The following is a 56,019-nucleotide window of genomic DNA, read 5'->3' as shown; positions in this document are numbered from 1 at the left end:
CTCGATTCGCCGCGCTACCTCGCATTGGGAAGCCGAGAAGGGCTGCGCCGACTCCGAAACGGCGTGCCGGATTTCGCGGTGGCGACCGGAGATTCCGACGCGAGCGAGGGAACCGAACTCGCGTCCTACTCCCGTGAGTGGGGATTGGTCGTTCCCGCCGGAAACCCCGAGGAAATCGAAGGACTCGCCGATTTGGTCGAACGCGACCTCACATTCATCAACCGCGGCACCGACTCCGGTCTGCGGACGACGCTCGGCAACGCCGTCGCCGACCTCGCGGAGGAGCGCGGAACGACCCGCCACGAACTCGTCGAATCCATCTCCGGATTCGAGATGACGGTGAAAGCCCACGAAAGCCCGGCCCGAAAGGTCGCCGCCGGATTTGCGGACACCGGACTCGGCCTGCGTTCGACGGCCGAAAAACTGGATTTGGGATTCGTCCCGCTCGGCGAGGAAACCGTTCGCGTGCTGGCGAATCCAGCACGCGAACGCAAGGATGGGATGGCTGAATTGCGGGCTGCGCTCGAATCCGAGTTAGTCGGTGTACTCCGCGACCTGCCCGGCGTTCGACCATAGTTCGTCGAAACTGTTCACTCGGTAGTCGCCCAACACGCACTGATTTCTGCGGTGCGGGTCGTGTCGTTCGACGTGTATCGCGTCGAGTCCTGCGTTCCACGCCGCGCCGATGTCGCTGGAACCGTCGCCAGCCAGAACGCCGCGGCCACCCTGCTCGACGCCCATCTCGGTCATCGCGTATTCGATTGGCGCGGGGTCGGGTTTCCACCCCAATCGCTCGTCACAGCAGACGACGGTGTCGAACCAGTCCCGAATGCCCAGTCGGTCGATGACGGGGTCGGTCAGGAACTGCTGGCAGTGCGTAACCAACCCGACGGGGCAGTCCAAGTCGGCGACGAACGCGGCGTCGTCGTACAAAAACGTATGCTCGGCGCGGAGTTGCGGGTCTTCTATCGAGTGGAATGCCTCCCAGAAGTTCGGGGGGTCGATGCCCCACTCGCGCAGTTGTGCGTCCCGCGACCCGCCCAGTCCGTGCCAGATGATTTCGGATTCGTACTCCGTAAACTCGCGGCCGAGACAGTCGCTCACACGGTCGAACACCGTTTCGACGTAGGTTGGTTCGATATCGATGAGCGTCCCGTCCAAATCGAGAAGCCAAAAATCGTACTCGCCGGCGACCATTGGGGTTCCTATAGTAGTGCCTCTTCGCTTATAACTCTTCGTCAAACATCGACGCGGAATCCGACAGAAAGGAGACTCGAAAAGCCGACCGAATCGGGACCGTTGCCGCCCGTTCAGTCAGTCTGCGGACGATTCGATTCCGCGCTCGGACTCTGTCTGTACCGACTCCGGTTGGTCGTAGAGGTGGCACGCAGCGGGATGTTCGCGGTTTTGAAGCACTGGCCGTTTTCGCTCGCAGACACTTTCGAACCGCTTTTTGAGCACTTCGATTGCACCGTCTCGGTCGCCGGAGACGACTCGGTCGAACGATTCCGCGACGGTGGCGCGATTTTCGCCTCCGAGTTGATGCGTGAACAGTTCGTCCCACAACTCCGCTTTGAGCGTCTCGTCGTCCAGTTCTTCGGGATTCTCGTCTGGGCCAGCGGCCAGTTCGCGCACGCCTTCCACGCTGAGTTCGTCCGATTCGAGTCGTTCGCGGTAATCCATCACCTCGCGGTAGGCTAACTGCTGAATCTCCATGTCCTGCGGCGGAATCACGTTCGGACACCGCGTCCGGAAATGGCACCCGGACGGCGGATTTCGCGGCGATGGCACGTCGCCCGAAAGCGTGTGGATGTCCCGTTCCTGCTCGCTCGTATCTGCGCGCGGAACGCTCTCCAGCAGTGCTTTCGTGTACGGATGTTGTGGGTCGTTGTAGATTTCGTCAACCGGCCCGACCTCCACGATTTCGCCGAGATACATCACCGCCACGCGGTCTGAGATGTGACGAACTACGGAGAGGTCGTGCGCGATGAACAGATACGTGAGGCCGAACTCGTTCTGCAAGTCTTGCAGAAGGTTCAACACCTGCGCTTGCACCGACACGTCCAGCGCGGAAACCGGTTCGTCCAGCACGATGAAATCGGGTTCCAACGCGAGTGCGCGGGCAATCCCAATTCGCTGGCGCTGACCGCCCGAAAACTCGTTCGGATAGCGGTCGATTTGTCCCGCCGAAAGACCGACGCGTTCCATCAGTTCCTGTACGCGCTCCCTGCGTTCGTTCCGCGAGCCGACTTTGTGAACGTCGAGTGGTTCGCGGATGATTTCACCCGCCGTCATTCTCGGGTCGAGGCTGGAGAAGGGGTCTTGGAAGACCACCTGCGCGCGCTTTCTGAACTCGGTCAAATCGTCCATCTCGTAGACGTTCTGGCCGTCGAACTCGACGCGCCCGTCGGTCGGGTCGCGCAGGCTCAACAGAGTTTCGCCGGTCGTCGATTTTCCACAGCCCGACTCGCCGACGAGTCCGAGCGTTTCGCCCTCCTGAATGTGGAACGAGATGCCATCGACTGCTTTCACGCTTTTCGGCTCCCGTCCGAACAGGCGGTCGGTCAGCGTGTCCTGCTCGAAGTAGTACTTTTGCAGACTATCGACGCGAAGGAGTGGGTCAGTCATTTTGTTTCACCTCTGTTTCGGCGGTTCCCGAGTTTCGTTCGAACCGGTCGCTCGCCAGCGCGCGAGATTCGTCGTACTCCATCTCCGTGAGGACACAGCGCGCCTCGTGTTCGTCGCTTCCGCCCGCATCGTCCATCGACGGATGGGAGAGACACTCTTCCATCGCCTTCGGACAGCGGTCGGCGAAGTAACATCGGTCGTCCATCTCCGAATCCAGCAGGTCGGGGACGTTCCCCTCGATTGGCTGGAGTCGCGGCGCGGGGTCTTCCAAGTCCGGAAGCGACCCGAGCAGTCCCTTAGTGTAGGGATGAACCGGTCTGTCGAACACGTCTTCGAGGCTCCCGCGTTCGACCAGTTCTCCGGCGTACATCACGCCGACGCGGTCGCACATCCGGGCGACGACGCCGAGATTGTGCGTAATGAGCATGATGCTCATACCCGTCTCCGTCTGCAAATCGCGCAGGAGGTCTAAGATTTGGGCTTGAATCGTCACGTCCAGTGCCGTCGTCGGTTCGTCCGCGATGAGCAAATCCGGTTCGCCCGCAAGCGCTTGGGCAATCATCGCCCGTTGGAGCATGCCGCCGGAGAACTGGTGTGGATACTCCTCGGCGCGGTCTGCGGGGTCGGGGATACCGACCTGCTCCAGCAGCGAGACTGCTTCCGCGTGACTTTCCTCGCTGACGTAATCCTGTGACGGTAGCACGGCGCTCGAAATCAGGTTCGCCAGTCCGTAGCCCTGTGTCCGCGAGCGCGTCGAACGCGGGTTCGACCGCGCTCGCTTCTGAACTTCGACCGCTTCCGCAATCTGTTCGCCGACCGTAATCGACGGGTTCAGACTGCTCATCGGGTCTTGGAAGATCATGCTGAACGACGGGCCGCGCAGGGCCCGTCGTTCCCGAACCGTCAACTGTCGAATGTCCACGAACTCGCCGTCAACTGCCTCCGGTCGGTCGGATTTCGTCTCCTCGGCGAGCGTCGGGTTGCGGTACCAGACCTCGCCCGAGGTAATTTTGCCGGGCGATTCCACGAGGTCGATGATGGAGAGCGCGGCGACACTCTTTCCCGACCCGGATTCGCCGACGACGCCGAACACTTCTTCTTCTCGAACGTCGAAGTTCAACGACTCGCAGGCGTTGACCTGCCCTTTCTCCGTGAAAAAGCGCGTCGAGAGGTCGCGGACGCGAAGCAGGTCGCTCATACGCCACCTCCTTCGCCTTCGATACCGGGGTCAAGCGCATCGCGTAACCAGTCGCCGACGAGGTTGATTCCGATGACGGTGATGACGATTGCGATTCCGGGAACCGTCGAAATCCACCACGAAGTCGCGAGATAATCGCGTCCCTGCGAGATGTCGAAGCCCCACGAGAGGCTCACCCCGGAGAATCCGAGGTACGACAGCGCGCTTTCGAGCAGGATGATGGCCGCGATTTGGATGGTCGCCAACACGATAATCGGCGTCACGCTGTTCGGCAGGATGTGTTTGCGCAGGATGAACGAGTCGGGTGCCCCGACGGAGCGAGAGGCTTTCACGTACTCTTCACCCGAGACGGTCAGCGCCTCACCGCGTGAGACGCGGGCGAACCACACCCAGTTGACGAGCGCGACGACGAGGATGACCGTCCCCGGAAGCGCGATTTGTGCGGGCATTCCGGAGACAACCCCTAGCGCTACGAGTGGGTCGGGGATGGTCAACACCGCGCGTTGGAACAGGCCGACCAGTGCGATAGCTAACACGAGCGACGGGAACGCCAACATGATGTCGGCGCTCCGCATCAGCGCGTCGTCCACGAGTTTGCCGTAGTAGCCCGCGACCAAGCCGACTGTTACGCCGATGAGCGTGGCGAGCATGGTTCCGAACAGGCCGACGAGGAGCGAGGTTCGCGCCCCGTAAATCACCCGCGAGAGCATATCGCGTCCGAGTTGGTCAGTTCCCAGCGGGTGGGCCGACTGTGCTTCGACGTACGTCGTGTTGTTGATGATTTGTATCTCTCCATCGACCATTTGCGTGGTCGTTTCAGTCGTCTGTTTGCTGAATCCTAACGGCGGCAGATTGGAGTTGTCCAAATTCTGCCGGTGAGGATTGTGCGGTGCCAGAAGCGGTGCGAACGCCGCGATCAGGATAACCCCGATAACGACGACGATACCGATTTTCGCCAGCAAACTCTGTCTGTACTCGCGTTTGAGGTTGCGAAGCGTGCGCGGCGAAATCATTCGTACACCACCTGTGGGTTGATGTAGGCGTACAGCGCGTCCACGAAGATGTTGAGGACGACGAACCCGGTGCCGACGACGATGAGCGACCCCTGAATCAGCGGCCAGTCACGCGCGTTGATGGCGTTGATGATGAGCGTGCCGAGTCCGGGCCACGCAAACACCTGCTCCGTGATGACGGCCCCGCCGATGAGCGTCCCCAACTGCAAGCCGAGAACGGTGATGACGGGAATCAAAGTGTTCCTCAGCGCGTGTTTGTACCGAACCAGCGTCTCCGGGAGGCCCTTCGCCCGCGACGCGCGGATGTAGGTTTTCCCGAGTTCGTCCAACATGCCACTCCGCGTCAGGCGCGTGATGAGCGCGGTGAAGTACGTTCCGAGCGTTATCGCTGGAAGGAAGATGTGCTTCAGCCACGTTATCAGTCCGTTCACGTTCCCGCTGGTGAACAGCATCTCCACTGCGGGAACCAGTCCAATTCCACGCTGACTCGTCGGAAGCGGCCCGCCGACGGCGAGCAAGAGTACCAGCATGATGCCGAGCCAGAAGTTCGGCGTGCTGATACCGATCAGCGAGAACGTCGTAGCCGCGTAGTCGGCCGGTTCGTGGCGTCGCGTTGCGCTTAGCACCCCGAGTGGAATCGAGATGATGACCGCGACGAGACTCGCCGCGACTGCCAGCTCCAGCGTCGCCGGAAGGCGGTTGAATATTCGCGTACTCGCCTGTGTTCCCGAGATGTACGAATATCCCATGTCGCCCTGTAAGAGCCGAGCGAGATAGTCGAAATACTGGACGTACATCGGTTTGTTCAGGCCGAGTTCGACCGCGATTCGCTGTTTTAATTCTGGACTCGCGTCTAACGGTGCGATAAACGTAATCGCGTTACCGGGCGTGATGAATCGAAGGAGGAACACCACGGTAACGACGCCCCAGATGACGAATATCCCCTGCAATCCTCTCCGGAACAGGAATCGACCCATCGACATCTATAGACACCTCTTCGATAACGCTGACATCTAGTTTTGGGAAATCGCGTATGCTTCGATACGTTCGTCAGCCCGTGCTTGCCATTTGAGTCGTTCGCTGACGCCGTAGACGCTGTACTGCCGGTTCAGGAATATCCACGGTGCCTGGTCGTGGAGGAGTTGGTTTACCTCCTGTAGTTTGGAATTTCGTTCGTTTCCGTCCGGCATGTTTTGGGCTTCGTTCATCTGCGTGTCCACCTCTTCGTTACTGTAGGAGGTGAGTGCGCCGTCGGTCGTCAGCAGTGGGATGATGGTCTGGCTGGCGTCGAACGTGGCGTTCCCCCAGCCGATGAGGTAGAACTTCGGACTCGTGTCGAGATTTCCATCGGACAACTCACCCGCGAGCGTGTTGAAATCTCGCTGTTGCACCGAACAGTTGACGTTGCCGAGTTGGTTTATCTGCTCGGACACTGCCTGTGCGATTTCCACGTCCTTCAGATACCGGCCGACCGGCGTGTGAAGCGTGATGTTCGCGCCAGCGTGGCCGCTTTCCTCGACGAGTCGCTCGGCTTCCTGTCTGTTCGTTCCGTAGGGGTTGACGTTGGAATTGTAGCCGGTGAACCCGTCCAGCGTGGGCTGTCCGGTCGGGTCGGCGAAGCCGGAAAGGACGTTGTCGATGATGCTCGGCAGGTCGATTGCGAGGTTCATCGCCCGGCGGAACTGCGCGCTGGAGAACGGTTCCACGTTGTATCGCATCGCGTTGTAGATGACGCGTGTACTCGCCTTCGCGGCGAGTCGGGTGCTGTTCGACCCTCGCACGCGCTCTGCATCCTGTGGCGGAACGTTGACGACGATGTCCGTTTCGCCGTTGATGAGTTGATTGACCCGCGTGCTCGACTCCGTCGCCGAGTTGAAAGTCAACTCCGAGACAGCGGCGGGTTCGCGCCAGTAGTTTTCGTTTCGCTGGAAGACGACACGAACGTCTTCCTGATAGTTCTGAAGTTCGAACGGCCCGGTGCCGTTCATATTCTTGGCGATAAAGCTGCTGTTGTTGTTCTCAATCCACTGCTGTTGCACGATGTCACAGTAGGACGCGAACAGCGCGAACACGATAGGGTTGATGCCATCCGAGGACACCTGCACGTTGCCGTCCACGACTTCCGCCCCGGTCACGCCCGAAAGCTGGTCGCTCTGCGGGCTTTCCAACCCGCCGACATCCGACTGCACGATGCGGTTGATGCTGAACGCAACGTCCTCGGGCGTCAGGTCGTCGCCGTTGTGGAACTGCACGTCGTCGCGGATGGTGAACTGTACCGTCCCGTCGTTCACTCGTTCGTACTCCGTCGCCAGACTGTTGGTGATTTTTCCCTCCGCGTTGCGCGAGAGCAGGCCCTCGTAGGCCTGTAGAACCACGTTGTCCGTCGTCGTCTCCCGGTGGTTGTGCGGGTCGAGCGTCGATGGCATCTGACCCTGCGTGATGGTGACCGCGAAGTCACCCGACTGCCCGCCACCGCCACCACCGCCACCGTTTCCGCCGTCTCCGGTGTTCGTTCCGTCCTGATTGCCGTCGCCACCGGTACAGCCAGCGAGTGCTGCCGACGCCGCTGCGCCACCTGCAAATTTCAGATACGTCCGCCGATTCATTGTTTCGTCGGGCATGCCCTGATATGGCGCACAATCCATTATATATCTGTGGTACAAGTCATCATTCCCCGCGTCTAATAATCCCATGACATTTTCTGCCGAACATAACCGCACAGTTAAGTAATCAGACACCGAACCGTTTCTTATGGCCGTTCACGGCCGACATCCCTCATTGCGAGACTTGTTCGACGAGTCGCCCACACCGCATATCGCCCATCCACCACACACACACCATCGTGATTTCTACGTCGCAACCGACGGCTCCTACAGTCACAACAACGGAACGGGCGGACTCGGTGTTATCATCGAAACCCGCGATGGCAAGCGCGTCACCCGTCTCTCGATTCCGGACGATGTCCCGGACAACAACGTCGCGGAGTACCGAGCGCTCCACCTCGGACTCGACGTGTTGGCGGCTCGCGCCCCTCCAGACGCGCGGGTTGGTGTGCTGGTTGACCACGACCAACTGGCCGCCAACGTCAACAACGCGGTGCTCGCGTCCAATCGACTGGATTGGCGACCGCCGAAACCGTTCTCGGTTCCGCCACCCGGGAAGTTCCATTGGCGAGGCATCCGCGCCAGAATCGCCGGGTTCGGCGAACTCCGGGCCGCCCAAATCCGGAGCGACCGCAACCCCGCACATCCCTTGGCGAACGCGCCGGAAGAGTACGCCCACGTGAATCGGGAGCCAGACCGCTGTCTGCTCCCCGACGTTCCACAATCCAGCGAAACGCAGATTCCGCCGCCATCCCGGGCGAACAGACACGCAAGTGATTGATTGAAACGTCCGTCAGACACGTTCAGTCCACGAGTCCTTGCTCGTGGAGATGCTTTCGGAGTTCGTCCTCAGTGTCGAACGCCGCACTGCACGCGTCACACTGGTAGTTGCTGTCCGTCCCGTCTGAACTATCGGACACCGTCGAACTGACGGGAGACAGGCCGGTAACGTCTCGCATCACTTTCGTCGCTACTTCGGGAACAACAATGTCGTTCGGGACGGAAACAAACTCCTGCGTATCGGTGTCTCTCCTGCATACCGGTGTATTTTCTGCGTATCGGTGTACTTCATCACCGCTGACGTATCACCAATCGGTCTGATGCCGACAACGAAACGACTACAACGTCGCTCAGAGAGGACTGTCCAAGGTGTGGCACGCGATGGGCACGCGGATATTCGATTCGATACTGCGGTACTGGAAGCGCACGACAGACCACCCCGACTACAGACAGGCCTACGTCAAACTCCCGCTCGACACCAGCCTTCCACAGTTGGCGCACGAGTTCGAGGAAATCTGTGAGGGCCGACTCGACCGGATTCCACAGCGGGATTCGCTCGTCATCGAGACGGATTTCGTTTCGGAGGCGCGGTTCGATTCTGAGAGATTCAGGGAGTTGGTGACCGAGATTCGGGAGCGCTGTCCGGACGAGTACGTTCTGCATTCGTCAACCAAATGGCGGCGGCACGAGGACGGTGTTGCGAAGACGCACACTGTGGTGCCCGTGAAACCGCTGTACTCGGTGGATGAAGCGGAATCAGAGTCTGTTTCGAAAGAACAGGTTTCGGGACGACCTCGGTAGCGACTGTTTGTTTTTCGATTGGGCAACGTCCTTCATCTCACAGTTGAACTTTTGAGTTCTACTACCTCGTTGGCAAATCACGACAACACATGACCGCAACCGCCACCGCAGGCCACACCCTCCCCAACCGACGCTTTCGCTCACTTCGTTCGCGCAATCGTCCCTCGCGCGGGCGAACTTCCGGTTCGCCTTCGCGCGCCATGTTGCCAAGTTTGGGTACTGTGAATCTTCACAAATTCGATGGCGCGTGCGCCAACAGGCCCGAGGACTCGTTGTCCGAGGGTCTGTGTGGGTTCGCACGAGGGATGACCGAGTGAAACGAGGGAATCGGTTGGGGAGGGTGCGGCCTGCGGTGGCGGTGCGGTCTCATCGGAGTCGGGAATTGCAAACAACCCAAATCCCATGAGCTAATCACAGCAAAAATATCTGATGGGAAATCCAGAAAAACAAACTCAGATCCTGATTCGTATTCGTCGCGCTATTCGTCTTTTTGCGCGTCTACCACAGCGACACCAGCCAAGTTGACGATATCCTTGACCTCGTCCCCGCGCTGGAGGACGTGAACCGGTTTGTCCATGCCGACGAGCATCGGGCCGATGGCTTCCGCGCCACCGAGTCGCTGCAGGAGTTTGTAGCCGATGTTGCCCGCTTCGAGATTCGGGAAGACGAGGACGTTCGCGGGTTCGTCCAACTCCGAGAACTCGTAGGTGCCATTGAGGATTTCCTCGACCACAGCGGTGTCGGCCTGCATCTCGCCGTCCACGGAGAAATCGACCTCGGGGTCGTCGCGGAGCATCCGGGCCGCGTCTCGTGGTTTTCGGGTTCCCTCGTTGTCCACACTGCCGAAGTTGGAGTACGAAAGCAGTGCGGCGCGCGGTTCGACGTTGAACCGGCGCGCGAGTTTCGCGGTCTGTTTCGTCACCTCGGCCAGCACGTCCTCGTCGGGTGCCTGATTCACCGTCGCGTCGGCACAGAAGATGACCTGATTTTTGAACGTGAGCATGTACACCCCGGCGGCGTAGTCCACGTCGGATGCGGTGCCGATGACCTGCAACGGCGGTCGCAGTGCGGACGGGTAGTGGTGGGTCAGGCCAGTGAGCATCGCGTCTGCGTCGCCCTGTTCGACCATCACGCTCCCGAAGTAGTTGCTGTCGCGTTCGACCAGTTCCGCGGCCTCGCTTCGAGTGATTCCCTTGCGTCCGCGCAGTTCGTACAGGCGGTCGGCGTAGCCCTCGTGATCACTGTTTTCCGGGTCAACGACTTCGGGAGCGAAGTCGAGTCCGAGGTCTGCCGCCTCCGCCTCGATTTCCTCGCGGTCGCCGATGAGGATGGGGTCGGCGATACCCTGCTCGCGCAGTTGGTAGGCCGCGCGAATCATCTTTCTGTCCGTCCCTTCCGCGAGTGCGACGCGCTTGGGATCGTTTTTCGCCTTGTTCAGGACGACGCGCATCATCTCGCGGGATTTGCCGAGTCGCGCTTCGAGCGTTTCGACGTATTCGCCAACATTGAGGTCGCTTCGAGCGACACCGGTTTCGATGGCCGCCTCGGCGACTGCGGGCGCGACTTCGAACAGCACGCGCGGGTCGAGCGGTTTTGGGATGATGTACTCCGGGCCGAACTGGAGCGGTTGGTCACCGTAGGCCTTGACCACGGCGTCCGGCACGTCCTTCTTTGCGAGTTCCGCGAGCGCCCGCGCGGAGGCGATTTTCATCTCCTCGTTGATGTCGCTGGCGCGCACGTCGAGTGCGCCGCGGAAGATGAACGGGAACCCGAGGACGTTGTTGACCATGTTGGGGTAGTCAGAACGCCCGGTTGCCATGATGACCATATCGTCGCGGGCTTCCTTGGCGGCCTCGTAGCCGATTTCCGGGTCGGGGTTCGCCATGGCGAAGATGATGGGGTCGTCGGCCATCGACCGAACCATCTCCTGACTGACGATGCCGCCGACCGAGAGGCCGACGAACACGTCCGCGTCCTTCAGGGCGTCGGCGAGACTGCCCTCGGGAACGTCGCGGGCGAACTCCGTTTTAAACTCGTTTACCTCGCCGCGTTTGGCGCGACTTTCGGTGATGATTCCCGTGGAGTCACACATCGTGATATTCTCCTTGCGCGCGCCCAACGAAACGTAGAATCGGGCGGTTGCAATCGCGCTGGCACCTGCGCCGGAAAAGACGATTTCCAGTTCCTCCAGACTCTTCCCGTTGATTTCCGTCGCGTTGAGCAGTGCGGCCCCGCTGATGATGGCGGTGCCGTGCTGGTCGTCGTGGAAAACGGGGATGTCCATCTCCTCGCGGAGTCGTTCTTCGATTTCGAAACACTCCGGCGCTTTGATGTCCTCAAGATTGATGCCGCCGAAGGTGGGTTCCATCGCGCTGACGGTTCGAATAATGTCGTCCGGGTTCGCTTGGTCGAGTTCGATGTCGAACACGTCGATATCGGCGAATCGCTTGAACAGGACGCCCTTGCCTTCCATGACCGGTTTGCTCGCCTGCGCGCCGATGTCGCCGAGTCCGAGGACGGCGCTCCCGTTCGAAACGACGCCCACGAGGTTTCCTTTCGCGGTGTAACTGTACGCCTTCTCCTCGTCCGCCGCTATTTCCTCACACGGGGCGGCCACGCCGGGCGAGTAGGCGAGGCTCAGGTCGCGCTGTGTGTTCGTCGGTTTCGTCGTCGAAATCTCGATTTTCCCCGGTGGTTCGTTCCGGTGGTAGTCGAGTGAATCCTCGTCGAGTCCCATGTCCCCTATCTTCCTGCCCTCAGCTAAAAATCTATCCGAATCCGTCGAATTTGCCTTCGACGTTCGTCGAAATCAAAGGTTCAAAATCGTCGGTCGCGGAATCGCGCCGTCGCCGCCGACCGCCGACACTGCCTCCGTCGGCCAGTTTCCGGTTTCCGTCAGGATTTCCATCTCGTCCTCGGTGACGAGGACGGTGTCTTCGCTTTTCGCACCCTGTACGGTCGGATTCCACGCGAACGCCATCGGAAGCCGAATTTCGGCATCCGTCGTCGGCGTGGCAATCCACTCCCGACCGGCGTAGCCTGCGGCCCCGCCTTGGTGATGTTTTTTCCATTCGCCCTCGTGGCCGACCTCCTCATACGCCGACTGGATTTCCGAAAACACCTCGCTTCCCGTCTTCCCCTCGATTCCGGCTTGCCGGGTCGCCGTGAGTGCCGTCGCTTCGACCCTCGTGGCGGCGCGATGGCGCGAGTCCAGCCATTCTGGCGGGTCGAACGCCACGGTTCGAGTCAGACTGGCGTGGAGTCCCGCCCGTTCCGCCGTCACGGAAACGAGCGCATAGTCGCCCAATTTCGACTCGGTCGGCGTGTAGTGGCGATATTTTTGTGCGCGCTCGCTTCCGCCGACCAGTGCGACCGGTGTCTCGATTCCTCTGGAATCGAGCGCGCCGCGAATCGCCGAGACGATTTCTCGCTCCGTATCCTCCGACTCCAACTCTCGGCAAATCGCTTCGACTGCCGCCGCGGTTTCCTCGCCGAGGGAACGATAGGTGTCGATGTCGTCCGGGGTCAGCGGTTGGCGCAGTGGCGAGACATCGACCGATTCGAAATTCGGTACGTCAAAATCCGCCGCGGCGGGGGCGGTCGCGTGTTCCGCGACCGCCTCCGCGAGCGACGTTTCGTACCAATCGTATTCGACTACCGGACGAGATTCCGGTAGTTCCTCGTCCCGCAGGCGCTGTGCTTCGATGGTGTCGGTGATGACGTGCAGGTCGTCGCCGTCGTAACCGACCGCGGCGACTCCCACGTCGCTTTCGCGGTCGATGACGTTGTTCCCACCCGTGAGCCACGCGAAACTGTTCGGGCGTGCGAACCAGACCGACCGGAGGTCGCGCGCGTCGAGGAGGGCGTCGAGACGAGCCAGTTTCGACATACTCGGTTCGTCGCCCCCGACACCCTTCAACCTGTTTCCCTCGAAACCGGCCCAGTGTCAGAGGACATATCATTCCCACAAAACTTATTACTGATTTACAGTAAATGGAGAGTGCCCACCACGGTGCCGCCCGTTGGTGGCCTCGCGACCCTGTTCGGTTCCCGCTGAACCCCGGCCTACCCCTGCCTTCGCACATCATCCGCTTTTCCGTCTCTTCCCTTCGACTCCCAGTTTCCGGGAAAGTCGGACAGACCTAAGTACGACGCCTCCTAACCCATGGAAAAGGGGATTACCGTGATACGACACGACAGCAGTGAGGTGAGCGCCTGATGGGGTCACGATTCAGGCGATTCGCCGCTTTTACAACGAGTTTGACGTTCGCCCTCATCCTGCTCGGCGTCTACACCGCCGCGGCGGGAGCGGGTCTGTCCTGTAGCGCCCAATGGCCGTACTGTGACGGCGGCCTGCTTCCGCAGACCATTCCGAGTTTCATCGAGTGGTTCCACCGCCTCGTGGCGATGGTGACCGGCTTCTTCATCCTCGGAACGACCGTCGGCGCGTGGAAATACTACGACAGCACCCGTATTCGGGTCGCCTCCACCATCGCGCTGGTCGTCCTTCCCGTTCAACTGCTCCTCGGCGGTGCCACCGTCCTCATGTACGGTCCCGCTTCGCAGGTTGCTCACCACGGTGCCGCGATGGTCATCTTCGCGGCACTGCTGGCGACGACACTGTGGGCCTACGAGGAACCGGACAAAAACGCGACATCGACCAGCGAATCGACCGCTGGCTATCCGTCGGACGACTAACAGCTCCGGGCGAAACTTTTAGCGAAATCGGTCGAGAAACCGATAGTAGCTTTCTATACGATGATTGACCATGTAGTATCGGGGGAGAACCACAATGCACAGACGGACCTTTCTCAGGGGGACCGGCGGAGCTATCGCTGGCCTGACGCTCGCCGGGAACGCGAGCGCACAGGACGGCGGCACAGTTAGAATCGGTTCCGACATTCCGTATCGACCGTTCGAATACCAAACTGCGACGGGTGACCTCGTCGGCTTCGACGTGGACATCGCCGAGGCGATTTTCCAAGGCCAACTGAACAGGGGCTACGAATTCGTCCAAACGAGTTTCGACACCATCATTCCGAGCCTCAACAACGGAAATTTCCGCGTTATCATGAGCGCGATGACGATTACGGAGGAACGGGCACAACAGGTCGATTTCTCCGATCCGTACTTCACAGCGTACCAGACCGTGCTCGTCTTGCGAGATAGCGGCATCAACAATCTGCAAGACCTGCAGGGAGAGACGGTGGCGGTTCAGAAGGGAACGACCGGCGAGGCGGCCGCACAAGAGTTGCGACAGGAGTTCAACGGGAATCTCACCATCGATAGCTACGACCAGATTCCCGATGCGTTCGCCGCGCTCGGCAACAATCAGGCCGCTGCGGTCATCAACGACAACACGGTCAACGCCGAGTTCGCGCAACAGAATGACCGAGTTCGGTTGTTACAGGGAGAGGGTGCGGCCGAAGAGCAGGGACGGGAAGACGCCCCGCCGTACCTTACGCTCACCGTCGAGGAGTACGGTATCGCGTTCCGACGGGACGACGACCAGTTCCGACAGCAGGTGAACGACGCGCTGGCGACGATTCAGGAAAACGGGACGTACGACGAAATCTACAACGAGTACTTCCAAGCGGCGAACGGAACTGACGGAGGCACAACCAGTGGCTAATCGCCACGGGAGGACGTGATGGCAGAGACGTACACCGACGAAAGCAGAATCGAACAACCGGCGGGAGGCGAAGAAGGATTTCTGACCGACCGACGCGTCAGATGGATTGGTATCGCCATGGCGGGTCTCTTCACCGCGAGTGTCCTCTTTTTCCTACTTCTCATTCTGACGCAGTTCGTGGATTACAACCTGCTGGTGACCATCATTCCGCAGTTCGTGGAGGCGCTTTTGCTCGTCTTGGAAATTATCCTCATTTCCGGCGCACTCTCGCTCACGTTCGGCGTCCTCGTCGGATTAGGTCGCGTCTCACAGACGAGCTTTACCCAATCCATCGCCACCCTGTACGTGGAGTTCTTCCGCGGGACACCACTGTTGTTCCAGCTGTTCGTCGTATATCTCGGGGTACCCGCACTCTGGACGAGCGGCCAGTTTCCAATCGAAAACTGGAGCTACGCCGCCGCCATCATCGGTCTGACGCTCAACCACACAGCATACATTGGCGAGGCGGTGAAAGGCGGCATTAATTCGGTCGCTGAAGGCCAGACCGAGGCGGCCCGGTCGCTCGGCATGTCGTACATCGACTCGATGCGGTTCGTCATTCTGCCTCAAGCGTGGCGGAACGCACTGGCGGCCATCGGTAACGACCTCGTGATTCTGGTCAAGGACACGTCACTGCTGACCGTGCTGGCAATTCCGGAACTCATCAGCGTCTTCCGGAACGTGAACAGCGCGACCTTCGATGCGTGGACGCCAATCGTGGTCGTCTCGGTGGCGTACCTCGTCATCACCGTCCCGCTCGGGAAACTGGTGCGGACGATGGAAACGCGGTCGATGTGGGGGACGGAACGATGAGTTCCGTCCCCGAGGTCGAGTTCGACCATATTGACAAGTATTTCGGCGAGACGCACGTCCTGAAGGACGTGAGCCTCGCCGTCGATGACGGCGAAGTCGTCGTCGTCGTCGGACCGAGCGGAAGCGGGAAATCGACGCTCCTTCGATGTACGAACAGATTGGAGGAGATTCAGAACGGCGAGATTCGAATCGAGGGACAGGCCATCACCAATCCGGACGTGGACGTGAACCAACTCCGCCAACACATCGGGATGGTGTTCCAGAGTTTCAACCTCTTTCCGCACAAGACCGCGATGGAAAACGTCGCGCTCGGCCCGAAAGTCGTCAAGGACTTTTCGAACGACGACGCGGAAAAGTGGGCGAAAGCCATGTTGGACCGCGTCGGACTCACCGACCAAGCCCACAAATATCCGAACCAGCTTTCGGGCGGCCAACAGCAGCGCGTGGCCATCGCCCGCGCGCTGGCGATGGACCCGAGTGTCATGCTGTTCGACGAAGTGACCAGCGCGCTCGACCCGGAACTGGTCGGCGAAGTCCTCGAAGTCATGCGAAATTTGGCTGAAGAGGGCATGACTATGCTCGTCGTCACGCACGAGATGGGCTTCGCTCGCGAAGTCGGCGACCGCGTCGTGTTGATGTCCGAGGGGCGTATCGTTGAATCCGGGCCGCCGCGGGACTTTTTCGCCAATCCGGAGACTGAGCGTGCGAGACAGTTTCTCGCACGAGTCCACTAACGGATAATTTTTCATTTCGAGGGGTTGGTTACCACACGTCGAAACCCATTTATTCGACTGCTCGGGACACATGGTATGGCTCTCGACCAAATAAGTGCGGGGTGGCTGTCCGTCGTCCCGGCCCTCCTCGCGATTAGTCTCGCGTGGTATTCACGCGACGCTATCATCGGCTTGTTCGTCGGCGTCGCCAGCGCCGGGGCGGTGTACGGCGCACTAAAACCCGCCTCTGCGGGCGTCCCACAGGATATGATTGGCGGAGCGTTCGGCCCAACTCTCGGCGCAATATTCGGGTTAAAGCACGTTCCGACCATCATCGCAACTTCTCCGCTCTTTTCCGACGCATGGTACGTCGAGAACGTTCTGCTCGCCATCTTCGCTATCGGCGGCATGATCGGTTTGATGATTCGCTCCGGCGCGATTCAAGGCGTCCTCGAAGCACTGGTGGAACGAGCGGATTCCCCCGAAGACGCCGAGAAAGCGGCGTTTCTGGCGGGTATCGCCATCCACATCGACGACTACTTCAACTGTTTGGTGGTCGGTTCGATGATGCGCCCGCTGACGGACAAGTACAACATTTCGCGGGCGAAACTCGCCTATTACGTGGACAGCGCCGGAAGTCCGGCGGCCCGCCTCGCCTTCTACTCGACGTGGGGGGTCGCGCTCATCGGGTTCATCGGCGGCGGCCTCGAACAGGCCGCGGCGCAGAACACGCTCCCGTCCGACATGAGCAGTTACGTCGTCCAAAACGGCGATTCGGTGCAGGCAACGACCGACCAAATCTGGCCGCTGTTTTTCAACAGCCTCGCCTTCGGCTTCTACTCGTGGACTGCCCTCATTATCGCCGCGCTGGTCGCGTGGCAGGTCGTTCCCAACATCTTCGGCATGGGCGATGAAGAAGAGCGCGCCAGAAACGGCGGCGGCGTTGTCGGCGACGACCACGACCCGATGATTTCCCGCGAGATGGACGAGTACGAGGTAGCCGAGACGGCAACCCCGGACTGGCGCAACTTCGCCATTCCAATCGCCACGATGATTCTCGTCGGCCTCGGCGCGATGTTCTGGCGGCCGAATCCGGTCGTCTCCGCCCCGCAGATGAACACCCTGTTCTCGGTGGGTGGCTACCAACTCATCCTTCCAGCGGGCGGCCAGTGGTCGTTCGACATCGGCGGCGTTCGACTCGGCCTCGCGTCCTTCGCCGCGCTGGTCGTCGCGTTCGTCCTGTATCGCCTGAAAGGCGACATCCCGAGCAACAAGGACGCGACGGAGGCCATGACGCGCGGATTCAAGGGCATTCTGCTCGCCGCGGTCATCCTGATGTTCGCCAGTTCCATTCAGAACGCGGTGACGATTCTCGGCATTTCGGACTTCGTCACGGACTGGTTCTCCGACGTTCCGGCCTTCCTCGTGCCAGTCGCGCTCTTCGTCGTCACCAGCATGGTCAGCTTCTCTGACGGCAGTTCGTGGGCGACCTACGGGATCATGTTCCCCATCGCCATTCCGGTGGCGTTCTCGACGGGCGCGAACCTGCCCCTCGTCATGGGCGCGGTGTTCAGCGGTGGCATCTTCGGCGACCACAGTTCGCCCATCAGCGACACCACGGTTCTCGCCTCCTCGACCAGCGGGAGCGACCACCTCGTCCACGTCAAAACGCAGATTCCTTACGCGATAATTTGCGCCACGATTGCGGGCACCATGTTTCTCCTGCTCGGAATTACGCTCCCGGAGAGCTTCCGCATCTTCCCGTACTAGAGCGATTTTGAGCTGTTTTGCGACCACTGCGCAAACAGCGTTCAGTAGTTTTTTGTTGTGTGTGATTACGGCCTTCAAACACGACAACAAAAGAACCCAGGGCGGGAAGGCCGATGGCCTGCCCGCCCAATCCAAGGACGACCTGCCGATTTCGATGCAGAGATTCGTCCTGCCAAGTCGATAGCACAGTCGTCAATCGCTTGGCGGGCGAGTGCGGCGCACTCGTCCGCCTGCACGATAGCAATTTGAAAGAGAAACGTCGGTCGTCCTGCCTACACGAAGTCGCCAAAGCTGGCCTGTCCGTCGTCTCCACCGTCGTCTCCCTCGTCCTCGGTTTCGGCTTCTTCAGGCTCGTCGGCCGAATCTTCGGCTTCCGACTCGGCTTCGACTTCCGAAACATTCTCTCCTTCATCGTCCGATTTCGAACCAAAACTACCTTCGAACGCACCGCCGGAGTGCTCGACGGCGGATTGCTCTTTCAACTCCTCTGCGTCCTCCACTATTTGTTGGACTTTGTTCGTCGTCTTTCCGCTTCCCGTGACGAACGAGACGTGTTTTTCCTCCAAGTCGTAGCGCGCCGCCATCGCCACGGTCAACTCCCGGTTCTTGCAGTGGTGAGTCATCTCCGCGAGATACAGCATGACCTCCCGTCTGGCCGTACTCATGCTGATACCGCTCTCCTCGGCGATTTGCCGGGCGATGTAGTCGCGGGTGTTGCGCGCGCCTTTCGAACTCCCGAGTTTGCGCCAGTAGCTCGGCGGGCCGTAGCGCGTCCACCCACTTTTCTTTCCACGGCGCGAGGCTGCGACCCCGGCAGTCGCGTTGTCGGTCGCGTAGCGCCAGTAGCGGTAGTTTTGCGTAGCCCGAACCCGGCCCAACCAGCGGTCTGCGTTCGCCATGAAGCCGTAAGCGTCCGCGAGTTCCGCCCCTTGGTAATCCTTCGGAACGTTGTCCTCCACCCAGTTGAGCAGGTTGTCGGGCGTCTCGTCCACGTCGTAGGACGCCTTCAGCGCGCCCTCCGCGTCCTGCTTTTTGATGAGGTCGTCCAGGAAGTCGAAGATGCCGCTCGTCGTATCTCGCTGGCTCGTCACCACGTCGTCGGCAGTGAGTTTGCCGTTCGAGGCCGCGACCGCCTGCAGGTCGTTCACCGCGGAGCGCAGGTCGCCGCTGTCGTTCTCGGCGATGGCTTCCAACGCCTCGGGCTCGTACTCGATGTTCTCTTGGCGGCAGATGTCGCGGAGAACCGGCGTGATGCTCCGCGACGACACGTCGCGGAACTCGATGGTTTCACAGGCATTTCGCAGGGAGTTCGACATGTCGTAGAACTCGTTTGCGATGAGGATGAGCGGCTGATTCGCCGATTTCACGACGTCCGTAATCGCCCGCGAGCCACCGCGGTCGGCGTTGTGCGTCAGGTTGTCTGCCTCGTCCATGATGACGATGCGCCTCCCCGACGTGCCCCCTGTCAAGGTGCCGCTTTTTGCGGCCTCGCCCGCGACGCGTTTTATCACGTCGCCGGTTCGCTGGTCGCTGGCGTTCAGTTCGATGGTCGGCCACCCCATGTCGTTCGCCAGCGCGTGGGCCGCCGAAGTCTTTCCGACGCCGGGACTGCCGTGGAGGATGACGGCGTCCCCGTGTTCGTCCCACGTCTTTGCCCACTTGTGGAGTTTGTCCCGGGCCTTGTTGTTCCCGCGCACTTCAGAAAGCGTGCTCGGGCGATACTTCTCCGTCCAGTCTACCATTACCTCGTCCTATGCAGGTGGTGCGTTTAGTGGTTGCGAACGCTGAATCGAGCGACGTCGAAACGCTCGACTTCTCACAGCAGATTTCCTTCGGCAACCGGAATCACTCGCCCGCCGACCTGCACCTCGATTCCGTTTTTATCCCCGCCTTTCGCCGCTCGAAGGTGGAGCAGTGATGGACGATCCATCTCGTATCCCTGTTCGACTCGCACGTCGATTTCGTCCGAATCGAAGTAGTCGTGTTCGACCAGATACGCGGCTAAACAGCCGTTCGAAGACCCGGTCGCCGGGTCTTCGGGGACGCCAGCGCAGTCGGCGAACACCCGCGCGTGCAGGTCGTTTCCGTCCTCGGTTTCCGGCGCGAAGAGCAGCACGTTCAGATTTCCGTGTGGTTCGATGAGTTCCTCGTAGTACGGTTTGTGGTTCGTTTGCGCTCGCTTGACGGCGTCAAGCGAGCGCAGTGGGACGACGAGGGTCGGTAACCCGGTCGAGACGAGTTGGACGGGATACGCTTCGTCGATGTCGTCCTCGTTGAGAGAAAGGACTCGGGCCGCGAGTCCGCGGTCGAACGCTTTTTCGAAGGCTGGCGGAATTTGGCGCATCCAGAACAGTTCGTTCCCATTTTCGTCCGTTTCGACGTGAATCGGAATCTGCCCCACGCCGAGGTTCAGCGTCAGTTCGTCCGGGTGGTCGTCGCGGACGAACTCCCGAATCACGAAAGCGGTGCCGAGGGTCGGATGTCCTGCGAACGGAATTTCCTCGGCCGGGTCGAAGATTCGAACCTCGTAGCCGCCGTTTTCGTCTGCCGACTCGATGAACGTCGCTTCCGAAAAGTTGGTTTCTCGGGTGATTTTCTGCATCTCCTCGTCGGACAGAGTCGCGGCGTCGTGCACGACTGCGAGTTGGTTGCCCGCGTATTTTTCCTGTGCGAACACGTCCACGACGTGCAATGGATTGGTGGGCATAGCTGAATCTGCACTCCGAAACGGGAAATACCCATCTCCGAATTTCGTCCCGCACCTTTTTCGCTCGACAGGACGTACTTCTTGTGCCATGGGGGAGACAGAAGCAGTGCAGATGGACGAGGAGGAACTGGAAGCGTTTTTGCAGACCGGAGGAACCGGCGTCGTTTCGTTCGCGGCGGGAACCGACGAACCGCCGCACTCGATTCCGGTTTCGTATGGCTACGACGCGGCGACCGAACACTTCTATTTCCGGTTCGCAGTCGGGCCGGACAGCGAGAGACCGGAACTCGTCGGGCGGCCAATCTCCTTCGTCACCTACGACGACGGTGATGGGGGGTGGCGGAGCGTCATCGCCTCCGGGGAACTGGACGACGTGGAAGCGGCGGACATCGATTCGGAAATCGTGCAGGGAATGCGCCGAGTGGATATTCCGCTGGTCGATATTTTCGACCGGCCGTCGCGGGAGGTTTCGTTTCGGTTCTTCCACCTTGTGCCCGACGAACTGACGAGTAGAAAGGAGGTTCAGGCCGAAGACTGATTTGACCGAACTGCGGGAGCAAGAGGGGGAAATTCGAATCGGTCGGGGCGAAATTCTTCACCCCGACCATCGCAACGATTATCTGACAATATTATCAACAATCAAACAACAATGACGATAGAGCGAAACGAGATGAACACGCTGGTCGCAATCGGATTCGTCATCTGGTTGGTCGCAACGGTCGCCTTTCGACTCGTCGGCCACTTTCTGCTCAACCCCGACAACGAACCTTTCATCGCGGCGGTTTTCATGGTGACGATTCCGGCGATGGTTCTGCTCACGCTTGGGATTTTCCGCTGGCGGAAAATCCCGTCCGCGTCCAAGCCGATAGCCGCGAGTCTGCTCGTCCTCCCCGGAATGTCACTCGACGCCATCGTTCTCCCGCTGTTCGAATCGGTCTATCCGAACATGGCCCCCGAATCGACGGGCTATTTCGGCGGCTTCCTGCTGTTGGCCTACGCCGTCGTACTGGTCGTCGGCGTGCGAGAGAATACCTAACTGTCAGAAAATTTTTATCCCTGTGATTTGTCGTCCATGCTATGTTCCCCGAACGCATCGAGACGGAACGCCTCGTACTGGAAGCGCTGACGCACGAGAACGTCGATGTGTTCAATCTGTATCGGCACATCGCCCACGACGCGCCGAACATCGACGAGATTACGAAACACGTCTCGTGGGAGCCGCACGCCACGCCCAAGGAGACGAAGGATTTCATCGACGCGATGGAGAAAAACCGCGCCGACGGAAACGGTGCGGAGTTCGTGATTCGCCTGCAAGAGGGTGAAGAAGGTGCATCCGAAAATGAAGACCGTGCAGGCGAAATCGTCGGGCTGACCGGCATAAACATGGATTGGAAACGCCGAACCGGCACGCTCGGCTTGTGGATTCGCAAACCGTTCTGGGGTCGCGGCTACTCAGGCGAACGCGCCGCCGCGCTGATGGAACTCGCGTTCGACACGCTCGACCTCGAACTCGTCGCCGTCGAATATCTCGACGGCAACGAGAAATCGGAACGAGCCATCGAAAAATACATCGAAGCACACGGCGGGCAGTACGACGGCATCCTCCGAAACTGGCATCCCGACGGAGACGAAGTTCGTGATTCGCATCGTTACACCGTCGCGCGCGGACAGTGGCGAAAAAGTCGTGAGCATGATACCGAACCATGACCGACCGATTCGACGTTCACGCGATTCGCCATCGGCTGAAACTGAAACGCGACGCCGGACACACCTCGCTGTTCGAAAACCGCGATTCGGTGGTCTGTCCGGCCTGTGAGGAACCGTTTGCCGAGGTACTGATAACTGAACAGCAAGAACACAGCTTTCAGCCGACCGGGTCGATGCGATTTTGCGTCGTTCGAGAAGATGACCGAACCCTGCTGTTCACGCACGAATCGTAAAAATCGTATTTTCGGTCGTCAGGATTTGTATTTCGCAATCAGCGTCCACAATCCGAATCCCATTCCGGTCCCGGCCGCCGAAGCGGTCAGCCCCATCGAGAGGAATGCCAGCGTCTGTACGAACAGTACGGCCACTGATGGAACACTGGTTCGAAGCGGTACCTGTGCCTCTTCGTCCCGAATCGTCGGGATGAGCGAAACCATGATGACGATACTACCCGCTAGGAAGACGTACTCTTGCCACATTTGTTTCTCACCTCCTGCCGAACCCTGAGAGAGTAACGGGGGGTTGGCAGGCGTTATACAGAGATTAACTCGAGGTTGAATAAATATCTCGATTCGGAATGAGGTTTTGGACGATTTATAATTTCTGTAGTGTGATACCGAATGTCGTGTAATTGTGTGTCGTTACTTTGGTTTATCACCGAATTTCCTCCGCTACCGATTCACAGTTTCCGGGCGACCATCTCGCCCCAATGCTCGAAGCCGTGGCGGTCGTAAAACGCCTTCGCACGGTCGTTTTCCCGGTCAACGTCGAGGACGAGTCTGTCCAGCGGAATGGTCTGGTCGCGTGCGAGTTCGACTGCGGCGTCCATCAGGTCGTCCGCAACGTCGGTTCCGCGGTACTCCGGTCGGACGAAAATCTCGTTGAGTACTGCGGCGTCCCAGATGAACGCGAGTCGGGCAGGTAAAACGAAGACGTAGCCCGCGAGTTCGCCGTCCGTCGCTTCGTCATCTTTCGCACTCGCGTCTGCAACCGTAACACAGCGTTCGTCGTCCGCTCCGCATCGTCCGACCCAGTCGAGGTACTTCTCGCGGTAGTCGTCGGTCAGTTTCTCGCTGTAGATTTCTGCTTTGTCGTCCGCGCCGGTTCCCTCGCCGAGTCCGAGTTCGAACCCGCGTTTGAGTTCCCACAACTGTTTTGCGTCGGAGTCGGTTCCCTCGTAGGGTCTGATTTCCATACTCTCTGTCGAGAGGGAGACGGCTTACTTGTTACGTGATTCCCACATTCGAAAGCCGACGATACCGAAACTCATCGCGCCCAGTAGGAGTTGTCGCCCACTTTTGACGATTGGAAAGACGCGTTCTTCTTCCGCCGGGTCGGGCCCTCTCGCGAGGTCGAATCCGGTTCCGTAGTGCGTATTTTCCGTCGAACCGCGGGCTTGCGGTTCGATGAACGTCTGAACGACTCCTTCTTGGTTCGAAAATTCTACCTTCCCGGAAACGCTGTAAAACTGGTCGTGAACCGGATAGAACACGTTTACGCCGTTGGTGACCAAATCCAATCCGATTCCCGCGACCAGCAGTGCAACGAGACTCACCCACGCGACTCGAACACCGTAGGCCCCCCAGCGCCGACGAATCCAATTTCCGCCGATTCTGTCCGTGAACAGCACTAATCCGATTCCCGCCGGGAGGAGAAGCGTGTGAAAGACGGCTCTGTGTCCCCCCGGAATCCACAGTCCGACCAGCGTGTCGAGGTCGGGTATTGCGGCGGCGACCATTACAATCATCGCGGTCCGACTGTCGAAATGGTCGGAAAGCAGTGACGTGGCGAGCAATCCCGCCACAGCGACGTGTACGACCACTGATGGCATCACACGGTGGACGGCAGGGCTGCGGATAGTAATTGTCCGACAACAGGCGCGGTAGGATTGTCGTACTTCACGCTATGGTGACGGTATGTGCTGGTTGTCGTTGGTTACGCTTCGCTGATTTTGGTATGGTAGTGGTTTGGTAGTTTATCGAATGATTTCTTCGAGTCTCGGTCGCGGATTTTTCTCGTAGAGTTTCGTTCAAATCACGACTTCACATAACCGCCACCGCACCACAACCGTCCACATACCTCCCCAACTGACTCCTTCACTCACTTCGTTCGCTCAGTCGCCCCTCACGCGGGCGAACCGACGTTCGCCTTCACACGCCACAGAGCTTGATTGCTCAGGCGGAAGGATGCGCCAGCGCGTTCGCACGAATGCCGAACGTTAGTGAGCATGAGTACAACTTCCGCGCTGGCGGGGAGAAGTGGGGAAACTGCGGTTGCAGTTCGGGGGCGGTTTCAGTGGAGTCGTGACTACCTAGCGCGAACTTCACAAACTCAAGGAAAGAGCACCATTTTCACAAAAACAATGATAACTCCCAATTGGTCTGTTCGCTCTCAAAATCTGGAGGATAGTTAGAACGGGTCTCATCACTGCAAACCATCAACACCACTCACTCGTCCACGTAGTTTCGACGGCTGTCGAAGGGGTCTTTCGATACGTTTTTCCGTGTCTCTGCCACATCCAAATTCATGACAGATGCGCGCCGGACGCTCGCGGAACAAATCGCGGGTGAAATCACCTTGAGCGACGACCCCGGGGCGACCCTTCGAAAGTGGCGCACGGATTTCGACGTGTCACAGACCGCGCTCGCGGACCACCTCGATGTCTCCTCGTCGGTCATTTCGGACTACGAGAGCGGGCGACGAGAAAACCCCGGTATCGGCGTCGTTCGAAGAACCGTCACGGCGCTGTTGGACATCGACCAACAGCGCGGTGGCAACCGAATCCGCCAGTACGCTCGCGTCCTCTCGGCAGGGTTCGACAGCACCATCGTCAACGATTTGCGCGAATATCCGACGAGCGTTCCCCTCTCTCGGTTGTACGATGCCATCGACGCCACGGAAATCGCGTCGGGCGCGAAAGACGAAATCACGGGCCACACCGTCATCGACAGCATCGAAGCCATCACCCGACTCTCCAGCGAGGAGTTCTACCGCCTCTACGGCCAGAGCACGAGTCGCGCGCTCGTCTTCACGAACGTCACGCGCGGGGAGTCGCCGCTGGTCGCCATGCGCGTCGTCAACCCGACGCCGAACGCGGTCGTCCTCCACGGACTCGACGCCGACGACCTGTGGGAACACGCGTCGAAGATGGCCCAACTCGACGGCTTTTCCTTGGCTGTCACCGACTGCGATAAAGAAATCATGGTCGATGCCATGCGCGACCTCGCCGTGTGATAGGAGAGGGGGCCGACCGGCAGGGCATGTAAACGGTGGCGTTGTGAAGGCGAGAATTGAACCCAAATAGATGTGTCTGATTGATTTAATGAGTGCCGAGAAATCCCACGAGGGTGTCGCTTCGAACTGTCCGACATGCCCGTGGTGTGCCGAACGTATCGACCAGCAGACTGATGATGTTCGCATCTCTTCTCCCGGTCGCTGTCCTCCAAGCCATACGTGGCATCTCCACGTCGATTGTGCTGGCCAGTGGCGCGATTTCGTCTCGAACCTCAGAACCCTCGCGGGACGCGGCGCGTTCGGAACACTCGTGGAGGGGCCGCTTTCCGGCGACGTGAACGAGATGGTCGAATGGAACGATTCCTAACACGAGCTAAAATATATTTTAGATAACACTTTTCTGAACGGAGTACCTTCGTTTTGTTATGTCCGAATCACTAGCCGATTCGAGAATCAAGACCGGGACGACCACGGTTGCCCTGACGACCGAGGACAGCGTTCTGCTCGCTGCAGACCGCCGCGCCAGCCTCGGCGGCCGGTTCGTCTCGAACAAGGAGATGGTGAAAGTCGAGCAGGTTCATCCGACCGCCGCGATAACGCTCGCCGGTGCAGTCGGCGACTTACAATCGTTCGTCCGCACGCTCCGCGCCGAAACGAGCCTCTACGAAACGCGGCGGGACACGACCATCGACATGTCCGCGCTCGCAACGCTCACCGGGAATCTCCTCCGGAACGGCCCGTTCCGCGGCGCGCACCCGACCCTCGGCGGCGTCGATGCGACCGGCCCACACGTCTACGATTTGGACGCGGGCGGCAGCGTCATGGAATCCGACTACGTCGCGGGCGGAAGCGGCATGCAACTCGCCTACGGCGTCTTAGAACGCGAGTTCGAATCCGGACTCTCGACCGACGCCGCCCGCGATGTCGCAGTCCGGGCAATCGAGTCCGCGGCGGAGCGAGACACCGCGAGTGGCAACGGAGTTACCATCGCGACCATCACGAAGGGCGGCGTCGAAGTCCGTAGTTACGACAGCTACGCCGACCACGAAGAGGACGACTACGAAGACAGCCACGAGGTCAGCGATGACCATGACAGCGACGACGATTCCGGTTCCGAGGGGGTGTCGGCATGAACGGCCAGCAGCAGGCCTACGACCGCGGGACGAACATCTTCTCGCCCGACGGGAGACTGTATCAAGTGGAATACGCCCGCGAGGCGGTTCGCCGGGGAAGCGTCAGCGTCGGGGTTCGCGGCCACGACGGCGTCGTGCTGGCTGCGAGCAAGCGCGTCCGGTCGCCCCTGCTCGAATCGGAAGGTATCGAAAAGCTCCACAAAATCGACGACCACCTCGGGGTTGCAAGTGCGGGCCACGTCGCGGACGCTCGCCGGCTCGTTGATTTTGGCAGGCGGCGCGCGCAAACCGACCGTCTGCGCTACGACCAACCGATGGCCGTCGAACCGTTCACGAAAGCCGTCACCGACCACGTACAGGAGTACACCCAGCAGGGGGGCGCGCGACCGTTCGGTGCGGCCCTGCTTGTCGGCGGGGTGGACACGAATGCAGAGGGTGAGCTGCGTCCTCGCCTGTTCGAAACTGACCCGTCGGGGACGCCCTACGAGTGGCAGGCAACCGCAATCGGCGCGAACGACGACGTGGTTCGGGAGTACCTCGAAACGAACTACGACCCCGACCCGTCGGTCGATGCAGGCGTCGAATTGGTCTTATCGGCGCTCGCGGAAGCGCGAGACGAACCGCTCTCACCCGAGGAAGTCGATGTGGCGATTATCGACCCGACCTACCGCGAACTCGGCGTCGATGCCCGCCGGGAAACCTTGGAATCGCTCGACTTGCTCGCCGACGGAGCGTCGTAAGCAATCGAATCGAGTTCGTTACTTTTGGCTACGAGGCTGCCTCCGAAATCGTCGTTTTCTGTGCTGTCACTACGTCCAGATTTTCGGCGACGAACAGTGCGAGAACGTTTCCATCCAGTTCCGTCGAAACCCGCACGCACCACGGGTCTTCGGAGACGACCGCTTCGCGCCACTCCTCGCCGACGTTCCAGACGGGGCGCTCCCGGATGTCGATTCCGTGGCGGTGGTAGAACGAGATGACTTCGGGATGTTCGAGCACCGCCAAGGTCACAGGCGAGCGAAGGCGACAGCCACAGCGGTCGCAGTCGAAGCGGGCTTGCGGACGCTTTTTCTTCGATTCGGATTCGAGCGACGAATCGGCGTCGAAATAGCCCACTTGGGCCGCCGTCGGGCCACTGCACTCCGGGCAAACCCCGTCGGCCATGAGCGACAGGCGATGGCGGTGGTGCCGGTCGAACGCCGTCAGCAGGCCGTTGCGGTCGTGCGCGCGGTGGCCACCCGGCGGAAACGGAAGCGTGAGCGTCGGTCTGTCGCAGGCCGAACATTCGATGGCGACGTAGTTGTCTTTCCCGTGTGCGGTCAGCGATTCTTCCCGGCAGAAGGGGCACGGGTCTGAAATTTCTATCGGGTCGAAATCCACGCTGTCGGTGTAGGTTCCGGCCCGAATCGCGCGGGCGATTTCGCGCCCGGCGTAGGTCAGGGTGTAGCCCCCCTCGGTTTTCCGAATGAAGTGGTCGGTCAACTGCCTGAGGTGGTAGGAAAAGCCCGCCGTGTTGTCGGCGCTGGTCGCCTCGAACAGTTCCGAGAACGCGAGGGTGTCCTCGCCGTCTGCTTCGGCATCTACGAGCGCGCGAAGGACGGCCATCCGGATTTCGTTGCCAAGCACCGAGAAGGCGTCCGTGGGGTCTGCTCGGTCGTCATTTTCGGGGGCGATGGCTTCGGGCAGTTCGTCCGCCGACTGTGTTTCCGACTCGGTTTCCGTCATTTTGGTGGTGGAGAGTTTTTTGACTGTGTTCGTGAGTCCGGTGTGTTCCTTGGTTGCACAGTGGGTGGCGACTCGGATAAATCGTTTGTCCACGGAAACTTCGATGGGTAGTGCGTGGATTTTCTGTTGAGACAATGGCGGATTTTGGTGACGACGTGTCGTTTCCTGATGCCGACTCCAAGTCACGCCTGCGAAAGACAGAGTCTTTCGCGGCCGAGGAAATCTCCGATTTCCCCCGGCCCTCGCTCGTCACTCGCTCCTTGCAGTCGTTCATTCCTCGCTCGCCCGTTGCCTCCAGGAACCGCAGGACGGGCAGGCCAATGGCCTGCCCGTCCAAGCCAAATTCGGTTGACCGTCTTCTGTGGAAACTCGTCCTGCCGACATCCAGTGGAAGGACGACCAATCCCTTGAGGGCCGTGTGCAGCGCACTCGGCCCTCCCGCGGCCTGGAGGCAACGGGCGAGTAAGGAAGGTAACGAGTAGCGAAGCTACGAGTGACTGACCGAGCGAGGGCGTGGCTTGGAGCCAGCAGTTGCCGTCTTCCTTACTCCATTAAAATCGCTAGCTGCATTTTCAACAATCCTCTCATCACCATACCGAGAGCGTGACCTATTGCCTGCATCTGCAGTCACCACACCAGAACCAACCGTCTCGGTAGCTCAAATACGCAAAGAAATCGAAACCGTTACTCGAAAAACCGGAACGTCACTTCGCCGTACTCAACGCCTTATTCGATGTATTGGTAGGTTCGCTCGTCCATCTCGCCGCGACCCGTGAAGACGAACTCGTCTTCGGGTTCCGTGAAGTCACCGAGTTCGACGCGCTTGTCGTGGTTGTGGCGGTCGTGAACCTGCTCGTACTCCTCGAAGGAGAGGTCGTAGCGGTCTCGAATCTGCTCGTCGATGGTTGAGTCGTTGATTTCTTCCTCCCAACTGTCCTGGATGGTTTCGGCGTGGATTTCGGCCTGCGCGCCGCTGCCGTAGGAACCGACGAGGAGTTGCTTGCCCGTCACGTCGATGTCGTTCTCGCTGGCGTACCGGAGCGCCGAGGCGCGGGCGATATGGACGGAACCGGTGTACCAGTTGCCGACCTCGCGGGAGATGTCGAGCGTCGGGTCGATGGTTTCGCTGTACCAGCTTTGGTACTGCTCGGTCGATTTCAGTTCGTCCATGTATCCGAGGATGGCCTCCTCGTAGGCTTCCCGGTCGTCGTACTCCTCCTCGCGGGGCTGGCGTCCGATTTCTTCGGCCAGTTCGTCTTCGACATCCGTGCCCCGAATCATGTGTCGATAGCCGAGCAGCCCCGCTTTTCGCACCATGCCGGGGAACGGCGTGTGGAACGGGATGTACTCGAAGTCGTCGGGGTGGGTGTCGCCCGCGACGCTCTCGAAGTCTTCGAGGGCTTCGCGCATTCGGGCGAGATAGACTTGCATCGAGCGTTTGCCGTCAACGCTCGGGAACTGCTGGTTGGGCTTCAGGAAGTCGGTTTCGTCAGCACTGCCGTAGCCCTGCTCCGTGGAGAGTTCCACGAGGCTCGGGTCTTCGCTGATGAGCATCGCGACTGCGCCTGCGCCCTGCGTTGCCTCGCCGGGGTCGCCACGCGCGTACAGCGCGGTGTCGGTTGCGATAACGAGCGCGGAGCGGCCGCGGTTCCGACCCGCTTTAATCCAGTTGTAAGCGTCGTCCAAACTCTGCGTTCCTGCGATGCAGGCGAACTTGCGCTCGCCCTTGTTCGCGTGGTGGAAGTCGCCGTCGTACACCTGTTCGAGGCAGCCCGCGATGTACGTCGAAACGGGCTTGGAGTTGTCGAACGCGCTCTCGGTCGCAACGTCGATGCGGCCGATGTCCTCCGGCGTCAGGCCCTTTCGGTCCATGAGGCGGTAGGCCGCGTTCGCGCCCATCGTCACGATGTCCTCGTGCGCGTCGGGGAACGAACTGGCGTACAGGCCCAGTCCTTTCGTGTACTTCTCCGGGTCTTCGTCCTTCACGGGAGCGAAGGTTTCCGGCAGGTCGAGTTTCAGCTTCCCAGTCCAGATTTCGATGGCGTCGATACCGACGGCTGTCATTCTTGCCACCACGTTGTCTGACTTGGTATAAGTGTTTGTCGATGGAAGTATCGACAGCCGTCGAAATCAGTCAGAGTCGATCGGAGTCAGTCGGAATATCAGAATCGTTAGAAATCGTTACGGGTCGTTTCCGTCCGCGGTGTCCGTCGTGCGTTCCTCGACGAGGACGTTTCCGCTGGCGTCGTAAGCGGTCAACACGATTTCGTAGTCGTCGCCCATCGTTCCGCCCGCGGTGAACAGGTCCGTTTTTCCGCGCGAATCGGTGGTTTCGTAGCGGCCACTCGCCGCGTCGTAGTTCTCGTCTAGATTGTTATACCTGACTTCCAGACGGTCGAAATCGTTCGTTTCCGTCACGTCGTAAGACAGTTGATAGCGCGCGCGTTGTTGTTTCTGCTCGTGTCCGAGAGCGAGAAACCGATGTCCGCGCTTTGACCGCCGTCGCCGCCATCGTCACCGCCGTCCTGCTCGTTCAGGGTGAACTCCACTGGGTCGTGGTTTTCGAAATACAGCGTGATGTCCACGGCCTCGTTGCGCATTTCGACCGGGTTGCCGTTTCGCTCGAACTGGTAGAGATAGAACGTTGCGGTTCCACCGTCGCCGCCGATTCTCGGTTCCTGTCGGAGCGGCGCTTCGTAGGAGAACTGCTGGCCATCCCTGTCGATGTCGATGGTCGCCGGAAGCGAGACGCCGTTGCCGATGTCGCTCGTTCCGTCCCGTTCGGCTTCGACGTGGAGTTCGCTTTCATATCGGCCCTCTCCTGTGGATGGGTCGCTCAAGCCGTCGATGGACGAATCCCGTGGGTCGATTCGAACGTCCGTGAGGGTCGCGTCCTCCGGCAGTTGGTTCGTGACGCTGAACTCGAATCCGGACTGCGGGCCACCGCCGCGATTTCCGCGGGTCGGCGTTGCGTCCTCGTTGTATATGATTCCCGGTAGTTCACCCGATTGCGTGACGTGAACCACGACCGGGTCTGCGTCCCCGCCGCTCGCGGCAAACAGTCGAACGGTTCCCGTCTCGCTTGCACGAATCTCCGTCTCGACGCGGCCGTTCGAATCCGTGGCTTCCGCGTTCGACGTGGTTGTGATGATTCCCGTCTCGTTCAGGCCGAAATCGACGGTGGTGTCGGTCACTGGCTCTCCGGAGTAGGTGACGTCGGCAGTCAGCGTCGCACTGCGACGCTGACTGCGATTCAGGTCACAAACGGTGAAATCGTCGTCGCATTCCAGTCCGGTTTCCGCAATCCACTCCACGTCGTAGGTTCCACCGCTACCGCCGCCACCAGCAGTTGCTTCCACATCGAAATCCACGCGCTCGCGTTCCTCGCTCCCGTCGTCGATGGCGAGCGTCACCGTTTCCGTTCCCGGAGCGTTCGCAGTGTACGAGAACCGAACCCGGCCCTCTTCGTCGGTTCGCGCGCTCGTCGGCGTCACGCCACCGCTTGCATTCACCCTCGCGCCGCTCACCGGATTGTTGTACCGGTCGCGGACTTCCGCGACGAGCGTGGTCGTCTCCCCGACGGAAGCGCCACCACCGCCGCTGACGTTGGTGATGTACGTCGCGCTCGTTTCGCTCGTCTCCGACCCGACGCCGACCTTCGCCATACGAAGGTCGTAGGTGACGGATTCTCCACTCGAATCGGTTCCGAGGAGCGTTAGCCGGAGGATGCCGTTTTCGACGCTCACGTCGGCCACGTAGCCGCCCGGTTTCGAAACCATCTGGTCGGCGAGCAGGTCGTTCCATCTTTCCTCACCGAGTCCGGTCGCAACACGCACCGTGACGTTTCCGTTTCCGTTCGATTCCACCGGAATCGAACGGGTTTCCGTGGTAGATGGGCTAAGCGCCCGCGGGTCGATACTCGTCGTCGTTGATTGAGAGTTCGACAGCGAGCCGTCGAGCGTGACGAGTGAAATGCTTCGCCCTTGTACGAGTTGCTGGCCGGTCAAGGTCGCGTTCCCTTCGCCCGCGCGGTTGTAGATGACCGTATTTTCGAGCACGGTGTCAGGCGCGTTTCCGTACTGGTCGTAGTTCGGCGCGTACACCAGCGCCCGTGTGGAAAACGAGAGATTCGTCCGACTGCTGTCCAGATAGTCCGCCGTCTCGGGTGCGCGTGCGGTGACGTTTTCGATACCGACCGCGCCCAAATCCGTGGTTCGCAGTGTTCCCGAGGACGGCGGTGGATTGATGAAAAACATCCGACTCGGATACTGCGTCCCGAGGGTTACCGAGGTCGGTTGGCCGGTTCCGGTCGCGCCCGTCCGAATCACGGCGTTGCGCACGTCCTGCATCTGGCCCTGCAACTCCTCGTTGTGGCGAAACTCGATTTCGGCGTTCTGGCTCGGAATCGCCGTGGCTTGGTACACCGACATGGCGACGATGAGCGTGGCGAACAGCAAAATCGTCCCTACCTGCACGGTCACCCCGCGCTCGTCCGCCCAGAACGTCATGGATGGGACAGATACAGGAAAAGGATAAAAAACCTGTTACTCTACTACTCGCCGTCTTCCTCGACGACTTCGGGGTCGCTCATCGCGCTGAGGAGGCTGTCGAGGCCGTTTACCCACTCCGTCACCAGTCCGTAGTCCATATCCTCTGTGACGGACATGTCGAGTTCGTCACCGTCAATGATGCGCGTTCCACCGGCGGAGACGAGTCCGAGCGCGGAGTCCAGATCCTCCGCGGCTTCGGCCTTCTTTGCTTCGAGGATGTACTCCTCGACTTCCGCGTCCTCTGCTGGCCCGTGTGCCACGTACTCCTCCGAGGCGTAAAAGACACAGAGCAGGCTCGTCTGGACGCCGTCGATGAGCATCGCTTTTTCCTCGTCCTCGAACTCGACTTCCGCCAACACGGTTTCGCGGATGTCCGTGAGTTCATCGAGGGCCGTCTCCTCGTCGATGTCGTCATCGTCGTAGGCGGTGACGATTTTGGCGACGGCAATCGCTACGTCGTCTTGCAGGTTGAGGAGCAGACGCGCGGAATCCTCGTTCTCCGGGTCGATGTCCTCGTCCTTGATTCTGTCCAACCAGTTCTGCCAGCGTTCTTCGGAGTAAAACTCCTCTGGAGGAGCGCTCATACCTTTCCCCTGCGTAGCACGATAAATAGGCCTTTCCTTCGGTCGGCGTCTATCGGGAGAGTGTTTCGAGTGTGTCTACCCCGTACACTCGCTCTGGCGTGGAAACGTGGGCCGTTTGAACCCCGTCGTCGTACCCCTGCTCTTGCATCCAACTGACCCGCCGCGGAACCGTTTTCGGTCCCATCACTGCCCCCGGCCTGTCGGGGTCATCGACGAAATCCGTCTCCATCAGGAACGGTTCACCACGCTCCACGGCGACCGTTAGCCGCTCTTTTTCGCTCATCACGCTCGGCGTCACGCCCGCCAACTTCCCACCTGCGTAATGTTTCACGACTCGCTCGGGCGCGAGGTCAGCATCTTCCGCCCACTCCGCAACGTCGGTGAGGTCGTCGGTTCCCTCTGTGTGAAGTTGGACTGCACAGTCGGTTTCCGCGCCCAACTCCAGTGCGCGCCGAAGCACCGCGTTCGAAGCATCCCACACCTCGTCCGTCACGTCGTAATGCGGTCGTCCGGATTTCAGCGCGAGGGCGGAACCATCTGCGACATATTCGCTCGCAACTTCCAGTCCAGCCTGCATCAGGTCACGCGCGTCCGCGGGCGCGTACCCGCGGTCGTCTACTAACTTCGAAATCAGACCGGGATGAACGCCGAGGACGGGCCACGCTTTTCCGGGTAGTATCTCGTTTGCGCGCGCGACGACATCGACGGTAGTGTCGAACACCGTTCTGAAATCGTCACCGCTCTCGGCCTCGACGCCGAGCAACCACGAGGGCTTGTTGACGACGAAGAGATGCGTCCCGCCGCTCCGCGCGAAATCCTTGACCGCTTCGATTCCCCGTCCGTGTTCCGGGTCTAAATGCAGATGATTGTCGAGTACCGGCGTGCCGAGTTCGTTCATATCTATCCGTCTCGCTCCGGGGAAAAAACGCCTACTCTTCTTCGATGACGAACGCGTCGTGTGCCGCGTTTTGAAGCGCGTCCGAACGGCCGTATTCGCCGGGGGCGATGGCGACCGTCCGGATACCGTTTCGCGCCGCTTTCTCCAGCACTGGTTTGAAGTCCGTATCTCTCGACGCGATGGCGAGCGCGTCAACGCGCTCGTCCAGCGCGAGTTCGGTCGCGTCGATGGCGAGTTTCACGTCGACGTCGCCGCTCGTGATTACGACCTCGAACCCGCGCGCTTCCGCCGCCTGAATCAGGCCGGGGGTCGCGTGCTCGTCGAGGTAGAGCCGGGCAACCACGAGTTGGCCGAGTTCCCGCCCCGCCGTTCGAACGTCGTCTAAATCCACGTCGAACTCGTCGCGGAGCACGTTCGGGCCATCGACGAACAGCGCGACGGTTGTGTCGTCGTCGTCACTCGTTCCGCCGAGTACCGACCGCAAGCCGCCAGTCATGCGTCGAACTAACGGATACCCGGACATAGCCGTGGCGATTCTCACTGCTGCCGGAGTCGTTTTGAAACGCATTCGATTGTGGTGTATCTCTACATTTAATATTGGTAATTAACTCTCGACATCAATTAGTACCAGACCACTTCGCCTTTATTTATTGATATTATTTTACAGATTTCCGAACTAAATAGGTAAAATTTAAATATAGGCGGGAGGTTTGTTAGCGTGCTGTATGGCAGACGACAACACATCTCGATTTGACAGGCGGACGTTCCTGAAAACGACCGGCGCAGTCGGTGCTGCTGCAGCCCTTGGTGGGGTTACTGCGGCGACGCCGGGCCGTGAACCAGGACCAAAAGAAGACGAAGTGCTGGTCGGTATCTCTGCGGGTGAAGGGGACATCGAACAGAAGGTTGCCCAATATACGATGGGCAATGCGGAAATCGTTCACAAAAACGACAAGCTTCGATATGTCGCTGTGAAAGTTCCCGGCAACGAGACGGCTCGTGAGAACTTCATCAACGCTATCGAGAACCGTCCCGGTATCAAGTACGCTGAGAAAAACGAGACGCTCTCGACGCAACTGACGCCGAACGACCCGCAGTTCGGCGACCAGTACGCGCCACAGCAGGTCGGCTCAGACCAAGCGTGGGACACGGCAGGTCTCGGTTCTTCTGACGTGACCATCGCTGTCGTGGACACGGGTGCGCAGTACGACCACCCAGACCTCGCGGCGAACTACAAATCCAACCCCGGCTACGACTTCGCTGACGGCGACTCCGACCCATACCCGGACGACCCAGCGAACGAACAACACGGTACCCACGTTTCCGGCTGTGCGTCTGCAGTCATCGACAACGGCACCGGCGTCGCCGGACAGAGCAACTCCTCGCTCATCAACGGCCGCGCGCTCGACGAGAGCGGAAGCGGTTCCACGGCAGACATCGCGGACGCCGTCGAATGGGCCGCAGACCAAGGCGCGGACATCATCAACATGTCCCTTGGTGGCGGTGGATACAACAGCACGATGAAGAACGCGGTGTCGTACGCGAACAACCAAGGTTCGCTCATCATCTGTGCTGCAGGTAACAACGGGAGTAGCAGCGTCTCCTATCCGGCGGCCTACAGCGAATGTATGGCTATCTCGGCAGTGGACAGCAACGAAAACCTCGCTTCGTTCTCCCAGTACGGTGACGTTGACCTCGCTGCACCCGGTGTGGACGTTCTCTCCACGATTCCGACCGACAGCTACGCGCAATTCAGCGGTACCTCGATGGCGACGCCCGTCACGTCCGGTGTCGCCGGTTTGGCGCTCGCACAATGGTCGAGTCTCTCGAACAACGAACTCCGAAGTCACCTGAAGGCGACGGCGAAGGACATCGGCCTCTCGTCGGACAAACAGGGTGCAGGACAGGTTGACGCCTACAATGCGGTTACCACCGAACCCGGTAGCGGCGGCGACGACGGCGGCGACGATGGCGGAAGCGGTGACTCCACGACCGAGACGGTCAGTGGCTCGCTGTCGAGCTACGCCGACTACGCCGACTACTCGTGGAACTGGGAGTACAGCAGTCCGAGCCAAATCGTCGTCGAACTCGACGGGCCGTCTAACGCGGACTTCGACCTCTTCATCAACGAGGGGACGACGACCAACGCAAGTCCGGGCAACTACGACTATGCATCCACCACCACGAACAGTCAGGAAACCATCACCATCGACAACCCAGACACCTCGACTGCGCTACAGATCGACGTGGACTCCTACAGTGGTTCGGGTAGCTACGACCTGACCATCACCGAGTACCAGTAAGCGCAGTAATCCGATTGGTCCCTTCTCTCGTTTCGATAGCCGACGAGTGACGACGTTTTTGACACCGATTCGCAATTTTTGCAACTATCCCCGGTTGCTCGGCTTTAATACTTAATTACATCCCTACCAAACCGACAGACATGGTTGCTTCATCGGGAATCGAGGCCGGTCTCATAGACCTGCTCGCTGTGTTCATCATCGCAGGCGGTGTCGGCGTCTTCGTCGCCAAAATCGGGCGATTTCCGTACACTATCGCCCTGCTTCTCGCCGGACTCGGCGTCTCGATTCTTAATCTCGACATCGATATCGTTCTTTCACACGACCTCATTCTACTCGTTCTCCTGCCGCCCCTTCTGTTCGAAGGGGCGGCCACGACCGACTTGGGGCGCTTCCGCGAGAACATCGTTCCCGTGTTGGCACTCGCGGTGCCCGGCCTGATTCTCTCTGTCGTCATTCTGGGGTGGGTCGGAAGCTACGCCTTCGACTATCCACTTTTGCTCGCCCTGTTGCTCGCCGCGATGGTGCTTCCGACCGACCCGGTTTCGGTTCTCGCGCTGTTCGAGGAACTCGGCGCGCCGGAGCGACTGTCCGTGCTGGTCGAAGGTGAAAGCCTGCTCAACGACGGTGTCGGCGTCGTCATCTTCTCGACGCTGTTCGTGCTGGTAAATGAGTCTGAAAGTATCTCGCCGACGGTTATCGCGGATGCGGGTGTCGAAATCGTCGTCGCCAGCCTCGGCGGCCTACTGGTCGGTCTCGCCGCTGGCTATCTCATCTACCGCATCATGGTCAATCTGGACGAGCATATGACCGAAATCGTCCTCACGCTTATCCTCGCCTACGGCAGTTTCCTGCTGGCGGAACACTACCTGCACGTCAGCGGGGTTATCGCTACCGTCGCCGCAGGTCTGTTCATCGGCAACCGCGGCGCGGAGTATGCGATGAGTCCGCAGACGAAAATTTCGGTCTTCAACACGTGGGAGACGGCAGCCTTCCTCGTCAACACGCTCATATTCGTCCTCATCGGCGCGAAAACGCCTATCGCACAGATGCTCAACAACTGGCAGATAATCGTCATCGCCATCGTGCTAACGCTGGCGGTTCGGGCGCTCATCGTCTACCCGATTACCGGCCTCGTCAACCGGTTCAGTAGTCGGACGGTGCCGTTCTCGTATCAGCACGTGATGGTTTGGGGCGGACTTCACGCCTCGATTCCAATCGCGCTGGTGCTCGGTCTCCCTCCGGATTTCCCCCGTGTCACCCAACTGCGCGCGATAGTGTTCGGCGTCGCGGCATTCAGCCTCGTCGTGCAAGGACTTACCATGGGTAGATTGCTCGACCGACTCGGCGTCATCACTCGGAGTGAATCAAAGGAACTGTACGAACTCCTCCTTGGGCGTGCGCGCGCAGTGGATTCCGCGCTCAATGCCGCGAAGCGATTGCATCGGAAAGGTGAACTTCCCAGCGATGTGTACGAGGATTTCCGTGGCGAGTATGAACAGGAAAAAGACGACCTGAACGCCGCAATTTCCCAACTTCTCACGGACAACCCGGACTTGCGCCAAGAAGAACTCCTCGTCGGGGAACGCCGCGTGCTAAAAGAAGAAAAGAGTGCAATCATGGATGCGATGCGTTCCGGCGTCGTCAGCGACGACGTGGGCGAACGACTGTTGGAGGAAGTAGACCTCAAACTAGACCGTGTGGACAGCGGGGAAAGCACGGTTCGAGAAGACCCCAAAAAGGAGGCCTACACGGAGTTCTGGCGCATTCGCATGGACGAGTACGGACTCTCTCCCAACACCGACTGAACCGAACGTTCAAATACCGAAACGGAACCAGTTTGGAGCGGCCGACAACGTGAATACACCAGTCGGTCTGACTACCAATGACTTGCAGAAACTGTGGACATTCCGATTCGTTCGTTTTGCTTCTCGACATCGCCGCTCACGTTGCGAGCGACATCGAACCGCTCGACTGGTCGCTCGTCGTGCAGTGCCCGGCGTGTGAGAGTACGGATATTGCGGCCGAACCGACTTCCCTACTCGCACGCGCTCACGGTTCGACGACGGAGTCGTAAAGCCCGTCGTTCGCGGGTGTCGAGGATTCCGTCCACGTTACGAACGTCGCACCGATAGCGGTTGCAGTTCGCGCTAACCGACTTTCCAGCATTCCGACTGCAAGCGGCGTGAGAGCGGAGACGAGTTGTGCATGCCGTCGAAACCACACGCTGTCAGGCGCGTACTCCGTGAGCAACTGGTCTATCCCGTCGATGGCGTCTGCGAACGGGTTTGCACTGAACCGCCGCTTTTTCTTCCCATTCACCGTCGGCACTGTGACGTGCAGTGGGAGGCAAAGATGGTCGCCGTACAGTGTGGCGACGGTACCCGGGTCGAGCGTCGCGGTGTCCTCGATGGTTCCGGGCGGCGCACACCGACCGCGAACGAGGACTGAATCTGCACCGCGTTCGTGCAGTCGGCGAACGAAATTCGGCGTCGAAATAGTCATTACTAACTATTTAGTCGAAATAGCTACAAATCCATAACAGTACCGATTACGTTGGAATCGGTGATGTCTTCCGAGCAGATTCTCGGCACGACGACTGTCACCCAACGCTGGCGAATCAGCCTCATCAAAGCCGTTCGCGAGGAGTTCGCGGACGAAGGAATCGAAGTCGAGGAGGGTGACCGACTCGTCTTCAAGAAACGCGACGGACAAATCGTCGTCGAACCGGCATAATTCGAGTCGTTTTCGAACCAACGAAAGAACCGGCATTCCGCGACAGAGAAAACAAAACATTACTTACCTCGCTTCGACAGTTCAGGTATGCCCCTTCGGAAACCGCCGTTGCGCGACCATCACGATGAGCGGGGCGCGACGTTTACCGAGTTTGGCGGGTGGGACATGCCTGTCGAGTTCGATTCGATAAAAGAAGAACACCTGAGCGTTCGTGACTCCGTCGGCATCTTCGACGTCTCCCACATGGGGGAAATCGAAGTCAGCGGGCCGGATGCCGAACAGCTCATGCAGCGACTGACGACGAACGACGTGACGCAGTTGTCCGCGGGCGACTCCCAGTACTCGATGATTACCGACGAGGATGGAATCATCATCGACGACACCGTCGTCTACCGACTCCCCGAAGACGACGAGTCGGACTATCTGTTCATCCCGAACGCGGGACACGGCGAGCAGATGCACGACCGGTGGAAGCGGTTTCGAAACCAGTGGGACCTCGACGCGGAAATCCGCAACGCCACCGACGACTACGCCATGTACGCGGTACAAGGCCCGGATGCGGCCGACGCCGTTGGTGAGGCGACCGAGGAATCCGTCACCGACCTCTCGAAGTTCGAGGCGATGTACGCGACCGTCGCGGGAGTTCGATGTTGGATTGCACGCACCGGTTACACGGGAGAAGACGGGTTCGAACTCATCTGCCCGTGGGACGACGCCGAAACCGTCTGGGATGCCTTCGACTGTCAACCCTGTGGACTCGGGTCGCGCGACACGCTTCGCACCGAGATGGGATTCCTGTTGTCTGGACAGGATTTCAACCACGAGAACGACCCGCGCAACCCCTACGAGGCCAAAGTAAGTTTCACGGTGAAACTCGATACGGAGTTCGTGGGACGCGACGCACTCGAACGCGCGAAAGAAGAAGGCGTCGAGGAGACGTTCGTCGGCTTCCGACTCATCGACCGAGGCGTTCCGCGCCACGGCTACGACATCACCAACACTGACGACACCATCATCGGGACGGTTACGAGCGGGACGATGAGTCCCACGCTTTCCGAACCAATCGGCTTAGGCTACGTCCCGACCGACTATGCAGACCCCGGAACCGTCATCCGCGTGATGGTGCGCGGACGGTCGAAGAAAGCAAAGATTGAGAGCACACCCTTCCTGAAAGACAAATAATGAGCTTCGAAGTACCTGAAAACTGTAACTATCTCGAATCGCACGAGTGGGTCAGCGTGACCGACGGAACCGCAACAATCGGCATCTCGGACTTCGCACAGGACGAACTGGGCGACGTCGTTTTCGTCGAACTCCCCAGCGAGGGCGACGAACTCGCGCAGGGCGACGAGTTCGGCGTGGTGGAAAGCATCAAAGCAGTTTCCGACCTCTACTCGCCGGTTTCCGGCACCGTCACGGACATCAACGACGAGTTAGAAAGCACGCCCGAACTGGTCAACGAAGATCCGTTCGGCGACGGGTGGATGCTCGAAGTCGAAGTGGACGACGAGAGCGAACTCGACAACCTGCTGTCCGCGGACGAGTACCGCGACCAAATCGAGTAACGGTCTGCTTTCCTTTCCCGTCCATTTCGGTCTTCGACTTGTAGCAACTGCGACCACCAACTGTGAGACGCTCCCGCACGGAATACGAATATAATCTGCTCTGTCGTGCATACTTTTCCGCTTTTTATCCCATCAATCGCACAGAGATATCCACACCTATGCAACACGGGCATCCGCTTTCCTCCCATATTAAAAGGGTGCGCTCCCTAGCCGAAGGCAATGACCGGAGGCAATGCGAGTACGGGGAGTCCGTACGCACCGCACACGGCCGAGGAAACGATGGCGATGCTCGACGCGGTCGGCGTCGAGAGTGTCGAAGCCCTCTTCGACATTCCCGAATCGGTTCGATTCGACGGGGAGTTCGGCATCGAACGACGGTCGGAACAGGCGACTCGACGCGAGTTACAGCGGATTCTGGGAAAAAACCGGAACCTGACGGAGTTCCTTGGACGGGGACAGTACAGCCACTACGTTCCGTCGCTGGTTGACCACATCGCCGACCGCTCCGAGTTTCTGACCTCGTACACGCAGTATCAACCCGAAGTCACGCAGGGATTTTTGCAAGCACTGTTCGAATATCAGTCGATGCTGGTCGAACTGACGGGACTGGAAATCGCTAACGCCTCGATGTACGACCACGCGACGGCACTGGCCGAATCGGCCCTGTTAGCCTCGCGCGTTCGACAGACCAGCGGAAACAAAGTGCTCGTCCCGGACTATCTCCTCTCGGGGAGAAAGAGCGTTCTCGAAAACTATACCGAAGGGCCGGGACTCGTGGTGGAGGAGTTCGGCACCGACGATGGCAACGTCGATGTGAACGCCCTGTCCGAGTCGATAGACGAGGACGTGGTGATGGTGTACGCCGAAAATCCGACGACGAGAGGAACCATCGAAGAAAATCTCACGGAAATCGGCGACCTCGCGCACGACCACGACGCGCTGTTCTGTCTCGGTTCCGACCCCGTCGCACTTTCCCTCCTACAGAAACCCGCCGATGTCGGTGCCGACGTGGTCGTCGGCGACGCCGGAACCCTCGGCCTACCTGCGAGTTACGGAATGGGACTCGGCCTGTTCGCAACGCGCGAGGAGTTCGTTCGACAGGTTCCGGGGCGATTGGTCGGCGTCAGCGAGGACGAGGACGAAAACCGCGCGTTCACGCTCACGCTCCAGACCCGCGAACAGCACATCCGCAGAGAGCGCGCGACCTCCAACATCTGCACGAATCAGGCGTGGGTCGCGCTCCGAACCGCAATTCACATCGCCTACCTCGGGTCGTCCGGATTGGTCGAACTGGCCGAAAACTGCGTCACACTGGCCGACGACCTCGCCGAAAAACTGGACGACATCCGCGGCGTGCAGGCCCCGGTTCACGACCGGCACCACTTCCGCGAGTTCGTCGCGCACACCGACCAACCCGCGCCGCCAATCGTAGCTGACTTGGAAGAACGCGGCTTCGCGGTTCACGAAGTCGGCGAACACGAGGTACAGGTCTGCGTAACCGACGTGAACGAACACGCCGTCGGCGAGTTCGTCACGCTGTTTCAGGAGGTGGCACGATGAACTACACGCAAGCAAAATGGGAACGCGAGGAAGACGACCTGTACGAACCGCTGCTTTCGGAAAAGGACGGCAATGAAGTCGAAGTCAACTCGTCTCTGCCGGACGAGTTGACCCGCGACAGTCTCGAACTGCCCGACCTCTCGGAACCCGAACTGGCGCGTCACTACACGCGACTCAGTCAGATGAACTACGGCATCGACAGCGGGCCGTATCCGCTCGGTTCCTGCACGATGAAGTACAATCCGAAGTTCACCGAGGACGTGGCCGCGCTTCCGGGTGCGAGCATCCACCCCGACCGCTCCGAAGAGAGCGTGCAGGGAACCCTCGAACTCATGCACGGCTTGCAGGACTACCTCGCCAGAATCGGCGGCATGGACGCCGTCAGCCTTCAGCCTCCAGCGGGCGCGGCGGGTGAATTCACCGGAATCCTCGTCGCCAAAGCCTTCCACGAGGCGAACGGCGAGGACGACCAGCGAACCGAAATCATCGTTCCCGACAGCGCCCACGGAACCAACCCCGCCAGTGCCGCACTTGGCGGGTACGACGTGGTCGAACTGCCGAGCGGGGAGGACGGGCGCGTCGATTTGGACGCCCTCTCCGCCGCCGTCGGCGACAGCACTGCGCTGTTCATGCTCACCAATCCGAACACGCTCGGGCTGTTCGAGCGCGACATCGAGGAAATCGCGGAAACCGTCCACGAAGCGGGCGGTCTGCTCTACTACGACGGCGCGAACCTGAATGCCCTGCTCGGGCGTGCCCGCCCCGGCGACATGGGCTTCGACATCATGCACTACAATGTCCACAAGACGTTCGCCACGCCGCACGGCGGGGGCGGCCCGGGTGCTGGCCCAATCGGCGTCGTCGAGAAGTTGGCCGAGTTCCTCCCCGCGCCGCGGGTCGAAAAGACCGACAATCGGTACGAACGGTTCGACCCCGAACAGACCATCGGGAAAGTTCACGGCTTCACGGGCAACTGGCTCGTGCTGGTCAAAACCTACGCCTACATCGCCCGACTCGGCGACGAAGGGCTGAACGACGCCAGCGCGAAGGCAGTTCTCAACGCGAACTACCTCGCATCACAAATCGAGTACGAGGTTCCGTTCAGCCCGTTCCACCACGAGTTCGTGGCCAGCGCAGGCGACCAAGACGCCGCAGACGTGGCGAAGCGAATGCTCGATTACGGCGTCCACCCGCCGACGACGAAGTGGCCCGAAATCGTCTCGGAGGCTCTGATGACCGAACCGACGGAAATCGAGAACCGCGAAACCTTAGACCAACTCGCGGAGGCGTTCAACGCGGTTGCGGGTGAGGACGACGGAACACTGGAATCCGCTCCACAGAAGACGACTGCGAAGCGAATCGACCAAGCGAGCGCCGCGCGGAATCTGCGGCTTTCGTGGCAGAAACTGGACGAGTAAGTTCGAGACGTTCTTTTTCTGTCGAACTCGATTTATTCCGCACGAGTTACCGAACGTCTGTGGAACCGAGTGTGGGAAACAAATAGATGTTACAACGAGGGGACTTCAGACGGCGATGGGTACGCACTGCAACGATAGGTGGTGCCACTGTTTTCGGCACGATTGCCTCGAATCGAGAACGTCATTGTCACCCACGTACGTCCTCTAACACCTGTTCTGCCAGTTCCCGCTGAAAAACAGTTTCTGGAAGGGATTCGAACCAGTCTGCATCACTGATTGGCTCTCCTTCTTTTCCGAGGTCGTCACCGATTTCGGTCGTTACTGCTTGCGCTTCGAAAATACGATGTTAAATCCGGTTTGTTCGTCTTCATACTGAATTACCCACCCTTTGATTGCGCGCGGCCGTACTGGAGCTGCCGTAATTCCGGTTTCCTCGTGGACTTCACGAACCAAGCCTTCCCGAAGCGATTCGTGTGGCTGGAGTGACCCTCCCGGAAGCAACCACTGCTCGTCGTTCTCGTTGTATGCGAGGAGGATGCGACCGTTTTCATCAAAGACAGCACCGACAGCGACCCATCTCGATAGAAATGCCTCCATCTCACGAGCATCAGAAAAATCTCCGACGCTGACCTGCTCTTTTTCCCATTCGATAATCAAATCCTCGTACTCTTCACGAGGGTCGGTAACGTCTGCACGTTTTCGCGGTGACTTCCTGTCCATCACCCGCGATAAATGGCGATTTACTAATAGCTTTTCGAACGCGTCGAAAAACCGTTTCACATTGACCACCGGCAAATCCAGATGACAATCCATACCCGCCTGTTTTCCGGCCACCTGACTTTGATATATCGGAATATGGTTTACTACACTCGAAAAGAGATTTTGCTCATCGTTGTCACTCACGGTCAAACCTTCCGAAAACCGGCAAATTTCCCTATGCGGATGCGGAGTCGATGTCGCCGTTGATGCGAACGATGCCGAAATCACATTCCGAACAGCGCCATTTCGTTTTCTCGCCGAGATGGAGGGTCGTACTCGCACTGCGCCAGAACGTCTGTTCACCCTCGCATTCGGGACAGTCGTGTTGAATTTCGAGGCTCATGTTCCCCTCTCCGTGATTGGCGCAGTTTAAGATACTGGTTTCGACCGCTTACTCCTCGCCGCGTTCGAGATGGAGCGCGTCGAAAAACCGGTGGACGACTCGTCGGGAGGCGAAATCCACGAGTTCCTCGTCGTCGGCGTCCGAATCGGCGAACAACCCGAGCGGAATTTGCGCGCCAGCCATGTCAGCGTGTCCCCCGGCACTCCCCACGTCGGCGAACGCCTGTTGGAGGACGTTTCCCGCGTGTACGCGGGGGTCGATGGAACGCGCGCTCATCTCGACTGCGCTGTCTACGACCCCGAACACGAGTACCGTATCCACGCCTTCGACGTTCAACAGGTAGTCCGCGGCCTGTGCGAGGGCATCCCGCTCGGTGGTTCGACCAGCAGAGGTGGCGAGGGTCGCCCCACGTTGAACTCGGTTTCGGATGGCTTCGCTAATCGCGTCTACTGTCGAGGGGGAGAACGCAGCACCGTACAGCCGTTCGAGCAGTTCGAGGTCGGCGTGGCCGTAGACGTACAGTGCAGCCTCGTATTCGTGTGTCGTCGGCCCGCGAATGTAGTCGATTCGTTCACGATGGAGGGCAAACAGTAGTGCAGATCCCAACTGGACGTTCATTTTGATGTCGAGTTCGCGGAAATACTCCACGAGGATGGACGCCGTTGCACCATATTCGTCGCGGAGGTCAACGAAATCACATTCCGGTGCCTCGGTCGAATGGTGGTCGATGACGATGTCCGGCTCGACGGATTCGAGTTCCGTATGTCCCGCGGGTGTCGCGTGGTCTACGAATGCTACTTTGTCGAAGTCACCTCGGACGAACTCCTCTGCGTGTTCCAAATTGAGATGGAGTAAGTTGACGAACGCGCGATTTTGCTGATGGGAAATCATTCCCCCGTAAAACAGCTCCGTGTCCGCTACCCCACACCACTCGGCGATTGCCGAAAGCGCGAGCGCACTGGCGATGCAGTCCGGGTCCGGATTGTCGTGGCAAATGATTGCCAGTGATTCAGTTCCCGCGAGGTACTCCGCCAACTCCTGCGCGCGGGTCATGCTAGCTGTTCGCTCCGAGAAAGTATCAACCCGTGGCTGGGTATCGCCACACGAAACGGGAAAATGAATTCTATGCCGCTATACAAAATATGCTGCATCAGTCGAACCGCCACCGAGTCGCATCCTCCGGATAGTCGCTCCACGCCAGCACCGTCTCGGGGCGAACCGCGAAGAAGGGCGTTCCGTGCTGAATCCCGTACTTTCCCTCGTAGGCCGAATCGAGTCGTTGCGCGAGTTCGGAGTTCGGTTCCTCGATTCGCTTCGCGACACCTTCGATGATGACGACTTCCGTGCCACTCTCGCGGTGGACGACGAGTTCGGGATTCACCGCCAGATTCCGCACCCAACGGGTTTTCTCCCCACCGCCACAGTGAAACGTGTCGTCCACCCAAACGCCCCACACCGGTCTAGCGTGCGGGCGACCGTCCGGGAGCGTGGTCGTCACCCAGTAGGTTTCGTCGTCCGCCATCTTCTCCCGAACGAACGCCCACGAAAGCAGACCGTCTTCGTCGTCGGGGATCCCGTAACTTCCCTCGGTTTTCGGTCGGGTTCGCTGTGGTTCCATAAAACGGGTACGACGCGAGTGGCGAAATACTGTACAGGTAATCATCAAAACGACGGGAGTACCATCCGGGACGGGAGCTTACTTTACGCTCGCGCCCCATGTCCCTCCCATGCCTTCGATAACGCTGTACTCGCTCGACGGCTGTCCGTACTGCGAGAAAGTCCACGATGCACTCGACGACGAGGGAATCGAGTACGAAACCGAATGGGTCGAAGCCCTGCACTCGAAGCGAAACGAGGTAAAACGCGTCAGCGGTCAGCGCGGTGTGCCCGTCCTCGTCAACGAGGATTCGGGCGTCACGATGGCAGAAAGCGAGAAAATCGTGGAGTACGTGGAGCAGTCGCTCGCATGAAAATCTACACCGGGCGCGGCGACGCGGGCCAGACCGACCTGCAAAATATGTCCCGCGTCTCGAAAGCCAGCCCGCGAATCGAAGCCTACGGTACGGTTGACGAAGTGAACGCCCTCATCGGACGATGCCGACCCACTGGCCACGACGACGTGGACGACCAACTCCGCGAGATTCAGAATCACCTCCACATCGTGCAGGCCGATTTTGCGAATCCGGAACCCGACGAGGACGACCCGCAGGTCGGCGCGGAACACGCCGACCTGCTCGAATCGTGGATGGACGCCCACGACGAGGAGCTAGAGCCGCTCACCTCGTTCATCCTCCCCGGTGGAAGCGAATCGGGGGCGAATCTGCACCACGCCCGCGCTGTCTGTCGGCGCGCCGAGCGCCGAGCAGTCGCGCTGGCGAGCGAAGAGGACATCAACGAGGATGCCGTGACCTATCTGAATCGACTGTCGGATGCGCTGTTCATCCTCGCGCGCGTGGTGAACAAGCGAGATGGTGAACGAGAGGAGAGTCCGACGTACTGAAATCAGTTTTAATCGTAGAAAGGATTCGCTACTGCTTACAGTCCCAGTTCCCGACCGATAACCAAGTGCTGAATCTCGCTCGTTCCCTCACCGATTTCCATCAACTTAGCATCGCGCAGGAATCGCTGTGGAGCGAAATCCTCGGTGTAGCCGTAGCCGCCGAGCACCTGCACCGCGTCCTCCGAAACTTTGCGGGCCGACTCGCTGGCGTCGAGTTTCGCCAGCGCGCTCTCGTGGGAGACGGAGTAGCCTTCGTCGTACTTACAGGCGGCCTTGTGGGTCAGCAGGCGCGAGCGTTCGATTTTCCGATCCATGTCCACGATTTTGTTCCGGATGGCGTCGAACTTCGAAATCGGCTTGCCGAACTGTTCGCGCTCTTGGCTGTAGGCGTGGGCCGCTTCGAACGCGCCCTGTGCGATACCTGTCGAGAGCGCGGCGATGGAGATTCGCCCGCCGTCCAGTGTTTTCTTCGTCTGCTCCCAGCCCTCGCCCTCTTCGCCGAGCAAGCGGTCTTCGGCGAGTCGCACGTCCGAAAGCTGAATCTCACAGGTCGGCGAGGCGTTGAGTCCCATCTTGTCCCAGACGGTCGTGACCTCGAAGCCGTCGTCCTCTTCGGGGTCAACGATGAACGTCGAAATGCCGCCGTAGCCCGCGTCGGAGTCCGTGACGGCTTTCACGAGGACGCTCCCCGCGACGTTGGCGTTGGTGATGAACTGCTTCGTTCCGTTGAGCACCCACTCGTCGCCGTCCTTTTCCGCGGTGGTGTCCATGTCGCTGGCGTCCGACCCGGAACCGGGTTCGGTGAGCGCCCACGAACCGAGGTAGTCGCCTTCCGCGAGCGGCGTAAGCCAGCGCTCTTTCTGTGCTTTCGTGCCGAATAGTTCGAGCGGTTTCGAGGCGAGCGAAATGTGTGCGGCGTAGGAGAGACCGATGGAACCGGAGACGCGACCAAGTTCCTCGGTGACGAGGGCGTACATCAACTGGTCGCCGCCAAGTCCGCCGTACTCCTCGCTGACGGGGACGCCCATCATGTCGAGGTCGGCGAGTTGGTCGAAAATCTCGTCGGGGAATCGGTGTTCGCTCTCGATTTCCTGTGCAATCGGCTCGATTTCTTCGTCGCAGAACTCCCGAACGGTGTCCCGTACCATCCTGTGTTCGTCGGGGAGGTTGAAATCCATGCGCAAAATTTGCGCAGGTCGGAGTATAAAGACACCGCCATGACTCCGTCATGGCGAGCCCTCACTCGCTTCGCTCGTGAGGACACTGCAACATCGGAGATGTTGCGAGCATTCGGTCGCTTCGTTCCCGAAGACACCGAAAAACAAAGCATCCGCTTTCATTTGCTGAAACCGCAGAAATTGCCCCATAAAATCTGGAATCTTGCGGCGAGAGAGTTTATCAATCATGGGGACCAACCAACCACTGATGGGTATTCGGCGACTGGTTCGTGGCACGATAGAGTGGCCTCGCATCGAAGCGGTTATCCGCGAAATAGCGGAGCGGTACGACCGCGACGAGGTTCGAGTCGAGTTCATCGACGCCGACAACTGGCTCTCGACGCCCTGCGTCGTGGACGACCAGTGGTTCGTCAAAATCACGTCCGACCAGAACTCGCTCGTTCACGCGCTCTTTACCAGCGCCCGAAATTTGGGGGCGTTTTCCAGCGGCACGGAAGGATTTTTCGAGCACTTCGCCGGGCCGGACGAGATGGCAGACCACGAACTCGAAGCGACGAAGAAGATGCGCGAAATCGGGTTGAACGTTCCCGCACCGATTGAAGCGTTCGAATACGACGGACTCGGCGTGCTGGTGATGGAGTATCTGCCGGAGTTCGAAACGTTCGAACAGATGACGGACGAACGAATGCACGAACACGCCCCAGCACTGTTCCATTATCTTTCGCGCATGCACGACAACAATCTCGCGCACGGAGATTTGCGGGGTGAAAACGTGCTCGTCGCGAACGACGAAATCTACTTCATCGACGCGACGAGCGTCAAAGAAGAACGAATCAACGAGGCGAGGTCATACGACCTCGCCTGCGCATTGGCGTCGCTCACACCTCTCATCGGCGCTCGTGACGCCGTGATGGCCGCCCGTGAGCATTATTCCGCCGAGGAACTGCTCGCCGCCCGGAACTTCCTCGACTTCGTGAACATGCGGCCCGACCACGATTTCGACGCAGCCACGGTGAAAGGCGAAATCGAAAAGCTGGCCGACGCTGAAGACAAGGAAATCGGCTGACGAGTCGTTCGGCCAACCTTTGCACGGTCGGAATGCTCTTTTCCGCAGTCGGTGACGAAAACGTATGAACGACGAGCGACCGCGAGTCGTCAACGAATCGAATCTCGATTGGGACGAAAAATCGCACGGAGACGTCTTTCAAATTCGGCGCAAGCAGTTGGGAGCGGAATCCGGCGGCGAGCAGTTGGGTTGTAGTCTCTACGAACTCCCGCCGGGCAAGAAATCGTGGCCCTATCACTACCACACTGGAAACGAAGAAGCGATTTTCGTCCTCGACGGCGAGGGCACGCTTCGAATCGAGGACGACGAGGAGGCTCTTGAGGCAGGTGATTACGTCGCGTTTCCGGTCGGCGAGGAGTACGCCCGGCGGGTTGTCAACGACTCCGACGACGAACTTCGCTACCTCTGTTTTTCGACCATGCGCGAACCGGACGTTTCGGTGTATCCCGACTCTGGAAAGTTCGGCGTGTTCGCGGGGTCTGCCCCGGGTGACCACGAAGGACGAACCCTGAGCGGTTATTTCCCGCTCGATGCGGAAGTGGATTACTGGCACGGAGATGACGAGTAAGTGACGGTGGAAAGAAAATAGGAGAACGGTCGCTCCGAATTGGGAGTCTTTTTTAGCGTACCCGTTCGACTTTCGCCCGAAGACATGAGTCAACAAGCTAGCGAGCAGGTTTACAGCCACTACATCGGTGGCGAGTGGACAGAGGGCGAGGGCGACGAGACGTTCGAGAGCGTCAACCCGGCGACGAAGGAGTCGCTCGGCGAGTTCCACCGCGGAACCCCCGCGGATATCGACGCCGCGCTTGACGCCGCAGCGGAGGCCGAAGACGACTGGGCGAGCCTCTCGTACATCGACCGCGCGGAACACCTCTGGGACATCTACCACGAACTGAAAGAGCGAACCGACGAACTCGGCGAAGTCATCACGAAGGAGTGCGGCAAGGAAATCTCCGAAGGCAAAGCCGACGTGGTCGAGGCGGCGCACATGGTCGAATGGGCCGCAGGTAACGCCCGCCACCCGCACGGCGACGTGGTTCCGAGCGAAATCGGCGCGAAAGACGCCTACATGCGCCGGAAGCCGCGAGGAATTATCGGTTGCATCACCCCGTGGAACTTCCCGGTCGCCATCCCGTTCTGGCACATGGCACTCGCACTGGTCGAAGGGAACACCGTCGTCTGGAAACCAGCAGAGCAGACCCCGTGGTGTGGCCAAATCATCGCGGAGATGTTCGAGGACGCCGGTGTTCCGGAAGGCGTGTTCAACATGGTACAAGGCTTCGGCGACGCCGGAAACACCATTGTCGAGGACGACCGCGTGGACACCGTCCTGTTCACCGGTTCCTCGGAAGTCGGTCACAAAATCGCGGGCAAGGTCGGCGGCGAACCCGGCAAACTCGCGGCCTGTGAGATGGGTGGCAAAAACGGCATCGTCATCACCGAAAACGCAGACCTCGACATCGCGGTTCACAGCGCCATCATGTCCTCGTTCAAGACGACGGGCCAGCGCTGTGTCTCCTCCGAGCGCCTCATCGTTCACGAAGACGTGTACGACGAGTTCAAAGAGCGCTACGTCGAACTCGCAAAGAACGTCTCCGTCGGCAACCCGCTGGAGGAAGACACCTTCATGGGACCGATGGTCAACGAAGAACAGGTCGAGAAGTTCGGCAAGTACAACCAACTCGCCAAGGACGAAGGCGCAGACGTGCTGGTTGACCGCGAAGAACTCGACGCAGAGGAGATTCCGGACGGTCACGAGGACGGCTACTGGGTCGGCCCGTTCGTCTACGAAATCGACTACAGCCCCGACCTGCGCTGTATCCACGAGGAAGTGTTCGGCCCGCACGTCGCCCTCATGAGCTACTCGGGTGACATCGAGGACGCAGTCGAAATCCACAACGACACGCCATACGGACTAGCTGGCGCAATCATCAGCGAGGATTACCGCCAAGTCAACTACTTCCGCGACAATGCGGAAATCGGACTCGCCTACGGCAACCTCCCGTGCATCGGCGCGGAGGTTCAACTGCCGTTCGGCGGCGTGAAGAAGTCGGGCAACGGCTACCCGAGCGCCCGCGAAGCCATCGAGGCAGTGACGGAGCGCACGGCGTGGACGCTCAACAACTCGAAGGACATCCAGATGGCCCAAGGTCTGTCGGCGGACATCAAGACTGAAGAAGAGTAAACGACGAAGCCGACTGTTCGTTTTTTATCCACCGTTTTCGAGTGACGACGCTACTTCATCTCGAACCGCGATTCTCCCGGTTTTAGTAGCGTGGCGATACGACGTGACTGTATGAATCGGAATATCCTGTCTACGTTCGCTCTGGCACTTGTTGGAGCAATAATCAGCTACCTTGTCGTCGCCTTCAGCGGGTTAGATACAAATACGATAATTTTCCTCGCGTTTGCCGTGTTCGGTATCCTGATTTTCGTCAGGTCGTTTCTTCGGGCTTCGAACTGAGCTGTCTCGTCTGGCTACAATCGACGATTCGAAAAAGTGGGCAGAGCTACTCTCGAAGATGGTGTTTCGATTTTGGTTTGCGAAGAGTGGAAGACGACTGGAGACGAGGGGGGGTTGGGGTGTGGCTTCCGGAAGCCGGTGGGTTCCGACCAGTGTGCCCACGCGACGAGGCGCACAGTCCCGATATGCCGACAGACGACGAGAAAAGCGTCGCGTATCGGCATCCCCAACTTTTTGCTTCTCACTTATAAATCTGTGCAACCCGAGACGCGGTGTTCGAGAGGTGATGTGTCGATATTGTTCGATGAGAATAGAACCTAGGACGAAAGCAAAATTGGCATGACTCCGATTGCTGATGACGGGTCACTCGCTCGCCCGTATCCTGCCCTCAGATTAGTTTACTCACGTAGGGACCATCCTGATGGTAGCCCAGTTTGTTCCGGTAGTACTCGCGCGCGCCGATGCCGGAGATGACGCTGAGTTTCTCGTAGCCTGCGTCTCGGGCGAGGTCTTCTGCTTTCTCCATCAGTCGGCGACCGTATCCGCGGTGTTGGTGCTGGGTGTCCTCGCTTTCCGACCCGACGGACACCTCGCTTCCGTAAACGTGGAGTTCGCGGATGAGTGCGGCGTTGTCGAGTTCCCGGCGAACCGGGTCGCCGGGGAATCGCAGACGACAGAAGCCGACGAGCAAGTCCTTGTCGAAGTCCTCGAAGCTGATGAAATGTTCCGTGCCGCCGCCCGCCTCGTAGGTCAGCACGTCCATCTCGACGTTTTCGGGTTCCTCGTCGTTCATGCCGACTTCACGGCATCGGATGCAGTCACACGTCCACCCGTGTTCGTCCATCTTCTTCCGGGCGAGTTGGCGGAGGTTGGACTTCCACACCCCGGCGTCGATGAAGTCCGCGGGGATGTCGCGCTGAACGCGCTGAAGGCGGACGTAGCGCGGAATCATGGACTTGATTTCCGCGACGATTTCCGCGGCCTCCTCGTTTCGGAGGGGTTCGTACTCGTCCTGATACCACCAGTCGTAGGTGGCGGTGCCGCGAACGACCAGCGTCGGGTAGATCTTGAGGTAGTCCGGTTTCCACTTTTCGTCCTCGAAGATGCGCCGGAAGTCCTCCACGCACATCTCTTTGGACATGCCGGGTTGCCCGGGCATCATGTGGAAGCCGACCTTGAACGCCGAGTCGCGGAGTCGCTGGTTCGCCTCGATGGAGGCCTGCGCGCCGTGGCCGCGGTGCATCTCGCGGTTGATTCGCTCGTAGGTGGTCTGGACTCCGACTTCGACTTTCGTGCCGCCCAAATCGAGCATCCGTTCGATTTGCTCTGGGTCACACCAGTCGGGTTTCGTCTCGAACGTCGTTCCAATGTTGCGCACGTCGTTCGTTTCGTTTTCGGCGATAACGTCCTCCAAATACGAAAACTCGTATTCGTCGAAATCCTGCGCGAAACTCACGCCTTCCGCCGGTTCGGGTTCCTTATCCACGTCGTAGTCGTTCATCGCCTCCAGCGCGCGCTTGACGAACCACTCCTGATAGTCGTGGCTCCGGGCGGTCATCGTACCACCCATCAGGATGAGTTCGACTTTATCGACGGGGTGGCCGATTTCGCGCATCTGCTCCAGTCGCAAGGTGACTTGCCCGTAAGGGTCGTAATCGTTCTGGACACCGCGCGCCGCCGCCGGTTCGTGGCCCGTATAGCTCTGTGAGGAGGAGAACTCCGAGGACGGGCCGCCGGGACAGTAGAGACATTTCCCGTGCGGGCACTGGTGTGGGCTGGTCATAATCGCAACCGGGGAGACGCCGGACGCGGTCCTGACGGGTTTGCGCTGCAGCACTGCCTCCAACTCTTCGCGTTGGTCGTTCGGCGCGTAGTCCAGAATCTCCGAGTTCTTCGGCACTTTCGCGGCGGAGAACTCGGAGCAGGCTTGGAGTTTTGCACTCTCCACGTCGTCGCGCTCGATGTCGCCCGCGAGGATGCGCTCTACGAGCGCCTCGCAGACCTGCTCGAACGCCTCCGTTTCCGTGGCGTCCGGCGTCTCGGTACTCATTACGTGGTATTTGGTCGTTTGCCCCGGATAAGCGTGTCGTCTACGACTAGCACTTGGAGTTTGACAAAAGAGATTCGTCCGAGTTGCTGAAACTTATTTTACTGGTGTGACCGTCGTTGATGCTGGCTTGCGCCTAGCATCAGCGAGCGTCACTTCAGAAAGAACAGTATGAGCAGTCGTACGAAATCATCGAATCGAACGACGAAGCTATCGAAAACAAAACTGATGAAAAACGAGTTCTTGCGCGTCTAGTTCAGGTGTTCGCTAACCGACTCGATGACGGCGTCGAGTGCGGCCTCGCGCTCGCCGCGGAGGAACTCGAACTTACCGTTGCGGGTGCCGACAGCGACGATTCCGGCGTCAGGCGCGCGTTCGCGGACTTCGTCCTCGATATCGCGGACGTTGATGCCGACATCGCTTCGGATGTGGATTTCGTCGTCCGCGAGGCCGAGGGTGACGTTCTGGCCGCCGGGGCGTCCCGTGATGTCGTGTCGGTGGAGCGCATCGAGGAGAACCGCCGTCGGCGGGAAGTCGAATCGGTGCGTGTAAGCGTCCGTGTCGAGGACGGTGAAGGTCACGCCGTTCGCGCCGCGAACCGAGAGGTTCGGTTCGGCGGTGTCCAGTTCGTTTTCGAGTTTCGTGCGGAACTGCTCGCTAATGTGCTCGGCGAGGTCGCGTTTCGCGTGCTCGAACAGCAGGTCGGTGATGAGTTCGCGCTTGTCCTCGTAGGACTGGTAGTAGGCTTCCAGCGCGACTGCCTCGCGCAGGGCCGTGACGTGGTCTTCGTCGTAGCCTGCTTCTTCCGCGAGTTCGACGTACTCGGACGGCGTATCTTCCCAGTAGCTCACTGCTGGAAGGTGCGAGACGTCTTCGCGCACGTCGTCGTTGATGTGGGCCGCGACGTTCGCACCGAGGACGCCTGCCGCGACGTCCTCGTCCGAATCGCCGAGATGTGAGTTGACGACGACTTCCGCCGTCTCCGCAACGTCGTCGTCGGGATACTGCGTGTCGATGACGACGTGTGGCGCACCGTAGATGTCGAGCAGGTCGAGTCCGTCACTGGATTCGACCGTACTTCCGGCATCCACGAGAACGAAGAGGGGGAGTTTCTCGTCGTGGCGCTCGCGGTTGTCGAGCATGTTCGTCGCGTCTTTCGTCGCGTCTTGCATGTCGTACTGGCCGTCTTCGAGCGGTCGGCGGTCGAAGTAGTGGTACTGGGCGTCGCTTCGGGCGTGTTCTTCGCGCACCAGCGGAAGCACCGCGCGTTCGAGCGCGGCACCGGCCACGTAGCCTTCGGCGCTCGCGTTGTGTCGAACGATGACCGGACGAGACTCGATGACGGCGCGGCGAATCGCACCGGCGGCGTCCGTGATGTCGTCGTGAATCGCGGAGACGACGGAGTCCTCGGCGAGCAAATCAACGTCCGCCGGGCGTGCTTCGTCTTCCAGCGCTTCGGCGAGTCGGGTGACGACGGCGTCCTCTTCCTCGTCGCTGAGCGCGTCGAGTTGTTCGGTTTCGACTTGCAGTTCGTTGTTACGGAGTTCGACGT

57 protein-coding genes and 1 pseudogene (2 of these 58 cut by a window edge) are annotated in these 56,019 nt (G+C 59.6%); 29 read left to right on the top strand and 29 right to left on the bottom strand.

The genetic code is table 11. The annotated features are described in order from the left end of the window. Positions 1–576, top strand: the final stretch of a protein-coding gene (locus tag BW974_RS09670; RefSeq protein ID WP_076429922.1) for a molybdopterin biosynthesis protein. The gene continues 1,347 nt to the left of window position 1, outside the view; 576 of the gene's 1,923 nt are visible here — the last part of the coding sequence; its start codon lies off the left edge, out of view; its stop codon occupies positions 574–576. On the opposite strand, the gene BW974_RS09665 is transcribed toward BW974_RS09670, so the two are convergent. The 6 genes from BW974_RS09665 to BW974_RS09640 form a co-directional block, all read right to left on the bottom strand. Then, a complete protein-coding gene (locus BW974_RS09665) occupies positions 535–1,197 on the bottom strand; it encodes an HAD family hydrolase (RefSeq protein ID WP_076429921.1) in 663 nt (220 codons plus the stop codon). The two genes, BW974_RS09670 and BW974_RS09665, sit on opposite strands and share 42 nt — an antisense overlap. A gap of 117 nt (positions 1,198–1,314) precedes the next feature. After that, on the bottom strand, positions 1,315–2,628 hold the full coding sequence (locus BW974_RS09660) for an ABC transporter ATP-binding protein (protein WP_076429920.1): 1,314 nt from the start codon (positions 2,626–2,628) through the stop codon (positions 1,315–1,317). Then, positions 2,621–3,826, bottom strand: a complete 1,206-nt coding sequence (locus BW974_RS09655; protein ID WP_076429919.1) for an ABC transporter ATP-binding protein — start codon at positions 3,824–3,826, stop codon at positions 2,621–2,623. The genes BW974_RS09660 and BW974_RS09655 overlap by 8 nt, the downstream gene beginning before the upstream one ends. Beyond that, on the bottom strand, positions 3,823–4,839 hold the full coding sequence (locus BW974_RS09650; protein ID WP_076429918.1) for an ABC transporter permease: 1,017 nt from the start codon (positions 4,837–4,839) through the stop codon (positions 3,823–3,825). The genes BW974_RS09655 and BW974_RS09650 overlap by 4 nt, the downstream gene beginning before the upstream one ends. After that, complete coding sequence (locus BW974_RS09645) at positions 4,836–5,822, bottom strand: ABC transporter permease (protein WP_076429917.1); 987 nt, start codon at positions 5,820–5,822, stop codon at positions 4,836–4,838. The genes BW974_RS09650 and BW974_RS09645 overlap by 4 nt, the downstream gene beginning before the upstream one ends. A gap of 30 nt (positions 5,823–5,852) precedes the next feature. Continuing rightward, positions 5,853–7,460: an ABC transporter substrate-binding protein gene (locus BW974_RS09640; RefSeq protein WP_076429916.1), complete on the bottom strand. Its 1,608-nt coding sequence runs from the start codon at positions 7,458–7,460 to the stop codon at positions 5,853–5,855. 130 nt (positions 7,461–7,590) lie between these two features. On the opposite strand from BW974_RS09640, the gene BW974_RS09635 reads away from it, so the two are divergent. Continuing rightward, positions 7,591–8,223: a reverse transcriptase-like protein gene (locus BW974_RS09635; protein WP_076429915.1), complete on the top strand. Its 633-nt coding sequence runs from the start codon at positions 7,591–7,593 to the stop codon at positions 8,221–8,223. A 22-nt stretch (positions 8,224–8,245) separates the two neighbouring features. On the opposite strand, the gene BW974_RS25570 is transcribed toward BW974_RS09635, so the two are convergent. Continuing rightward, the gene (locus BW974_RS25570) at positions 8,246–8,401 is read right to left on the bottom strand and encodes a hypothetical protein (RefSeq protein WP_175609658.1); all 156 of its coding nucleotides are present in this window, start codon (positions 8,399–8,401) and stop codon (positions 8,246–8,248) included. Positions 8,402–8,603: 202 nt separating this feature from the next. Between BW974_RS25570 and BW974_RS09630 the strand changes: the two genes are divergently transcribed. Continuing rightward, on the top strand, positions 8,604–9,023 hold the full coding sequence (locus BW974_RS09630; protein ID WP_076429914.1) for a hypothetical protein: 420 nt from the start codon (positions 8,604–8,606) through the stop codon (positions 9,021–9,023). A 478-nt stretch (positions 9,024–9,501) separates the two neighbouring features. Here BW974_RS09630 and BW974_RS09620 read toward each other — a convergent pair whose 3' ends face one another. Both BW974_RS09620 and BW974_RS09615 read right to left on the bottom strand, forming a co-directional pair. Beyond that, entirely contained in the window at positions 9,502–11,760 is a 2,259-nt protein-coding gene (locus BW974_RS09620; protein ID WP_076429912.1) for an NADP-dependent malic enzyme, read from the bottom strand. A gap of 72 nt (positions 11,761–11,832) precedes the next feature. Beyond that, the gene (locus tag BW974_RS09615; RefSeq protein ID WP_076429911.1) at positions 11,833–12,912 is read right to left on the bottom strand and encodes a M24 family metallopeptidase; all 1,080 of its coding nucleotides are present in this window, start codon (positions 12,910–12,912) and stop codon (positions 11,833–11,835) included. 329 nt (positions 12,913–13,241) lie between these two features. On the opposite strand from BW974_RS09615, the gene BW974_RS09610 reads away from it, so the two are divergent. The 5 genes from BW974_RS09610 to BW974_RS09590 all read left to right on the top strand — a co-directional run bounded on the left by BW974_RS09610 (position 13,242) and on the right by BW974_RS09590 (position 17,990). Beyond that, positions 13,242–13,721 carry a COX15/CtaA family protein gene (locus BW974_RS09610; RefSeq protein ID WP_076429910.1) on the top strand — a complete coding sequence of 160 codons (480 nt, stop codon included), beginning with the start codon at positions 13,242–13,244 and terminating at the stop codon, positions 13,719–13,721. Positions 13,722–13,815: 94 nt separating this feature from the next. Beyond that, positions 13,816–14,655: a transporter substrate-binding domain-containing protein gene (locus BW974_RS09605; protein WP_076429909.1), complete on the top strand. Its 840-nt coding sequence runs from the start codon at positions 13,816–13,818 to the stop codon at positions 14,653–14,655. 18 nt (positions 14,656–14,673) lie between these two features. Continuing rightward, positions 14,674–15,507, top strand: coding sequence for an amino acid ABC transporter permease (locus BW974_RS09600; RefSeq protein ID WP_076429908.1), 834 nt, complete (start codon positions 14,674–14,676; stop codon positions 15,505–15,507). After that, positions 15,504–16,241, top strand: a complete 738-nt coding sequence (locus tag BW974_RS09595) for an amino acid ABC transporter ATP-binding protein (protein WP_076429907.1) — start codon at positions 15,504–15,506, stop codon at positions 16,239–16,241. The genes BW974_RS09600 and BW974_RS09595 overlap by 4 nt, the downstream gene beginning before the upstream one ends. A gap of 75 nt (positions 16,242–16,316) precedes the next feature. Beyond that, positions 16,317–17,990 (top strand): Na+/H+ antiporter NhaC family protein, encoded by a 1,674-nt coding sequence (locus BW974_RS09590; protein WP_076429906.1) that lies wholly within the window; start codon positions 16,317–16,319, stop codon positions 17,988–17,990. 272 nt (positions 17,991–18,262) lie between these two features. Here BW974_RS09590 and BW974_RS09585 read toward each other — a convergent pair whose 3' ends face one another. Continuing rightward, positions 18,263–19,732, bottom strand: a complete 1,470-nt coding sequence (locus BW974_RS09585; protein WP_076429905.1) for a replication factor C large subunit — start codon at positions 19,730–19,732, stop codon at positions 18,263–18,265. Between the two features lie 74 nt (positions 19,733–19,806). Continuing rightward, the gene (locus BW974_RS09580) at positions 19,807–20,697 is read right to left on the bottom strand and encodes a PhzF family phenazine biosynthesis protein (RefSeq protein WP_076429904.1); all 891 of its coding nucleotides are present in this window, start codon (positions 20,695–20,697) and stop codon (positions 19,807–19,809) included. Positions 20,698–20,785: 88 nt separating this feature from the next. Here BW974_RS09580 and BW974_RS09575 point away from each other — a divergent pair, with 88 nt between their 5' ends. The 4 genes from BW974_RS09575 (at position 20,786) to BW974_RS09560 (ending at position 22,637) form a co-directional block, all read left to right on the top strand. Then, positions 20,786–21,235 carry a pyridoxamine 5'-phosphate oxidase family protein gene (locus tag BW974_RS09575; RefSeq protein ID WP_076429903.1) on the top strand — a complete coding sequence of 150 codons (450 nt, stop codon included), beginning with the start codon at positions 20,786–20,788 and terminating at the stop codon, positions 21,233–21,235. Between the two features lie 111 nt (positions 21,236–21,346). Continuing rightward, positions 21,347–21,733, top strand: a complete 387-nt coding sequence (locus BW974_RS09570; protein ID WP_076429902.1) for a DUF5367 family protein — start codon at positions 21,347–21,349, stop codon at positions 21,731–21,733. Between the two features lie 41 nt (positions 21,734–21,774). Continuing rightward, positions 21,775–22,404 (top strand): GNAT family N-acetyltransferase, encoded by a 630-nt coding sequence (locus BW974_RS09565; RefSeq protein ID WP_076429901.1) that lies wholly within the window; start codon positions 21,775–21,777, stop codon positions 22,402–22,404. Continuing rightward, a complete protein-coding gene (locus tag BW974_RS09560) occupies positions 22,401–22,637 on the top strand; it encodes a DUF7385 family protein (RefSeq protein WP_076429900.1) in 237 nt (78 codons plus the stop codon). The genes BW974_RS09565 and BW974_RS09560 overlap by 4 nt, the downstream gene beginning before the upstream one ends. A gap of 18 nt (positions 22,638–22,655) precedes the next feature. Here BW974_RS09560 and BW974_RS09555 read toward each other — a convergent pair whose 3' ends face one another. From BW974_RS09555 to BW974_RS09545, 3 genes are all read right to left on the bottom strand, one after another. Further along, a complete protein-coding gene (locus BW974_RS09555; protein ID WP_076429899.1) occupies positions 22,656–22,883 on the bottom strand; it encodes a hypothetical protein in 228 nt (75 codons plus the stop codon). Between the two features lie 200 nt (positions 22,884–23,083). Next, a complete protein-coding gene (locus tag BW974_RS09550; RefSeq protein WP_076429898.1) occupies positions 23,084–23,599 on the bottom strand; it encodes a GNAT family N-acetyltransferase in 516 nt (171 codons plus the stop codon). Positions 23,600–23,623: 24 nt separating this feature from the next. Then, on the bottom strand, positions 23,624–24,235 hold the full coding sequence (locus BW974_RS09545; RefSeq protein ID WP_076429897.1) for a metal-dependent hydrolase: 612 nt from the start codon (positions 24,233–24,235) through the stop codon (positions 23,624–23,626). Between the two features lie 695 nt (positions 24,236–24,930). Between BW974_RS09545 and BW974_RS09540 the strand changes: the two genes are divergently transcribed. From BW974_RS09540 to psmA, 4 genes and pseudogenes are all read left to right on the top strand, one after another. Next, positions 24,931–25,638 carry a helix-turn-helix domain-containing protein gene (locus BW974_RS09540; protein WP_076429896.1) on the top strand — a complete coding sequence of 236 codons (708 nt, stop codon included), beginning with the start codon at positions 24,931–24,933 and terminating at the stop codon, positions 25,636–25,638. A gap of 88 nt (positions 25,639–25,726) precedes the next feature. Continuing rightward, on the top strand, positions 25,727–26,005 hold the full coding sequence (locus tag BW974_RS09535; RefSeq protein ID WP_049969962.1) for a hypothetical protein: 279 nt from the start codon (positions 25,727–25,729) through the stop codon (positions 26,003–26,005). 58 nt (positions 26,006–26,063) lie between these two features. After that, positions 26,064–26,675 (top strand): annotated as a pseudogene (locus BW974_RS09530) (proteasome subunit beta); the annotation flags it as partial. Between the two features lie 92 nt (positions 26,676–26,767). Continuing rightward, positions 26,768–27,511: an archaeal proteasome endopeptidase complex subunit alpha gene (gene psmA, locus BW974_RS09525; RefSeq protein ID WP_076429895.1), complete on the top strand. Its 744-nt coding sequence runs from the start codon at positions 26,768–26,770 to the stop codon at positions 27,509–27,511. Positions 27,512–27,539: 28 nt separating this feature from the next. On the opposite strand, the gene BW974_RS09520 is transcribed toward psmA, so the two are convergent. The 7 genes from BW974_RS09520 to BW974_RS09485 form a co-directional block, all read right to left on the bottom strand. Beyond that, positions 27,540–28,589, bottom strand: coding sequence for a winged helix-turn-helix domain-containing protein (locus tag BW974_RS09520; RefSeq protein ID WP_245799982.1), 1,050 nt, complete (start codon positions 28,587–28,589; stop codon positions 27,540–27,542). Between the two features lie 633 nt (positions 28,590–29,222). Next, positions 29,223–30,560, bottom strand: a complete 1,338-nt coding sequence (hmgB, locus tag BW974_RS09510) for a hydroxymethylglutaryl-CoA synthase (protein ID WP_076429893.1) — start codon at positions 30,558–30,560, stop codon at positions 29,223–29,225. Between the two features lie 117 nt (positions 30,561–30,677). Beyond that, entirely contained in the window at positions 30,678–30,914 is a 237-nt protein-coding gene (locus tag BW974_RS09505; protein ID WP_076429892.1) for a hypothetical protein, read from the bottom strand. Next, positions 30,911–33,004, bottom strand: coding sequence for an Ig-like domain-containing protein (locus BW974_RS09500; protein WP_076429891.1), 2,094 nt, complete (start codon positions 33,002–33,004; stop codon positions 30,911–30,913). Before BW974_RS09500 ends, BW974_RS09505 begins: the two co-directional genes overlap by 4 nt. A 44-nt stretch (positions 33,005–33,048) precedes the next feature. Continuing rightward, on the bottom strand, positions 33,049–33,630 hold the full coding sequence (locus tag BW974_RS09495; RefSeq protein ID WP_076429890.1) for a DUF2150 family protein: 582 nt from the start codon (positions 33,628–33,630) through the stop codon (positions 33,049–33,051). Between the two features lie 49 nt (positions 33,631–33,679). After that, entirely contained in the window at positions 33,680–34,528 is an 849-nt protein-coding gene (locus tag BW974_RS09490) for a TatD family hydrolase (RefSeq protein ID WP_076429889.1), read from the bottom strand. A gap of 31 nt (positions 34,529–34,559) precedes the next feature. Further along, positions 34,560–35,024, bottom strand: a complete 465-nt coding sequence (locus tag BW974_RS09485) for an NYN domain-containing protein (RefSeq protein ID WP_076430327.1) — start codon at positions 35,022–35,024, stop codon at positions 34,560–34,562. Between the two features lie 229 nt (positions 35,025–35,253). Between BW974_RS09485 and BW974_RS09480 the strand changes: the two genes are divergently transcribed. The 3 genes from BW974_RS09480 (at position 35,254) to BW974_RS09470 (ending at position 38,905) form a co-directional block, all read left to right on the top strand. After that, on the top strand, positions 35,254–36,831 hold the full coding sequence (locus BW974_RS09480) for a S8 family peptidase (protein ID WP_076429888.1): 1,578 nt from the start codon (positions 35,254–35,256) through the stop codon (positions 36,829–36,831). A gap of 140 nt (positions 36,832–36,971) precedes the next feature. Continuing rightward, the gene (locus BW974_RS09475) at positions 36,972–38,636 is read left to right on the top strand and encodes a Na+/H+ antiporter (protein ID WP_076429887.1); all 1,665 of its coding nucleotides are present in this window, start codon (positions 36,972–36,974) and stop codon (positions 38,634–38,636) included. A gap of 77 nt (positions 38,637–38,713) precedes the next feature. Beyond that, the gene (locus BW974_RS09470; RefSeq protein WP_175609657.1) at positions 38,714–38,905 is read left to right on the top strand and encodes a hypothetical protein; all 192 of its coding nucleotides are present in this window, start codon (positions 38,714–38,716) and stop codon (positions 38,903–38,905) included. On the opposite strand, the gene BW974_RS09465 is transcribed toward BW974_RS09470, so the two are convergent. Further along, positions 38,881–39,333, bottom strand: coding sequence for a hypothetical protein (locus BW974_RS09465; protein ID WP_076429886.1), 453 nt, complete (start codon positions 39,331–39,333; stop codon positions 38,881–38,883). The genes BW974_RS09470 and BW974_RS09465 overlap by 25 nt on opposite strands. 63 nt (positions 39,334–39,396) lie before the next feature. Between BW974_RS09465 and BW974_RS25565 the strand changes: the two genes are divergently transcribed. The 5 genes from BW974_RS25565 to gcvPB all read left to right on the top strand — a co-directional run bounded on the left by BW974_RS25565 (position 39,397) and on the right by gcvPB (position 44,107). Then, entirely contained in the window at positions 39,397–39,564 is a 168-nt protein-coding gene (locus BW974_RS25565) for a hypothetical protein (RefSeq protein ID WP_162833844.1), read from the top strand. 87 nt (positions 39,565–39,651) lie between these two features. Then, positions 39,652–40,746, top strand: a complete 1,095-nt coding sequence (gene gcvT / locus BW974_RS09460) for a glycine cleavage system aminomethyltransferase GcvT (RefSeq protein WP_076429885.1) — start codon at positions 39,652–39,654, stop codon at positions 40,744–40,746. Next, a complete protein-coding gene (gcvH, locus tag BW974_RS09455; RefSeq protein ID WP_076429884.1) occupies positions 40,746–41,129 on the top strand; it encodes a glycine cleavage system protein GcvH in 384 nt (127 codons plus the stop codon). The genes gcvT and gcvH overlap by 1 nt, the downstream gene beginning before the upstream one ends. A gap of 219 nt (positions 41,130–41,348) precedes the next feature. Beyond that, positions 41,349–42,689 carry an aminomethyl-transferring glycine dehydrogenase subunit GcvPA gene (gcvPA, locus tag BW974_RS09450; RefSeq protein WP_076429883.1) on the top strand — a complete coding sequence of 447 codons (1,341 nt, stop codon included), beginning with the start codon at positions 41,349–41,351 and terminating at the stop codon, positions 42,687–42,689. Next, positions 42,686–44,107: an aminomethyl-transferring glycine dehydrogenase subunit GcvPB gene (gene gcvPB, locus BW974_RS09445; RefSeq protein ID WP_076429882.1), complete on the top strand. Its 1,422-nt coding sequence runs from the start codon at positions 42,686–42,688 to the stop codon at positions 44,105–44,107. The genes gcvPA and gcvPB overlap by 4 nt, the downstream gene beginning before the upstream one ends. Positions 44,108–44,425: 318 nt before the next feature. On the opposite strand, the gene BW974_RS09440 is transcribed toward gcvPB, so the two are convergent. The 4 genes from BW974_RS09440 to BW974_RS09430 form a co-directional block, all read right to left on the bottom strand. Next, positions 44,426–44,827: an NUDIX hydrolase gene (locus tag BW974_RS09440; RefSeq protein WP_175609656.1), complete on the bottom strand. Its 402-nt coding sequence runs from the start codon at positions 44,825–44,827 to the stop codon at positions 44,426–44,428. A 214-nt stretch (positions 44,828–45,041) separates the two neighbouring features. Continuing rightward, positions 45,042–45,209, bottom strand: coding sequence for a DUF7838 family putative zinc beta-ribbon protein (locus BW974_RS25560; RefSeq protein ID WP_162833845.1), 168 nt, complete (start codon positions 45,207–45,209; stop codon positions 45,042–45,044). A 48-nt stretch (positions 45,210–45,257) separates the two neighbouring features. Next, the gene (locus BW974_RS09435) at positions 45,258–46,262 is read right to left on the bottom strand and encodes a DHH family phosphoesterase (protein ID WP_076429880.1); all 1,005 of its coding nucleotides are present in this window, start codon (positions 46,260–46,262) and stop codon (positions 45,258–45,260) included. 97 nt (positions 46,263–46,359) lie between these two features. Continuing rightward, entirely contained in the window at positions 46,360–46,827 is a 468-nt protein-coding gene (locus tag BW974_RS09430) for a pyridoxamine 5'-phosphate oxidase family protein (protein ID WP_076429879.1), read from the bottom strand. Positions 46,828–46,936: 109 nt separating this feature from the next. On the opposite strand from BW974_RS09430, the gene BW974_RS09425 reads away from it, so the two are divergent. After that, complete coding sequence (locus tag BW974_RS09425) at positions 46,937–47,179, top strand: glutaredoxin family protein (protein WP_049969981.1); 243 nt, start codon at positions 46,937–46,939, stop codon at positions 47,177–47,179. Next, on the top strand, positions 47,176–47,709 hold the full coding sequence (locus tag BW974_RS09420; protein ID WP_076429878.1) for a cob(I)yrinic acid a,c-diamide adenosyltransferase: 534 nt from the start codon (positions 47,176–47,178) through the stop codon (positions 47,707–47,709). The genes BW974_RS09425 and BW974_RS09420 overlap by 4 nt, the downstream gene beginning before the upstream one ends. Before the next feature lie 35 nt (positions 47,710–47,744). On the opposite strand, the gene BW974_RS09415 is transcribed toward BW974_RS09420, so the two are convergent. Continuing rightward, on the bottom strand, positions 47,745–48,887 hold the full coding sequence (locus tag BW974_RS09415) for an acyl-CoA dehydrogenase family protein (protein WP_076429877.1): 1,143 nt from the start codon (positions 48,885–48,887) through the stop codon (positions 47,745–47,747). A gap of 247 nt (positions 48,888–49,134) precedes the next feature. Between BW974_RS09415 and BW974_RS09410 the strand changes: the two genes are divergently transcribed. The 3 genes from BW974_RS09410 (at position 49,135) to BW974_RS09400 (ending at position 52,141) form a co-directional block, all read left to right on the top strand. Then, positions 49,135–49,953 (top strand): RIO1 family regulatory kinase/ATPase domain-containing protein, encoded by an 819-nt coding sequence (locus BW974_RS09410; RefSeq protein ID WP_076429876.1) that lies wholly within the window; start codon positions 49,135–49,137, stop codon positions 49,951–49,953. Positions 49,954–50,017: 64 nt separating this feature from the next. Then, complete coding sequence (locus tag BW974_RS09405) at positions 50,018–50,521, top strand: cupin domain-containing protein (protein WP_076429875.1); 504 nt, start codon at positions 50,018–50,020, stop codon at positions 50,519–50,521. An 84-nt stretch (positions 50,522–50,605) separates the two neighbouring features. After that, entirely contained in the window at positions 50,606–52,141 is a 1,536-nt protein-coding gene (locus tag BW974_RS09400) for an aldehyde dehydrogenase family protein (protein WP_076429874.1), read from the top strand. Positions 52,142–52,808: 667 nt separating this feature from the next. On the opposite strand, the gene BW974_RS09395 is transcribed toward BW974_RS09400, so the two are convergent. Continuing rightward, entirely contained in the window at positions 52,809–54,470 is a 1,662-nt protein-coding gene (locus tag BW974_RS09395; RefSeq protein ID WP_076429873.1) for a tRNA uridine(34) 5-carboxymethylaminomethyl modification radical SAM/GNAT enzyme Elp3, read from the bottom strand. A 248-nt stretch (positions 54,471–54,718) separates the two neighbouring features. Beyond that, positions 54,719–56,019 carry the 3' portion of a DHH family phosphoesterase gene (locus tag BW974_RS09390; RefSeq protein ID WP_076429872.1) on the bottom strand. It continues 775 nt past the right edge of the window, so only the last 1,301 of its 2,076 coding nucleotides appear in the window; the start codon falls outside the window, past its right edge; its stop codon occupies positions 54,719–54,721.

The organism is Haladaptatus litoreus (genome assembly GCF_900156425.1).
GTDB lineage: Archaea > Halobacteriota > Halobacteria > Halobacteriales > Haladaptataceae > Haladaptatus > Haladaptatus litoreus.
This window is presented reverse-complemented; position numbering and strand designations above follow the sequence as displayed.

Bases quoted from the DNA above. Each gene is read 5' to 3' on its own strand.
- BW974_RS09665 (WP_076429921.1), bottom strand. From the start codon at position 1,197: ATGGTCGCCGGCGAGTACGATTTTTGGCTTCTCGATTTGGACGGGACG.
- BW974_RS09660 (WP_076429920.1), bottom strand. From the start codon at position 2,628: ATGACTGACCCACTCCTTCGCGTCGATAGTCTGCAAAAGTACTACTTC.
- BW974_RS09655 (WP_076429919.1), bottom strand. From the start codon at position 3,826: ATGAGCGACCTGCTTCGCGTCCGCGACCTCTCGACGCGCTTTTTCACG.
- BW974_RS09650 (WP_076429918.1), bottom strand. From the start codon at position 4,839: ATGATTTCGCCGCGCACGCTTCGCAACCTCAAACGCGAGTACAGACAG.
- BW974_RS09645 (WP_076429917.1), bottom strand. From the start codon at position 5,822: ATGTCGATGGGTCGATTCCTGTTCCGGAGAGGATTGCAGGGGATATTC.
- BW974_RS09640 (WP_076429916.1), bottom strand. From the start codon at position 7,460: ATGCCCGACGAAACAATGAATCGGCGGACGTATCTGAAATTTGCAGGT.
- BW974_RS09635 (WP_076429915.1), top strand. From the start codon at position 7,591: ATGGCCGTTCACGGCCGACATCCCTCATTGCGAGACTTGTTCGACGAG.
- BW974_RS25570 (WP_175609658.1), bottom strand. From the start codon at position 8,401: ATGCGAGACGTTACCGGCCTGTCTCCCGTCAGTTCGACGGTGTCCGAT.
- BW974_RS09630 (WP_076429914.1), top strand. From the start codon at position 8,604: ATGGGCACGCGGATATTCGATTCGATACTGCGGTACTGGAAGCGCACG.
- BW974_RS09620 (WP_076429912.1), bottom strand. From the start codon at position 11,760: ATGGGACTCGACGAGGATTCACTCGACTACCACCGGAACGAACCACCG.
- BW974_RS09615 (WP_076429911.1), bottom strand. From the start codon at position 12,912: ATGTCGAAACTGGCTCGTCTCGACGCCCTCCTCGACGCGCGCGACCTC.
- BW974_RS09610 (WP_076429910.1), top strand. From the start codon at position 13,242: ATGGGGTCACGATTCAGGCGATTCGCCGCTTTTACAACGAGTTTGACG.
- BW974_RS09605 (WP_076429909.1), top strand. From the start codon at position 13,816: ATGCACAGACGGACCTTTCTCAGGGGGACCGGCGGAGCTATCGCTGGC.
- BW974_RS09600 (WP_076429908.1), top strand. From the start codon at position 14,674: ATGGCAGAGACGTACACCGACGAAAGCAGAATCGAACAACCGGCGGGA.
- BW974_RS09595 (WP_076429907.1), top strand. From the start codon at position 15,504: ATGAGTTCCGTCCCCGAGGTCGAGTTCGACCATATTGACAAGTATTTC.
- BW974_RS09590 (WP_076429906.1), top strand. From the start codon at position 16,317: ATGGCTCTCGACCAAATAAGTGCGGGGTGGCTGTCCGTCGTCCCGGCC.
- BW974_RS09585 (WP_076429905.1), bottom strand. From the start codon at position 19,732: ATGGTAGACTGGACGGAGAAGTATCGCCCGAGCACGCTTTCTGAAGTG.
- BW974_RS09580 (WP_076429904.1), bottom strand. From the start codon at position 20,697: ATGCCCACCAATCCATTGCACGTCGTGGACGTGTTCGCACAGGAAAAA.
- BW974_RS09575 (WP_076429903.1), top strand. From the start codon at position 20,786: ATGGGGGAGACAGAAGCAGTGCAGATGGACGAGGAGGAACTGGAAGCG.
- BW974_RS09570 (WP_076429902.1), top strand. From the start codon at position 21,347: ATGACGATAGAGCGAAACGAGATGAACACGCTGGTCGCAATCGGATTC.
- BW974_RS09565 (WP_076429901.1), top strand. From the start codon at position 21,775: ATGTTCCCCGAACGCATCGAGACGGAACGCCTCGTACTGGAAGCGCTG.
- BW974_RS09560 (WP_076429900.1), top strand. From the start codon at position 22,401: ATGACCGACCGATTCGACGTTCACGCGATTCGCCATCGGCTGAAACTG.
- BW974_RS09555 (WP_076429899.1), bottom strand. From the start codon at position 22,883: ATGTGGCAAGAGTACGTCTTCCTAGCGGGTAGTATCGTCATCATGGTT.
- BW974_RS09550 (WP_076429898.1), bottom strand. From the start codon at position 23,599: ATGGAAATCAGACCCTACGAGGGAACCGACTCCGACGCAAAACAGTTG.
- BW974_RS09545 (WP_076429897.1), bottom strand. From the start codon at position 24,235: ATGCCATCAGTGGTCGTACACGTCGCTGTGGCGGGATTGCTCGCCACG.
- BW974_RS09540 (WP_076429896.1), top strand. From the start codon at position 24,931: ATGACAGATGCGCGCCGGACGCTCGCGGAACAAATCGCGGGTGAAATC.
- BW974_RS09535 (WP_049969962.1), top strand. From the start codon at position 25,727: ATGAGTGCCGAGAAATCCCACGAGGGTGTCGCTTCGAACTGTCCGACA.
- psmA (WP_076429895.1), top strand. From the start codon at position 26,768: ATGAACGGCCAGCAGCAGGCCTACGACCGCGGGACGAACATCTTCTCG.
- hmgB (WP_076429893.1), bottom strand. From the start codon at position 30,560: ATGACAGCCGTCGGTATCGACGCCATCGAAATCTGGACTGGGAAGCTG.
- BW974_RS09500 (WP_076429891.1), bottom strand. From the start codon at position 33,004: ATGACGTTCTGGGCGGACGAGCGCGGGGTGACCGTGCAGGTAGGGACG.
- BW974_RS09495 (WP_076429890.1), bottom strand. From the start codon at position 33,630: ATGAGCGCTCCTCCAGAGGAGTTTTACTCCGAAGAACGCTGGCAGAAC.
- BW974_RS09490 (WP_076429889.1), bottom strand. From the start codon at position 34,528: ATGAACGAACTCGGCACGCCGGTACTCGACAATCATCTGCATTTAGAC.
- BW974_RS09485 (WP_076430327.1), bottom strand. From the start codon at position 35,024: ATGACTGGCGGCTTGCGGTCGGTACTCGGCGGAACGAGTGACGACGAC.
- BW974_RS09480 (WP_076429888.1), top strand. From the start codon at position 35,254: ATGGCAGACGACAACACATCTCGATTTGACAGGCGGACGTTCCTGAAA.
- BW974_RS09475 (WP_076429887.1), top strand. From the start codon at position 36,972: ATGGTTGCTTCATCGGGAATCGAGGCCGGTCTCATAGACCTGCTCGCT.
- BW974_RS09470 (WP_175609657.1), top strand. From the start codon at position 38,714: ATGACTTGCAGAAACTGTGGACATTCCGATTCGTTCGTTTTGCTTCTC.
- BW974_RS09465 (WP_076429886.1), bottom strand. From the start codon at position 39,333: ATGACTATTTCGACGCCGAATTTCGTTCGCCGACTGCACGAACGCGGT.
- BW974_RS25565 (WP_162833844.1), top strand. From the start codon at position 39,397: ATGTCTTCCGAGCAGATTCTCGGCACGACGACTGTCACCCAACGCTGG.
- gcvT (WP_076429885.1), top strand. From the start codon at position 39,652: ATGCCCCTTCGGAAACCGCCGTTGCGCGACCATCACGATGAGCGGGGC.
- gcvH (WP_076429884.1), top strand. From the start codon at position 40,746: ATGAGCTTCGAAGTACCTGAAAACTGTAACTATCTCGAATCGCACGAG.
- gcvPA (WP_076429883.1), top strand. From the start codon at position 41,349: ATGACCGGAGGCAATGCGAGTACGGGGAGTCCGTACGCACCGCACACG.
- gcvPB (WP_076429882.1), top strand. From the start codon at position 42,686: ATGAACTACACGCAAGCAAAATGGGAACGCGAGGAAGACGACCTGTAC.
- BW974_RS09440 (WP_175609656.1), bottom strand. From the start codon at position 44,827: ATGGACAGGAAGTCACCGCGAAAACGTGCAGACGTTACCGACCCTCGT.
- BW974_RS25560 (WP_162833845.1), bottom strand. From the start codon at position 45,209: ATGAGCCTCGAAATTCAACACGACTGTCCCGAATGCGAGGGTGAACAG.
- BW974_RS09435 (WP_076429880.1), bottom strand. From the start codon at position 46,262: ATGACCCGCGCGCAGGAGTTGGCGGAGTACCTCGCGGGAACTGAATCA.
- BW974_RS09430 (WP_076429879.1), bottom strand. From the start codon at position 46,827: ATGGAACCACAGCGAACCCGACCGAAAACCGAGGGAAGTTACGGGATC.
- BW974_RS09425 (WP_049969981.1), top strand. From the start codon at position 46,937: ATGCCTTCGATAACGCTGTACTCGCTCGACGGCTGTCCGTACTGCGAG.
- BW974_RS09420 (WP_076429878.1), top strand. From the start codon at position 47,176: ATGAAAATCTACACCGGGCGCGGCGACGCGGGCCAGACCGACCTGCAA.
- BW974_RS09415 (WP_076429877.1), bottom strand. From the start codon at position 48,887: ATGGATTTCAACCTCCCCGACGAACACAGGATGGTACGGGACACCGTT.
- BW974_RS09410 (WP_076429876.1), top strand. From the start codon at position 49,135: ATGGGTATTCGGCGACTGGTTCGTGGCACGATAGAGTGGCCTCGCATC.
- BW974_RS09405 (WP_076429875.1), top strand. From the start codon at position 50,018: ATGAACGACGAGCGACCGCGAGTCGTCAACGAATCGAATCTCGATTGG.
- BW974_RS09400 (WP_076429874.1), top strand. From the start codon at position 50,606: ATGAGTCAACAAGCTAGCGAGCAGGTTTACAGCCACTACATCGGTGGC.
- BW974_RS09395 (WP_076429873.1), bottom strand. From the start codon at position 54,470: ATGAGTACCGAGACGCCGGACGCCACGGAAACGGAGGCGTTCGAGCAG.